The following is a 53573-nucleotide window of genomic DNA, read 5'->3' on the forward strand; positions in this document are numbered from 1 at the left end:
CGTTCATGGTTGCATCACCGATCGCGGCCGAAGCTCGTCAACGACGGATTGGGCCACGGCCTTACCTTAATCCGGAAGACGACCTAAGGTTCCCGCGTAGTGGCGAATCGGCAAGGACGGTGGCGATCTCCGCCTGCGGCCGCTAACATGCGCTGCAACATCGCGAAGGCCCGTCGGGAGAAACTGAAATGCCAGTCGTCACTTGGGATCACGTCCATCTGCGCAGCCCCGATCCGGAGGCCACGGCGGCCTGGCTGCGCGATATCCTCGGTGGCGAGATCGTTGGTGCGCCGGGGCGGATCGAGGTAAACCTTGGCGGTGCCAGGATCTTCATCGCGCCGCTCGAGGGCGACAACGCCGTCAACCCGCCGCCGCCGCACCCGCATCAGGGGCTCGACCATTTCGGCCTGGCGGTGAAGGACATCGATGCCGTTGCAGCCGAGATCAAGGCCAAGGGCGTCACCTTCACGCGCGAACCGACCACGATCCGGCCCGGCGTGCGCATCTGCTTCATCCGCGGCCCCGAAGGCATCTCCATCGAGCTGCTCGAGCGCGACAAGAAATATACCTGAACCGGCGCAAGCCCACCGGACGATGCGCGGCTAAGTCATGCTGCCGGGCATGAAGCAGCGGATGCTGACGCCCATATAGCCGTAGATCGGCCATACCATGGTGCGCCCCACCCGGTTGGGCTCGGAGATCACGGCCTCTTCAGGCACCTCGACCCAGACGAGCTCCTGCGGCCGCCCTTCAAGCCCTGAGGCATAGCGTGGGAGGCGGACACGATAGTGCCCGTCCTTGCTGTCCCAGTCGGTGTCCGAGGAGCGCCGAACCGTCGGCATCGGAGCAGCACGGCCCCTTGCCGCTGCGCAGGCCGTCGAACCAGGCCTTCAGATCGGCATTGCTGTTGGCGAACTGGCCGCGGTCGCGCGCGTGCCCGAAGGGTGCCGCGAACGCAATCAGGACCAGGGCACCTGCCAGCCTCGTCACGCTTCGCCAGCGTGTTGCGCTGCCGGAACGCCGTCGTTCGCTTTTGCAATTGGTGGGACGCGCACTGTACAGACGCGGCTCGTCGCCGCCGGAATCGATCCAGTTGCTCATCATCTTGCTCCAGCACTCCGCGGCCAGTGCAACAATTGTCATGCATTTCGCGGGCCAACCCTGATCCGCAGACGATCGGCCTCACCCCGTCATGACGGCGTCACGCACAAGCCGGGACAACTACGGCTCGCGGCGGCAACTTCCCGTGGCCGCCGGCAAACTGCCGCGTTGCGCGGGGCGATACGCTTTGGCATAAAAGCCGGACCGGTTACGCCATTGGGCGATGGCGGCCGGCCCGCGGAACGTTATGAAAAACGGTCTCTATTCGATTCACGTGACCCTGCTCGATGGTCGGGCCGGCAAGGGCAGCGGCGTGATCCTTTTTCGCGACGGCAAGATCCTCGGCGGCGATGCCTACCTCTATTACACCGGCAGCTACGTCGTGAAGGACAACAACACCTTCAAAGGCGAAGTGCTGGTGCAACGCCACACCTCCCCGCGAGGCGACGACAATCCGCTGTTCGGCGGCCCTGCCCCGGTCGGCATCGGCGTCACCGGCACCTTCACGGAGACGCGCGGGGAGATGACCGGTACCGCGCTGGTCGGCAAGGCCAGCCAGATTTTCGGCGCGACCCTGCAAAAGCTCGCGGACATCGATTAGAGCCGATTCCGTTCCGATGCTATCGGAACGGGGCTCTACATTTTGTTTGACACGTTTTTTGTTTGACGCGTTTTCTTGACGCGGACCGGCAACCACTTCGCTCGAAAACGCTGTTATTCCGCGGCCTGCTCCAGCGGCGCAGTTCGCGGCAGGATGATCTGGATGCGGGTGCCGCTCCCCGGTTCGGAATCGAGATCGAGCCGCCCGCCGAGCCGGTTGGTGACGATGCTGTAGACGATGTGCAAACCAAGGCCCGTGCCGCCCTGGTCGCGCCGCGTCGTGAAGAACGGATCGAAGGCACGGCGACGGACGTCGAGCGACATGCCGCAGCCATTGTCTGCGAAGAGGATCTCGACATTGTCCTTGCCGGACTCCCGCACCTGGATGTCGATGGTCCCCGGCCGCCCGTCCGGGAAGGCGTGCGCCACCGAATTGAGAAACAGATTGGTCAGCACCTGACCGTACGGGCCCGGATAGCTGTTCATCGTCAGGTCGGGCTGGCACTCGACGTTGAGCGTCAGATTGTGCTTGCGCAGGCCCGGCCTCAGACTCATCACCACCTGCTCGGTGAGGTCTCCGAGATCGAAGCTGCGCTGGTCCGAATAGTTGCGGTCGGCGGCGACCTGCTTGAACGACTGGATCAGCTCGGCGGCGCGGTTGAGATTGGAGACGAGCTGCGAGGACGCGTCGCGGCTGGTGCTGAGGAAGTCGTTGAGCGAGGAGCGGCGCAGCTCGCCGCGCTCGACCTCGGCGGTGAAAAGCGCCGTCTTGCGCTCCAGCGCGGAGGCGACCGTGAGGCTGATGCCGACGGGGTTGTTGACCTCGTGAGCGACGCCGGCAACGAGCCGCCCGAGCGCGGCAAGCTTCTCGGCCTCGATCAGCGAGGCCTGGGTCTCGCGCAGATTGCGCAGCGCGGTCTCGGCGGATTCCTTGGCCTTGCGCATCTCCTGCTCGCCACGCTTGCGCTCGCCGATATCGAGCGCCACGGTGACGATCCGCTCGATCTCACCCTCGGCATCGAGCAGCGGCAGCTTGTTGACCAGCCATTGCCGCATGTTGCCGGAGGAATCCTTGTACTCCTCCTCGTAGAAGCCGAGGCCCCTGCGGAGATTGAGCACGCGCTTGTCGTTCTCGTCGGTCTTGGCCGCGCCGTAGCGCGACATCAGATCGGCGGTGGTGCGGCCGAGCGCGTCGCCGGGCTCGATGCCGAAGATGCCGGCCATGTAGCGGTTCATCAGCACGTAGCGCAGGTCGCGGTCCTTGACGTTGATGACCGCGGGCACGGTGTCGATGACCTGTTGCAGCAGGCGCCGGCCTTCGGCGATGGCGTCCTCCGCCCGCTTCTGGTCGGTGATGTCGCGCAGCGTGCCCTCATAGCGCACGATGTTGCCCGCCTCGTCGCGCACGCCGGTGGCGCTGTCGGAGAGCCACAGGATGTCGCCGCTGCGCTGGCGAACCTGGTATTCGAACTCGCGTACCATGCCGTCGCGCGTCATCAGCCGCTGGTATTCGACGCGCGCCTCGGGGTGGACGTAGATGGTGTGGGCGATGTCGTTGATGCTGTCGATCAGCTGCTCCGGGCTGTCATAGCCCATCATCCGCGCCAGCGCCGGATTGGCGTTGAGGAGATCGCCGGCCGGCGTCGTGACGTAGATGCCGTCGACCGAGCCCTCGAACAGTTTCCGGTAGCTCTCCTCGGCGAGGCGCTGCTCGGTGAGCGCGCGCACCGCCGCCTCGCGCGCCGTGTCGGCCTCCTCCAGCGCGCGGCGGAATACTTCGGCGGCGCGGGCGATGTCACCGATCTCGTTGTCGAGGTCGGCGGACGGGATCGAGGTGTCCTTACGACCGGCCGCAAGCGCGCGAATCGAGCGTGCGATCTGGGCGAGCGGACGCACCGTCCTGCGCACCACGAACAAGGCAGCGCCGATGCCGATCAGCACGCCGATGGTACCGAGCACGATGCTCTGCCATCGCGCTTCCGTCAGCGTCCGGGCAAAGTCGCGCGACAGCACGTGGCCGCGCCGGGCACTGACCTCGCGCAGCAATTCGGTGACGCGGCCGATCAGCCGGCCCTCGGTCCCCAGCACCTCGCGGTCGATGTCGGCGATCTGCCGCTCGCGAACCGCCACGGCCATGATGGCCTCGGCATAACCGTTCACCGCCGATCTCAGCCCGGCATCGCCAATGTTCAGGGCCCGCATGCTCTGCGCGGCCTGCTCCGCCGCGGACGGGTTGCGCGCGAGCAGCCCGAGCGCGATCCGGCTCTGCGCCTCCGACAGGCGCGAGGCCAGCTCACGGTCGGCGGTGCCGGAGACGGCCAGATCGAACTGTTCGCGCAGCGGCGGCAGGCCGCCGAGCAGCTGGGCGCGGCGATCGATCAGGGTCGAGATCCGCTCGAGGCCGTTCCGATAGGTCGCAAGCCGCTCGGTGACCCCGTCGATCATGTCCTGCTGCTCGGGCGCGAGCTCGATGCGCGTCTTCTTCAGGATGTCGCTGAGCGTCGAGGCCGCCTCGCCCACCTGCTTGAACTGGATGCCGGCGCCCGGATCTGTAACGAAGTCGCGCGCGGCAAGGCGCAGCTCGTTCATGCGGCGGTCGATGTCCTCGGCGAGGTCGCCGACGCTCTGGAGCCGCTGCAGCTCGGCGAAGGTCGTGTCGATGTGCCGGATCGCGATTACGCTCGCGGCCGACGTGACGATGATCACCGCCAGCACCAACAGGAAGCTGCCGAAAGTGAGCTGGCCGATGGAGAGCGAGAATATTCGCTTTTTCTCAGGGGTCGGCGTCAATTCGGCGGACATTGGGCTGTGAGGACCGGGATACTGGAGCCCCAATATACGACGTATTGCCGCCCCGGGGAAACATGCCTCGGGCCGCCGATTATCCTTAATATGGGGCTTCGGAGCCCCTTCCCCGATCTATGACGGTTTGACGCTCGCCTGCTGCCGGGCCGGAATCGTCATGGCGGCGACGCCGAAGACGACGCAGGCAAGCCCGATCCAGGCGGTCCGGCTCAGGCTCTCGCCGAGGAAGGCGACGCTGATGGCGACCCCGATCGGCACCCGCAGATAGGCCTGCGCCGTGGTGCCGACCGACCCCAGGGTCTGGATCAGGCGGAAGTAGATCGCGAATGCCGCGGCCGTCGAGAATACGGCGAGCGCGAGCAATGCCAGCACTGAACTTTGCGACGGCGACAGCGTCCAGGGCTGCTCGACCACGAGCGAGGCCGGGATCAGGACCGCCGCCCCCGCCAGCAGCGAGCCGGCCGCGGGCACCATCGGATCGAGGCCTTTGAAACTGCGGCCGAAGATCGCTGCGCAGGCATAGCAGATCGTGGCGGCGACGATGGCCGCCTCCGCAAGGAGGCCGCTACCGATGTCGTGGAAGGCATCGGCGCCGACGATCAGCAGGATGCCGGCCATGCCGGCAACCACGCCCAACAGCTTTCGCGATGTGGTCGTCTCGTGACGCGTCACCACGGCCGTGAGCAGGAAGGTGAAGATCGGGCCGGCCGAGTTGAGGATGGTGGCGAGCGCGGCGTCAACATGGCGCTCGCCCCAGGCGATCAGCGTCCAGGGGATGACGCTGTTGAGCACGGCCTGGAAGGCGAAGCGCTGCCAGGTCGCTGCGTCCGTGGGCATCCTGATGCCGCGCGCCCACATCACGACGAGCAACAGGAGGCCCGCGATCGTAGTCCGCGCCGCGATCAGCGTGATCGGCGGAATGGTGGCGACGCCGAGCTTGATGAAGGTGTATGAGCCGCCCCAGAGCGTTGCGAGGGCGACGAGGAGCGCGAGCTCGACGGCGATGTTGGTGTCCTGCCTTGTGTCCATGGCCGCTCCGTCCTTCCTTGTGGACGGAACCTAGCGCGATCGCGGGCCTCAATACTTCGGCTGGCGTCGAAGTGTCTTAGCCCACCGCCCCGACCTCGAACACCTCGCCGTCATAGCCGGCCTCGCGGGGGATGCGCAGCTGGCGGCCGGTTTCGGTCTTGGTCATGACCGGCATCACCGTGACGATCGATAGGCCCTTGGCATGGTCCAGCGCGGCGCCCACGCTGCCCTGCTTGGCGAGGCGGAGCAGATTGCGCGTGGTCGGGAACGGCAATTTGAAGCGGCCGCTCTCGCCGCCCTCCACGGCCTCGCGCGGCGAGACCCAGATCGAGTCGGTGGACTCCCGGCCGTCATGGGCGCCGAGCTGATCGGGGGGCGCCGCGGCGAGGAAGAACCAGGTATCGAACCGCTTGGGCATGCCCTCCGGCGTGATCCAGTGCGCGTAGGGAACGAGCGTGTCGAGCGCGAGCTGGAGGCCGTTGTCATCGAGAATTTTCAGGAAGCTGATCTTGTGCTCGTTGAGCGCGATGCGATGGCTATCTGCAAGCTCGCCGGCACGCTTGGCATCAACAGGCGTGCCCGTGCCCTTCGCGCGCGCCAGCAAGATGCCGCTCTCCTCAAAGGTCTCGCGAATCGCGGCGATGCGAAAACCACGATCCGCTTCGCTGAGACCCTCGCCGCCCGAATACAGGTCGGTGCGCGCGACGATCTCGTTGTCGCCGGCGTCGACGCTGCCGCCGGGAAACACCAGCGCGCCCGAGTTGAACTCGATCTGATGATGGCGGACCATCATGAAGACCTCAATCTCGCCGCGGCCCATGCCGTCGGCCTTCCCGCCGTCGCGCAGCAGGAGGATCGTCGAGGCCGGGCGTGATGCTGATGTCTCGGCCATGCAACTAACCTGCGGCGCTGGATTGCGGGCCGAGATTGGCGCGCTTGTCGACCCGGGCAACGCGCGACAGCAGGTACTCGACCTCCGCCTTCGCCGTCGCCGTGATGGTCGCGCCCGGCTTGCGCTGGGCACTGGAGGCGATGATGCCGCGCTTCTGCAGCACGTATTTGCGGATGGTCAGGCCGACGCCGGGCTGCTGCTCGTAACGGATCAGCGGCAGATGCGCGTCGAACAGATCGTGCGCGGCGTCGCGCTTGCCGGCCTTGGAGAGGTTCACGACGTCGATCAGAAGCTCCGGGAAGGCGTAGCCGGTCATGGCGCCGTCGGCGCCGCGCTCCATCTCGAAATCCAGGAACGTGCCGCCGTTGCCGCACAGAATCGAAAGCGGACGGAGCGAGCCGTCCTTCTGGAAGCCCCGCAGGGTCGTGATCTTCTCCAGACCCGGCCAGTCCTCATGCTTGAGCATCACGCAGTTCGGATTGTCCATGACGATCTTGCGGATCACGGCGGGGGTGAACACCACCGAGAGCGTCAGCGGATAGTCCTGCAGCACCCAGGGAATATCGGGGCCGATCGCCTCGGCCGCCTGCTTGAAATAGCCGGTGATCTGGTCGTCGGTGCGCAAGGATGGCGGCGGCGCGATCATCACGCCGGCAGCACCAGCGTCCATCGAAGCTTTCGCCAGCGAGCGCATGGTGGCAAAGCCCGGCGCGGAGACGCCGACGATCACCTGCATCTTCTTCGCGCGCTTGACGAAGCGCACCGCGACCTGCTCGGCTTCAGTGGCATCGAGCTTCGGCGCCTCGCCGAGGATGCCCAGCACCGTGACGCCGTCGCAGCCGACTTCCTCGTAGAAATCGGTGAGGCGGTCGATCGAGCGCTCGTCGATCCGGCCATCGTCGTGGAACGGCGTCGGCGCGATTGCGAAGGTGCCCTTGGCGTCGGCGGTGAGTTTCATCGTCTTCCTTGTTTCTCTCTGTCGATGGCTAAAACCTCCGCGCGCCCATCTTGATCTGCTCCTCGGAGAAGAAGATCTCCTTGGCGTGATCGGCGATGTCCCGGGCGTTCCAGCCCGTGTGCGGCGGTTTCCAGCCTTCCATTTCCATCATCCGCATTTCGCGCACACCGCGGGGCCCGGACACGCCCAGCACCTTGCCGGTCTGGTCGCCCGACAAGTCGCTGACCATGTATAGCACGGCCGGCGCGATGCCGTCCGGCCCCAGCGCGGCGCCCGGGTTCTCCTTATAGCGGGGCAGGTCTGCGGTCATGCGGGTCAGGGCGCCCGGAGCGAGCGTCCAGATCCGGATGTTGTACTTGCGGCCCTCGATCGCCAGCACGTTGGACAGGCCCCAGATGCCGCCCTTGGCCGCGCCGTAATTGGTCTGGCCGAAATTGCCGATCAGGCCCGAGGTCGAGGCGGTGTTGACGATGACGCCGCCACCGTTTTCCCGCATCCAGCGAAACACCGGCATGGTGCAACAAAAGGTGCCCTTCAGGTGCACCTTGATGACCTTGTCCCAGTCGGCCTCGGAGGCCTTGTGAAAGGTCTGGTCACGGAGGATGCCGGCATTGTTGACGAGGATGTCGGCACGGCCGAAATGCTTGATGGCGTCGTCGAACACCGACTGGCCGCCTTCCATGGTCGAGATATCGGCGCCGTTGGCGACGGCCCTGCCGCCTTCGGCCGTGATCGCGTCCACCACGAGCTGCGCCATCGACTTGTCGGCTCCGGAGCCGTCACGGGGCCCGCCGAGGTCGTTGACGACGACCGAGGCGCCTTCCCGCGCGAACAGCTTTGCGTAGGCCTCACCGAGCCCGCCGCCCGCGCCGGTGATCAGCGCAACCTTGCCATCGAGTAATCCCATGGTGGCCTCTCCCTGTTGCTTTTGGCTCCGTCATGGCCGGGCTTGTCCCGGCCATCCACGAACTTGGTCGCCAACCGCGCGAAGAACGTGGATGCCCGGGACAAGCCCGGGCATGACGAGATAACTCAGAGCGCGTCGAGCGGCATCATCACCCAAGCACCGTCTTGCCGTTCTTGATCACGGTGACGCCGCGCGACTTCACCTTGGCCTCGAACGAGATGACGTTGCCGTCCTTCCAGAGGTCCATGGTCACGGTTTCGCCGGGATAGACCGGCGAGGAGAACCGCGCGACGTGCTGGCGGAACGCGGAAGCGTCGTAGTCGGCATAGGTCTGCAGCACGCCGCGGCAGGTGATGCCGTAGGTGCACATGCCGTGAAGGATCGGGCGCGGGAAGCCGGCCTTCTTCGCAAACTCCGGATCGCTGTGCAGCGGGTTGCGATCGCCGCAGAGGCGATAGACCAGCGCCTGGTCGGGACGCGTGGTGATGTCGATGGTCTTGTCGGGTGCGCGCGACGGGATCTTGTGCGGATCGGGCTGGGTCAGGCTCGGCCCGCCGAAGCCGCCGTCGCCGCGGGCGAAGCGGGAGGCGACCAGCGTTGCCAGCTTCTCGCCCTTCTCGTTCTTCAGCACGGTCTGGTGCACGATGACGACGCCCTTGTCCTTGCCTTTGTCGTAGACCTCGACCACGGAGGAGTCGGCGGTGATGTGCGCAGCGACCGGCAGCGGCTGGTGGAAGGTGATGTCGCGCTCGCCGTCGACCACCATCACGCGGTTGAGGTTCATCTCGCCGGGACCCGAGCCCCAGGCCGCGACGGATGCGAAGGTCGGCACCACCTTGAGCGGCCGCGGCGTCAGCGTGCCCTCGTTGACGAAGGCGAGTTCTTTTTCATCCATCGGATCGGCGCCGAGGCCGATGCCGTAGGCATAGAGCATCACTTCGCGATCGGCGTAGGCGTATTTCTGGCCGAGGTTGTTCAGGCCTTTGAGCTCTTCGTATCTGGCGGACATCTTGGTTTTGTTTCCTCCCGGTGGTTCTCATCCTCATGGTGAGGAGGCGCTCTTGCGCCGTCTCGAACCATGAGGATGCCCGAAACGCTTCTTTGTTGTGGCCATCCTTCGAGACGCTTGCTTCGCAAGCTCCTCAGGATGAGGACCGTCCTACGCCACCGTGAAGAACGGCAGTGGCGCGCCGTCGGTCGGCTTGAACACTACCTTCACCTTCTGGCCGATCTTCAGCTTCTCCAGATCGCAGTCGACGAAATTGGTCTGCACCGACGGGCCCTCCTTCAGCGTGACGTAGCCGATGGCGTAAGGACCGGTCGGCGACTTCCGCATGAGGCTCCAGGTGTAGATGGTGCCCTCGCCCGAGGCTTCCTCCCACACCGTCTTGTCGGAGTAGCAGAACGGGCAGATCGAGCGCGGGAAGTAATGGGCTTCGCCGCACGCGGTGCAGCGCTTGATCATGAACTTGCCCTCTTTCGCCGCATCCCAGAACGCTGCGGTCTCGGGGTTCGTCACCGGGGCCGGATATTTCTTTGCATCTACCATCACACGCGCTCCAGAATGGCCGTTGAGGCTGCGTGGCGAACACCCAGAAGGCCGCCGGTGCCGTGGGCGATGGCGAGATCGCAATTCTTGACCTGCACCTTCGGATGCGCCTCGCCGCGTAGCTGCCGCACGGCCTCAATGATCTTGGTCATGCCGCCGCGGTTGACGGGATGGTTGCTGCAGAGGCCACCGCCGTCGGTGTTGAACGGCAGCTTGCCGACGCCCGAGATGAGGTTGCCGTCGGCGACGAACTTGCCGCCCTCGCCCTTCTTGCAGAAGCCGAGGTCCTCGAGCTGCATCAGCACCGTGATGGTGAAGCTGTCATAGATCGAGGCGTATTTGATGTCCTGCGGCGTGATGCCGGCTTCCTCGAACGCACGCGGCCCGGACCAGATGCCGGCGGAATACGTGAGATCGAGATCCTTGCCGCCACGCGGGCCCTTCATGGCTTCGCCATGGCCGATCAGCTTGACCAGCGGCTTCTTCAGGCTCTTGGCAATCTCGGGCGTCGTCACGATCAGCGCACCGCCGCCGTCGGAGACGACGCAGCAATCCATGCGATGCAGGGGATCGGAGATCATCGGCGAATTCAGGACGTCCTCGACGGTGACGACGTCCTTGAGCATCGCATGCGGATTGTACTGCGCATGGTGCGAGGCCGCGACCTTGATCCAGGCGAGCTGTTCGCTGGTGGTGCCATAGTCGTGCATATGGCGCATGGCACACATGCCATAGGCATTGTGCGTGGTCGCGCCGTAAGCCAACTCGAAATCGGCCTCGGCGCCGGATGCGCGTGGCGGCATCGCGCCGGTGCGCGGCTTGCCGGCCAATGTGATCAGTGCGATCGAGCACTTGCCGGCCGCGATGGCTTCAGCGGCATGGCCGAGATGGATGATGTAGGAACAGCCGCCGGTCTCGGTGGAATCGACGTGGCGGAGCTTCTTGGTGTTGAGACCGAGATAATCGACCATCGGCCAGGCGCCGCCGGGCGCATCGCCGGCGCAGAAATAGCCGTCGACATCGTCCTTGCTGATCCCGGCATCCTCGATCGCCCCCTTGGCGACCTCGGCGTGGAGCTGGGCGGTGGATTTGTCCGGCGCATGCCGGGTCGGGTGTTCGTAGATCCCGGCAATGTAGGCCTTGCCCTTGATGGTCAAAACAGAAGTCTCCGCTGGCGTTTCTTATTGCTCCGTTTTTCTGAACCGCGGTGGGCGGATTGGCAAGCGCGTAAATATTCCGCCCTGCGAGAGGGCAGCGGGTTGGCGCAAGTGGGTGATCATGATCGAACTCACAGCGCCCGCGGAGGTACCCATTTTTGAAAAACAACCCCATGCACAGTAGAACGGTGGTTGATTTCACATGAGAATTTCCACGACCGACGAAGCGACTTTGCTGGCTCGTAGGGCGGATTATCCGAAGGCGTAATCCGCCACTTTGATCTCGACCCGGAATGGCGGATTACTCTTCGCTAATCCGCCCTCCGGGACTGCCCTATTCCGCCGCGATCTGCCTCGGTGCGGGCGGCGGGCTCGCCAGGTCGGCGGCGAGCTGCGCATAACGCGTTTTCGCATCTGCCACCGCCTTCTCCTTCACCGGGCCGTAGCCGCGGATGCGGTCGGGCAGCGAGAGCAATTCCACCGCGGTGTCGATGGTGACCGGCGACAACAGGCCGAGCACGGTTGCGACGTCCTTCTCGTAGCCGGCGATCAGATCGCGCTCGAGCTTGCGGTCGGGGCTGCGGCCGAAGATGTCGAGCGGCGTGCCGCGCAGGAATTTGAGCTTCGCCAGCACGCCGAAGACGTTGAGCATCCACGGGCCGAAGGCGCGCTTCTTCGGACGGCCGAGCGGGTCGAGGCCGCCACCGAGGATCGGCGGGGCCAGGTTGAAGTTGAACGTGAAGTCGCCTTCGAATTGGTCGCGGAGCTGCTGGGCAAAGGCGCCATCGGTGTAAAGGCGCGCGACCTCATATTCGTCCTTGTAGGCCAGCAGCTTGGCGTAGTTCACCGCGACCGCGCGCGGCAGCGCCTCGTCGTAGCCACCCTTGACCGCGGCATCCCGCACCTGATCGACCAGCTTGCGATAGCGCCTGGCGAGACCGTTGTTCTGGTAAGCGGTCAGATGCCTGGTGCGATGCTCGATGACCTCGTCGAGCGTCATGGCGTCCAGCGTCTTCGGAGCAACGACCTCGTCCGTTCCCTTCAGCATGCCGGAGAGGCGCGCGGGATCAGCGACCGCGAGGCGGCCGAGCCGGAAGGCTTCCTTGTTCATCTTGATCGAGACGCCATTGATCTCGATGGCCTGCTCGATCGATTCCGCGGACAGGGGAAACAGGCCCTTCTGATAGGCATAGCCCATCATCATCATGTTGGTGGCGATGGCATCGCCGAGCAGTTGCTCGGCCGGCTTGCTAAAATCGAAGAACACCGAGTCCTTGTGCAGCGCCGTCTCCAGCAATCCATTCAGCTTGCGAGTCTGGAAGTTGAAGTCGCGATTGAGCACGAAATCGGCGGTGGGTATGACGTGGCTGTTGATGATGCCGCGGGTCCGGGTGGAGTCGCAGAGCGAGATCGTGTCCTTGGCGACTGCGACCACCTCGTCGGCGGCGAGCATGAGATCAGCCGTGCCGGTGACGATGCGCGAACAGGTCACCTCCGCCGGGTGATCGGACAGGCGGACATGGCTGAGCACCGCGCCGCCCTTTTGGGCCAAGCCCGACATGTCGAGGATCATCGAGGCCTTGCCCTCGATATGGGCGGCCATGCCGAGCAGCGCGCCGATGGTGAGAACGCCGGTGCCGCCGACACCGCCGACCGCGATGTTGTAGGGCTTGTCGAGCGTCGGGCGCGAGACCGGCTCGGGCAGCGCTCCGATATCGGCCAGCTCAGCCGGCGCGCGGTGGCGCGGCTTGCCGCCGTCCACGGTGACGAAGGACGGACAGAAGCCCTTCACGCAGGAATAGTCCTTGTTGCAGGACGACTGGTTGATGGCACGCTTGCGGCCGAACTCGGTCTCCAGCGGCTCGACCGAGATGCAGTTCGACTGCACCGAACAGTCGCCGCAGCCCTCGCAGACGGCCGGGTTGATCATGACGCGGCGCGCCGGATCCTCCATCAGGCCGCGCTTGCGGCGGCGGCGCTTCTCGGCGGCGCAGGTCTGCACGAAGACGATCGCAGATGTGCCCTTGTGCTCCCGGCACATCTTCATGACGTTCTGCAGTTCGTCGCGATGATAGAGCTTCACGCCGGGCGCGATGCTGTCGGAGGGATAGGCATCGGGCGTCTCAGAGACCAGATAGATCTCGCGGATGCCTTCGGCGTGGAGCTGGAAGGTGATCTGCTGCGGGGAGAGATCGCCGTCATGGCGCTGGCCGCCGGTCATGGCGACAGCGTCGTTGTAGAGGATCTTGTAGGTGATGTTGGTCTTGGACGCGACCGCCTGGCGGATCGCGAGCAGGCCCGAGTGGAAGTAGGTGCCGTCGCCGAGATTGGCGAAGATGTGATTCTCGTTGGTGAAGGGTGCGATACCGACCCAGGGCACGCCCTCGCCGCCCATATGGGTAAAGGTTTCGGTCGAGCGGTCCATCCACAGCGCCATGAAATGGCAACCGATGCCGGCCAGCGCGCGGCTGCCTTCGGGGACCTTGGTCGAGGTGTTGTGAGGACAGCCGGAACAGAAATATGGCGTGCGGGAGACGGGCGCGACCGCCTGCATCTGGGTCGCCTGACGGCCGTTGAACCAATCGGCCTTGGCGCGGAGCATCTCCGCGATCTCCGGGTTGAGATCAAGCCGGAGAAGTCGTTCGGTCAGCGAGGTCGCGAGCGAGGCGACGCTAAGCTCAGCGGAGAAGGTCAGGAAGCGCTTGTCGTGCTCGTCCATCTTGCCGACGATGCGCGGGCGGACGTCGTCGCGCCAGTTGAACAGCTCCTGCTTGACCTGGTTCTCGACGATCTCGCGGCGCTCTTCGATGATGAATATCTCTTCCAGCCCGACCGCGAACTGGCGCACGCCTTCCGGCTCCAGCGGCCAGGGCATGCCGATCTTGTAGAGCCTGAGGCCGATCCTGGCGGCGACCTCTTCGGTGATGCCAAGCTCGCGCAGCGCCTGCCGGACGTCCTCGTAGCTCTTGCCGGAGGCCATGATGCCGAAACGGGCGTTCGGCGAATCCATGGTGATGCGGTTGACCTTGTTGGCGCGCGCGAAGGCGATCGCGGCAAAGCCCTTGTAGTCCTGCAAACGGCGGTCCTGCTCGAAGCGGTCGTCGGGCCAGCGCAGGTTGAGGCCGCCTTGCGGCATCTCGAAATCGGTCGGGATGATAAACGGCTTCATCTCGTCGCTGAGATCGATCTCGGCGGTGGTCTCCACCGTCTCCGTGATCACCTTCATGCCGACCCAGCAGCCTGAATAGCGCGACATCGCGATGCCGAGCAGGCCCATCTCGATCATCTCGTGGATGCTCGAGGGATAGAGATACGGCATCAGCGCCGACATGAACGCATGGTCGGACTGATGCGGCACGGTGGAGGATTTCGCACCGTGGTCGTCACCGGCAAGGCACAGCACGCCGCCGTTCTTGGCGGAGCCGGCCGCGTTGCCGTGACGGAACACGTCGCCGCAGCGGTCGACGCCGGGGCCCTTGCCGTACCAGATGCCGACCACGCCGTCGTATTTGGCGCCAGGCGAGAGGTTGAGCTGCTGCGAGCCCCAGACCGCGGTGGCCGCCAGATCCTCGTTCACGCCGGGCTGGAACTTGATGTTGTACTGTTCGAGGTGTTTTCGAGCGGCAAACAGCTGCTGGTCGTAGCCGCCGAGTGGCGAGCCACGATAACCGGAGATGAAACCTGCGGTGTTGAGCCCCGCCGCGCGGTCGCGCCGGATCTGGGCCATGGGCAGGCGAACCAGGGCCTGGATGCCCGTGGTGAAGACGTGCCCGGTTTCCTGGGTGTATTTTTGATCGAGACTGATCGGACCCTGGTTGATGCCCATGCCGTCCTCTTTTATCGCCCTGTTCAGGTCTTGCTGACCTAAGCCGTTGCCGTCCCGTTATTTTTAGTTAGGGCGCGCCGACCAATCTCGCCACTCTATGTCGGATATTTCACGATCCGCATCACAAATCTGGACCAAAGGGGGTGTCGGGTAAAAATCGCAACTTCGTGGCCTGAAACATGCGTGTCGTTTTCAATTTGTGTCACCATACCCCCACTGTGGCGAAATGAACTGATGCCCCCATCGTGCCGGATGCGGGCGATTGGTCGCAGGAGAGACTTTCGATGCGGACGATTCTGGCAGGCTCCGCTCTTGTCGGTCTGGCGTTGTGCAGTGCGGTTGCAGGCGTGGCCCGCGCCGCCGAGCCCTCGCCGGAGCTGATCGCCTACGGCAAGACGCTGGTCGAGGCCGGCGACTGCGCGGGCTGCCACACCGCCGATCCGGCAAAACCGTTCGCGGGGGGCAAGCGTATCGCCACGCCCTTCGGCGCGATCTATGCGCCGAACCTGACCCCGGACCGCGACACCGGGATCGGCGCCTGGCTGGATGCCGATTTCGTGCGCGCGGTGCGCACCGGTATCGCGCCCGACGGCTCGAACTATTACCCGGCGTTTCCTTATCCCTATTTCACCAAGATGACGAAGGACGACACGCTGGCGATCCGCGCCTATCTCGGCACGCTTGCGCCCGTCATCAGCCGCAACAAGCCGCCGGAGCTGCGCTGGCCGTTCGGCTATCGCGCCCTGATGCGGGTCTGGAACGCGATGTATTTCAAGCCCGGCCTGTTCGAGCCGGACCAGAGCAAGAGCGCGGCCTGGAACAGAGGCGGCTATCTCGTCACCGGGCTCGGTCATTGCGGCGCCTGCCACACGCCGAAGAACTATTTCGGCGCCGACAAGAGCGCGCAGGCACTGTCAGGCAATAAGGTCGCGGGCTGGTTTGCTCCCCGACTCGATGGCGCTGCGCGCACGGGACTGAAATCGTGGAGCGAGGAGGACATCACCGAGTATCTGCAGAGCGGACGCAATGGGAAGAGCCATGCCGGCGGGCCGATGGCCGAAGTGATCGTCAATTCAACGTCGAAGATGAGCGATGCCGATGTGCGGGCGATCGCGGTGTACCTGAAAAGCCTGCCGCCGGCGCGGCGCGAGACCATCGTGACGCCGCCTGACGAGACCCAAATGAAGGCCGGCCAGGCGGTCTACGCAAAGCTCTGCATCGCCTGCCATGAAGCCGACGGCACAGGCAGCCCGCGGATCTATCCGCCGCTGCCGGGCAATGCGCTGCTGCAATCGGTCAATCCGTCCTCCACCTTGCGCATCATCCTCGACGGCGCCCACACCGTGACGACCCCGCGCGCGCCCAACACCGGCGAGATGCCGCCCTACGCCAGGCAATTGTCCAATGAGGAAATCGCGGCGGTGACGAACTACATCCGCAATTCCTGGGGCAACGCCGCGCCGCTGGTGACGCCGGCGCAGGTGGCGAAGGCGCGCAAGGGAGAGGCGAATGGGGAGTAGTGAGTAGCGAATGGCCAGATATCGCCATTCGCACGCGACAGCGCTCACCGCTCCTCATCTCCCGTGAAGACGAATTTCGGCATCTCCCATTTGTAGCGCACCGCGAGCAGGCGGAAGCTGAGACCGAGTGCGAAGGTCAGGATCGTCCAGAGCTCGGCATTGAGGTTGAGGCCGAAGGCGGTGGCGTAGAACAGTCCCGTCACCACCGAGACGCTGGCGTAGAGTTCGGATCGAAACAGCAGCGGCACGTCGTTGCAGAGCACGTCGCGCAACACGCCGCCGGCGCAGCCCGTCACCATGCCCGACACGATCACGATCGGCAGCGAGGCATCCATCTGCCAGCCGACGTTGCAGCCGATCATGGTGAAGACGACGAGACCGATGGCATCGAGCACGATGAACGCGAGGTGCAACCGATGCACCAGCCGTGCGATCAGGATCGTCAGCAGCGCCGCGCCACCCGGCAGCACGAGGTAGATCGGGTTGGCCACCCACACCAGCGGATAGTGACCGAGAAACAGGTCGCGTAGCGTGCCGCCGCCGAGTGCGGTCACGCAGGCGAGAAGACAAACGCCGACATAGTCCATGCTGCGCCGACCGGCAGCCAGTGCCGCCGTCATCCCCTCTGCCGTGATGGCGACGAGCGCCAGAAGATGCAGGACGCTATCCGTCGGCGGCAGGCTCCACATCGGCTGTTCCCTTCGTCGCGGCCATGGAACCCGCGTTCTGTTCCCTGCAAGACAGGTTCCCGATTCCCGCGACGAGGGCAACATGCGACGAAAGCACAAGGAGGCGCGGAACAGAATCTCGCATCCACGGGTTGTCCGGATGTCACAAACGAGGAGACCCAACCGATGGCTGACGACCGTTTTCCCAACGATCCGTACCGCCCGAACCTCGCCGACGATGAGTATGTTCGCGCGGCGCGCCGGGATGCCGACCTGCAGGCCGACCCCGAGCTCAGCGAAGGCCCCGCCTCGAGCGGCAAGGTTGCGATGTTCGCCGTTGCGATCGCCCTTGTGCTGGGTGCTGTGTTCTACGGCCTGAACAACTCCAGCACGACGAACCAGGCAAGCACCGCGCCGGCGACGCAGACCGCCCAGCAGGCGCCTGCGACCAATCCGGCCGCGCCTCCCGGCATGCGCGACGTGACGCCGCGCAACAACACCGAGCCGGGCGTGACCACGGGTGCGGCGCCGAGCCGGCCGGCCGCGCCTTCGCCGGATACGCCGGCGGCAAAGCCGGCGCCGGATACGCAGACGCCGTCTGACGGCGCGAAGTAACAATTCGCAATGAGATTTGAGAGCGGCGGGACAATGTCCCGCCGCTTTTCGTTGGCCTCTAGCTGAACATCTTGTTGAGCTCGCCGCCGGGATAGCCGCTGCCGAGCTCGGTGAACGTCCCCTTCTCCGCCATCTCCTTGGCCGCGCGCATGAAGCCGCCCCAGGCGGCGCGGGCGAGCGAGCCGCCGACGCTGATCCGGCGCACGCCGAGATCCTCGGCTTCCTGCAACGACAGGCCGGAGGCGCCGATCAGGAGGTTGAACGGTTTTGGTGCGACAGCCTTCACCACGGCTGCGATGTCATCGCGGGTCTTCAGGCCCGGCGCGTAGAGGCAATCAGCGCCGGCGTCCGCGTAAGCGGTGAGCCGGTCGATGACGAGCTTCAAGTCAGTCACGCCCCACAAAAAGGCTTCGCAGCGGCCGACCAGCAGCACGCCGCTGTCGCCGATCGCCTTGCGCGAGGCCTTGATGCGCTCGGCCGCGAGCGCGTGCTCATAGATCGGATTGTGTTTGTCGCCGGTGGAATCCTCGATCGACAGGCCTGCGACGCCGGTGCGCACGCAACGCTCGACATTGTCGGCGACCCTGTCAGGCTCGACCGCAAAGCCGCCCTCGAAATCGGCGTTGATGGGGATGTCGACCGCCGAGCTCAATGCTGCCAGATGCTGACAGACATCCTCGACGCTGACGTGGTTGTCGGCTTTGCCGATGGTCCAGGCAAAGCCCGCGCTCGATGAGGCGAGCGCCTTGAAACCGAGATGCTGCAACGCCTTGGCGCTGCCGATATCGACCGGATTGGGCAGGATGAAGCACCCGCTCTCGTGCATCTTCCTGAAGCTCGCGCGCTTGTCCGCGGTCGTGACGTGCATGTTTCTCTCCCTTGTTGGCCGCGCAGACATAGGCGCGCCCCGTTCAGCGCGCTAGTGCGCGTCGTGCACCGCCCGGCTGTCCTTCGGCGCCTGCTCGCGATCATTCATGCCGTAGTCCCTGACCACGCTGGCGATGCGCAAATGATAGTCGGCGAAGATCTGCGTCCTGCCCTTCGCTTGCGTGCGGCGGTGCTCCATCGTGTTGCGCCAGGCCTGCACGGCGGCCTCGTCGCGCCAGAACGACACCGACAGGATCTTGCCCTTGTCGGTCAGGCTCTCGAAACGCTCGACCGAGATGAAGCCGTCGATGGTTTGCAGGATCGGCTTCAAATCGGCTGCGAGGTCGAAATAGTCCTGGCGGTGTTCCGGCTTCGGCCAGACCTCGAAGATCACGGCGATCATGGGCATCTCCTGCTGCTGCTTCGCCTACAATACCACCTTGCGCAGGAATGTGCGTTCTTCGGCGAGGATGAATTTGTGTTCCTCGGCGAAATGGAAATTCGCCATGCCCTCCGCGTCCTGCCGCAGCCGGGCGCGATAGGCTTCATAGGCGGCCAGACTCTCGAAGCTGATCAGCGCGGAGGCGATGTTGTTGGTGCCCTCGTGCGGCATGAAATAGCCGATCAGGTCGCCGCCGCATTTCGGGATGATGGTGAGCCAGCGCTTCGAATAGTCCTCGAACTGCGCGCGCTTGAACGGGTCGATCTGATAGCGGATGAAGACGGTGACGGACATGATGGGCTCCTTGATTTTTCATCGCGAGAAGCGCGAACGGCTCTGTCGCCGCTGAAGCAACTGGATTGCTTCGCTTCGCTCGCAATGACGTGTCTACGCAAGGCACGCTACGCGCTTGCCCGACCACAATGCTTCGGCTACCATCGAAGCATGAAATCAGGTCCCGACATCGCCCTGGTCGCCTCGCTGGTCGGCGATCCCGCGCGCGCCAACATGCTCACCGCGCTGATGAACGGCCGCGCGCTCACGGCGAGCGAGTTGGCGCAGGAGGCCGGCATCACGCCGCAGACCGCGAGCTCGCATCTGGCCAAGCTCGAGGCGGGCGGGCTGGTCGAGCCGGAGAAGCAGGGCCGGCACCGCTACTATCGCCTCACCGACGACGATGTCGCCAGCGTGCTCGAAGGCCTCGCAGGCCTTGCCGCGCGCACCGGCCACATGCGGGTGCGTACCGGGCCGAAGGATCCGGCGCTGCGACGCGCGCGGATCTGCTACGACCATCTCGCCGGCGATCTCGGCGTGCAGATGCTGGATTCTCTGCGCGATCGGAATCTGGTCAGGCAGAAAAAGCAGGACATCGAGCTGACGGCCGAAGGCGAACGCTTCCTGGCCAAACATCTGCAGATCTCGCCCGGCATGCTCACCCATCCGCGGCGGCCCGTGTGCAAGGCCTGCCTCGACTGGAGCGAGCGGCGCCATCATCTCGCCGGCACGCTGGGGGCCGCCATGATGCAGCGCTTCGCCGAGCTGAAATGGGCGGCGCGCGACGCCACGCCCGGCAGCCGCGTCGTCAACTTCACCCGCACCGGCGAGAAGCAGTTTGCCGCGCTGTTCGGCGACGGGAAGGACTGATCACGCCATTCGCGTGACGTCGCACATTTGCGTGTGAACTCTCAGTCTCGTCGTGGCCGGGCTTGACCCGGCCATCCACGCGCTTATGCGAACGGTCATTCCGTGACCGTGAGAGACCCACCATGATCCGCATCGTCCCGGCCGCCCTCGCCGCCGCTCTTCTTGCTTCCTTGCTCACCACCGCGCACGCCGCAGACACACCCCCACGCGAGCCCTATGGCATCGCACTCGAGGGTTTTGCCTATCCCTACCCCGTGCACCAATTGCCGCTCGTCAACGACGGCGAGCAGCTCAGCATGGCCTATATGGACGTCGCGCCTGCACAGCCGAACGGCCGCACCGTGGTGCTGCTGCATGGGCGCAATTTTCCGTCGAGCTATTGGGCCCCTGTCATCAGGATGCTCAACGACGCCGGCTACCGCGTCGTGGTCCCGGACCAGATCGGCTTCGGCAAATCCTCCAAGCCTGCTGGCGAACTGCATTTCGACACGCTGGCGCGCAACACCATCGCGCTGCTCGATCATTTGGAGATCAACAAGGCCGACATCGTCGCCCATTCACTCGGCGGAATGCTGGGCGTGCGCATCGCCCGCGCCTACCCTGATCGTGTCGCCCACCTCGTGCTGACTGCGCCGATCGGGCTGGAGGACTACCGCCTCTACGTGCCGCCGACGCCAACCGAGGCGATCATCGCGACCGAGGACAAGCTCACCGCCGACGGCTATCGCAAGCAGCTGCAAACCAACTACGCAATCAAGCTGCCCCCTGATGCGATCACGCCGTATATCGACGCCCGCTTCAACATCAAGGGCAGCCCCGACTACCCGCGCTGGCTGCGCGCCTTCGTCAGTTCCGGGCAGATGGTCTATCGCGAGCCGGTCGCGCATGAGATTCCTCTCGTCACCGAACCTACGCTGTTCATCATGGGCGCCGACGACCACAACGCACCGGGCCGGCCGAACGCGCCCGAGGCGCTGCGGGCCAAGATGGGGCAGAACGCCGAACTGGCGAAAGCGCTTGCCGCCAAGATGCCGAATGCGCGGGCTGAAGTGATCCCGAATACCGGACATCTCGTCTTCCTGGAGGCGCCCGAGAAGTTCAAGGAGCTGGTGCTTGGTTTTCTCGGCCGCTAGCGACACTTGCGTGTCGTCTCAGGCACAATGCGGCGAACGTTCATGCCGCATTCAGGTCATGATTGGCAGGTTTGGATCGCGCCGTGTCGATGTGTTGCAAGATTTGACATGTCGAATCGTGTCTTTTGATTCATTGTGCGCCACAAGCGCCACCTCCAAAGGCTTGCTCCAAGGACGAGAAGGAAGATCACATGAAATACCTGTTAGCCGCCGCCATGCTCGCCAGCGCGGTCGTCGGTTTCAGCGAGGCCGCCAGCGCCGCCGAGGGCTGCGGCCGAGGGTTCTATCGCGGTCCCTATGGACATTGCCGCCCGATGCGCGGCGCGGTCGTGGTGCGCCCGGCCCCCGTGTATGTAGCCCCGCCGGTCGTCGTCGTGCCCCGCGCGCGCGTGTGCCCGTATGGCTTCCGCTGGTACGCCGGCCGCTGCCGCCCATTCTGATCTCCTTGCGTCGCAAGATGGCCGCGCAGGTTCAGCCTGCGCGGCCATTTTCGTTCAGGCTTGCTGCCGACGATTCGTCCGCCTTGTCGTCGGCCTTGGAATTTGAGCGGCCTGAAATCGAAACGGGGACCGCGGCTGCGATCCCCGTCCAATTCGCGGCTTGCCGCGGCTTACCAATGGCGACGGTGCCAGCGCCGGTGATGCCGGCGCCAATGACGGCGGTGCCAGCCCCAGTGGCGGTGATGGCCATGCCAGTGCACCTGTTCGGGCGCAAGCTTGGCGGCTTCCTCGCTGGTCGTGACGGCAGGATGAGCGTCGGGGTTGCCTTGCGGCATGCGCGCGGGATCGCCGACCGGCTGCGGCGACAACGGCGCGGCCTGCGCGGTCGCGGCGAAGGCGGCGGCACCCGCCGTCACACCCAATGCAAGTTTCAAAAAATTCCGGCGCTCCATGACATATCCTCTAGGCTACCTGGCAAGTGATGCAGAGGAAGTGTCGCGGTCGCGGCATGAACCAAGGCTGAATCGCGTATTCAGATTCGTTGCGAGGCGAACATTCGGTGCGCCCTATTTGGAAAACTCCTGCGCCAGCACCAGCGTCTCGCGCGAGCGCTTGACGTCGGGCCAGTCGCGGTTGAAATCGGCGACGAGTTGCTCGAGCGCATCGCCCTTCAGCATCGCCGCAAGCTTTGCCTCGTCATCGAACTGATACATCGCCTGATGCAGCGCGGGGTCATCGAGACTCCAGAACCGCCACGCCTTGCTCACGCCGAATGCCTTCACCGCGTCGGGTACATGTTCCGTCTCGTACCATCTGTCGAACGCGGCGCGCTGGGCGGGATCGGCGACGGTGGCACGGACGACGAAGAAAGCTGCCGGCATCGGATTTCCTCCTGTTGTTTGAGGCAAGCTTAGCCGCTCGAGTGACCGGCGGCAAAAAAAGAGTTGGCACTGGTGTCGGAACGGGCACCCTTCGCTCGTCCTTTGTTTCGAACCAGGACATTTCGGACCAGGACATGGAGACAGCAAATGGCCGACCTTACCCTGACCACCTTCAATTGGGTTCCCCAAGCGCCGCGCGGGTTCGTGCGCGACCTCCGCGTGCGCTGGGCGCTCGAAGAGGCCGCCTTGCCCTATCGCGTCGCCAGCGCCCCGTTTGACGATCGCGGGGCCGCACATTTCGCCCACCAGCCGTTCGGCCAGGTGCCGTGGCTGACCGATGGCGATCTCTCGATCTTCGAGACCGGCGCGATCCTGCTGCATCTCGGCGGGCTCAGCGCGAAGCTGATGCCCACTGACCCGCGCGGTCGCACCGAGACGACGGAATGGGTGGTCGCGGCGCTCAATTCGGTGGAGATGGCCAGCCTGCCCTGGGGAATGTCGAAGTTCATGGGACATCCGACCGACACGGCGGCGTGGAAATTCGTCGACGACTTCCTCAAGCTGCGCCTCAAGCATCTCGAGCCGGTGCTGGCAGGGCGCGAATGGCTGGCAGGCTCTTTCTCCGTCGCCGACATCCTGATGGCGGACGTGCTGCGCGTCGTCGATGGTTTCGACGGGCTGGCGGAACGCCCCGCCTGCCGCGCCTATGTCGCACGCGCCACCGCCCGCCCAGCCTTCGCCAAGGCCCATGCGGATCAAATGGCGCATTTCGCTGCGGCGGATAAAGCGCGCTCGTAATTCGTAGGGCGGATTACGCTGTCGCTAATCCGCCCTACATCTCAAACCAGCTTTAGCGGAGCATCGGCGACCACACGCAGGTCGATGCTGCCGATCAACGCCGCACGTCGCGCCTCCGCAGCGCTGATGGCGTCGTCCGTCTGCCGCAACGTGCTGACGTTCGAGCCGAGCGACACGATTCCACCCAGCACCAGCGCGATCGACCCGAGGGCTGCGGTCTGACCGAAGCCAAACACACCGAGGATCGTGATCAACAACAGCGCCGCACCACCGCCGATCGCGATCTTGGACGCCAGGATGTACTTCCGGCACCGCTCGGCGATCTCGGCGAGCCGCTCGATGCGATCTTCGATGTCGGAGATTTCGTCGGTCGGGTGGTTTTCGGTCATTGGATTTGCGAGCGAGCAGTTCGGGGAACAAACGAACTTCGGTTGTAGAGCACGCGACTGCCTAAGACACCGGCACAACGCATGCAGGAATAGGCCCAAGCGACATAGCTGGCTCGCGCCGAGAACCAACAGGGCTGGCCGCATCGGAATCCTTTCCGAGGCCGGGCAAGACCCTGATGCGAACGGCCACCCTGTCCTGCCTTCGATCGGTGATTGCTTCGTATCGGAGACTATCCGGCCCGCTGTAACCAGATCGAGCCAGATAGAACACGCTTATGCCGCGGACCCAGCGGCCGAGACATGCCTGGTCCCTTCCCGAGTCGCCCGCCACCTCGAAATCCTCGATGCGATAACAGACGATCCCATGTTCCGGTGACTTCATGAGCAAGAGCCGGGGAAGCTCAACCGGCGCACACGTATTGTCGGCGTCGGCGTAGCCTTCGATAACGGTCTCTTCCGACGTTCGGGCGGTGATGGTCATCTCGCTGTCCTGGGCAAAGCACGATGTGTCCACGGACAACACGCCCAATATCAGGCCGCACGATCCAATGGCGCGCCGCCACGATCTCGATCGACAACGCCAAATTGCCACCGACGTGCCCTTCCCTCACAACGGCAAATTGTCGTGCTTCTTCGCCGGTGTTTCCACCTTCTTGTCCTTCAGCATCGAAAGCGCCCGCGCGATCCGCTTCCTCGTCGAGTGCGGCATGATGACGTCGTCGATGTAACCGCGCTCCGCCGCGATGAACGGTGACAGGAAGCGGTCTTCATATTCCTTGGTGCGGGCGGCGATCTTGTCGGGGTCGCCGATGTCGCTGCGGAAGATGATCTCGACCGCGCCCTTGGCGCCCATCACCGCGATCTGGGCGGTCGGCCAGGCGTAGTTCATGTCGGCGCCGATCTCCTTGGAGGCCATGACGTCGAAGGCGCCGCCATAGGCCTTGCGGGTGATGATGGTGACCAGCGGCACGGTGCACTGCGAATAGGCGAACAGCAGCTTCGCGCCGTGCTTGATCAGGCCGCCATATTCCTGCGCGGTGCCCGGCAGGAACCCCGGCACGTCGACCAAGGTGACGATCGGGATGTTGAAGGCATCGCAGAAGCGGACGAAGCGCGCCGCTTTGCGCGAGGCATCGGAGTCGAGCACGCCGGCAAGCACCATCGGCTGGTTGGCGACGAAGCCGACGGTGCGTCCCGCGATGCGGCCGAAGCCGGTGACGATGTTCTTGGCGAACGCATCTGCGATCTCGAAGAAATCGCCCTCGTCCACGACCTTCAGGATCAGCTCCTTCATGTCGTAGGGCTTGTTCGGATTGTCGGGGATCAGCGTGTCCAGGGACATGTCGACCCGCTCGATATCGTCGAAGCTCGGCCATTCCGGCACGCCGTCGCTGTTGTTGGACGGCAGGAAGTCGATCAGGCGACGCATCTGCAAGAGCGTCTCGACGTCGTTCTCGAAGGCGCCGTCGGCGATCGAGGAGCGCGTCGCGTGCACCGAGGCACCGCCGAGCTCCTCGGCGGTGACCACCTCATTAGTGACGGTCTTCACCACGTCGGGGCCGGTGACGAACATGTAGCTGGTGTTCTTCACCATGAAGATGAAGTCGGTCATGGCGGGCGAATAGACGTCGCCGCCGGCGCAGGGGCCCATGATGACGGAGATCTGCGGGATCACGCCCGAGGCGAGCACGTTGCGGCGGAACACGTAGGAATAGCCGGCGAGCGCTGCGACGCCCTCCTGGATGCGGGCGCCGCCCGCATCATAGAGGCCGATGATGGGCGCCCGCGCCTTCATCGCCATGTCCTGCAGCTTGGTGATCTTCAGCGCGTGGGTCTCGGACAGCGAGCCACCGAACACGGTGAAATCCTTGGCGAAGACAAAAGTCTTGCGGCCGTTGACGGTGCCCCACCCCGTGACGACGCCGTCGCCGGGCACCTTGTTCTTCTCCATGCCGAACTCGGTGGAGCGGTGCTCGACGAACATGTCGAACTCCTCGAACGACCCCTTGTCGAGCAGCAGCTCGATGCGCTCGCGCGCGGTCAGCTTGCCGCGGGCGTGCTGCGCTTCGATACGCTTCTCCCCGCCGCCGAGCTTTGCGCCGGCGCGACGATCTTCAAGGGCGTCCAGGATGTGTTTCATTTGCTCCCGCCAGTTCTTAAGTGATGCGGGGTTCTAACACGGCATTTTGCGGCCCGGAAAGCGCCTTTCCGCGCCGCAAGGCTGCCTTGTCCGGCCTGAAAGCTTGAGGGATTACAAAGTTTTGCCTGGAGAGACGAGCATGAGCGACGGAACGGCCGAGACCGGCGCGGCAACGGGCGGCGTCAACATCCTGCTGCGGCTGGAGGGCCTGACCCTGTTTGCGGGGATGGTGGTGCTCTATTGGGCCTGGGACGGCTCCTGGCTGGTCTTTGCCCTGCTCTTCCTCGTCCCGGATCTCAGCTTCCTGGCCTACCTGTCCGACGCCAAATTCGGCGCGCTGGTCTACAATGCTGCCCATAGCTACATGGCGCCGGTGTCGCTGCTGACGCTGGGCTTCGGCCTCGCCTCGCCCCTCACTCTGTCCATCGCCTTGATCTGGCTCGCCCATATCGGCATCGACCGGGCGCTGGGCTATGGCCTGAAATATTCTGCCGGGTTCGGATTCACCCATCTGGGGCGGATCGGGCGGCAGAAGGACGCCTGACACTCGCTTTGCGGCGGGACAGTCGATTTTATCCGTGCTGCTTGGTTGACCCGACCGGACGATTCAGGCTTGCTCAGGGCGTGCGATCAGGCGCCGAGTGTTGCGTGAGCTCAGTCGGTACGGCGGCTGCCATTCTGCCCTGGCTCCAGCATCATCCCCATGTCCACGACGGTCGTCCCACTGCCGCCGAACTCATCCTCTGAAACCACCGACTTCCTGCGCCGCATGGCCAGCATGGTGTCGGGGTGGAACGGCGAGATGCTGCTGCGTGCCGCCGCATTGATCGAGTCGCTGGCGCAGCGGGCGATGACGGCCGAGCGACTGTTTCACCAGCAACAGGAAGAGCACACGCGCAGCACCGTGTTGCGCGAGGCCGCCGAACTCGCCTCCGATGCCATGGTCGGCCAGATCGAGGCGTTGCGGGCGCAGCTTGCCGATGTCACCGCGACAGCCGCAGCCGAGCGCGAAGCCTTCGATGCCGAGCGCGGCAAGCTGATCGGCCTGATGCAGAGTGCCGAGAGCCATATCGGCAAGCTCACAACCGATCTGGACGGCTTGCGCGCCTCCGTCGACAGCTTCAACGCGACCGCGGTTTCGGTGCCGATCGAGGTGCTGCGGCTGGCGCGGACGCAGTTCGATGTCCTCTCCGCCGGCTTTGCCCGCAAGGGTGACGTGATCTCGCAGGCGATGAGCGAGATCGGCGGCTTTGCGATCGACCAAGCGCTGATGGCGATGAAGACGGCCGACCAGGGCTGAGGCATTCGGGCTCGTCGTGCCCGGGCTTGTCCCGCCTGCGCGGCCGAAGCCGCTTCGGCGAGGCGAAGGCCCGGGCCTCCACGTTGTTCGCGCTGCTAGAGAAGGTCGTGGATGGCCGGGACAAGCCCGGCCATGACGATCCTTTTGCCGTTGGGTGGACTAGGGCTCGCCCGGCTTGAACGGCTCCTGCTTGTCCGGCGGCACCGTCTCTTCCGCCATCGCCAGCAGCATCGCGACCATCACATAGTTGCCGGACACGGCGGTGAGATCGACGATCTGCTGATCGTTGAACGCCTTCTTCGCCCGCGCATAGGTCTCATCGCTGACCTTCTTGGTCGTGGTGAGCTCGGTGACGAAGTCGTAGACCACAGCCTCGTCCTCGGCCATCTTCGACGGTCGCTTGTTGGCCTTCAGCTCCGCGATGATGTCGGGCGAAAGGCCCGCTTTCGCCGCCAGTGGCGCGTGCGCAAACCATTCCACCTGCGAACGCCATTGCCGCCCGATGATGAGGATCGCGAATTCGTTGAGCTTCACCGGAACCGAAGTTTCCCAGCGCAGATAGTGGAACAGGTCGAACAGGCGCTGGCCAAGCACGGGGCTGCGGATCATCGGATTGTAGGGACCGCCGATGCCGACGCTCGACACCTTCATGATCTGCTCGCCGAGCGGCTTCTGCTTGGCGTCAAGCTGGTCCATCGTAAGCTGCGGAAAGCGCGGCTGCTTACTGGTGGCGGGGCCGGCGAACATGGTGGCGGCGAGCCAGCCGCCAGCAGCGGCAAGCGTGACCGACGACAGCCAGAGCGGCGTTGGGTTCATTTTATCCTCCCGGTTTTCTTTCTTGGCGGAAGGATGCTAATCGCGCAGCGCCCGCGCGACAGCGCTAGATCGCGCCGATCTCGGCAAGGCAGGCTTGCGTCAGCGGCATGCGCTCGCCGACGAGGCGCGGCTCCTTGCAATCCATGTTGAGCGCGAACACGGTGTGCGCCCCGCCCTTTTCGGCCCAGCCCACCATCCAGCCGAGTGACGGCTCGCCGCGCTCGGCCCCCAGCAGGCCGGACTTGGTGCGAATGACGCTGTCGCCGACCTTGGTCACCGGCAGGATGTCAGCGACGAGGTCCTGGCTGCGCTTCGAAACCGGCAACGTGCGGCGGCGCAGCCGATCGACGAAATCGACCTGCTCGACCGGATCGATGCGCAAGGCACCGGTCAGCCAGAACTGGTCGATGCCGCCGCCGATATCGCGATTGCCGTAGTCGAACAGATCGACGTATTTTTGCATGCGCTCCTGCCCGATGCGCCGCGCGATCTCCTGATAGACCGGCACCACGCTGACCGCGATCGCGCTGCGCAGCGTGTGATCCTTGTTCCAGGCCTCGATCGGCCGCTTCACGCCGTCCCACGGGAACACGTCCTTGTCGGGGTCGGTGACGACGCCAGTCTCCAGCGCGATCAGCGAGTTCGGGATCTTGAAGGTCGAGGCCGGCAGCTTGCTCTCGCCGGAGCGCTCCTTGTCGCTGGCGACGATCAGGTAGTCCTCCACCTTGTAGCCGACGAAGGTTCCTGACGTGCCGAGGTCGGTGAAGCGCTTGGCGAGACTGTCACGGATCTCAGTGCGCGGCGGTGCGACATGGGCGAACGCGCGCGAAGGCAATGTGGCGGCAGCGGCAAAAAGACCGAGGGTGGAGCGGCGGGTGATCAAACGAATGTCCGTTGTGGGATGAACTTCGCCGCGACCATGCGACCGTTATCGTGGTGAAACGATGACGGGCGTCATCGCCCCCGGAGAGTCAGCGCCCCCGGCCCGACAGCCGCAGCACGAACACCAGCACTTCGGCGACCGCCTTGTAGAGATCGGGCGGGATCTCTTCGCCGAGCTCGACCTTGGACAGCGCGCCGGCCAAGACCTCGTTCTCCTCGATCGGAATGTCGTGGGCTTTGGCGATCTCGACGATCTTTTCGCCGATTGAGCCCTTGCCCTTGGCGACGACGACGGGCGCGTTCGTACCCTTTTCGTAATGCAGCGCGATCGCGAGCTTGGATGGGTCGCTCATGTCGCCCGATCCAGAAAGTGGCCGGCGCGGGCCGGCGCCGGTTGCGGTGGCGTGCCCTCGCGGACCAGGATGTCGCCGGGCTTGAGCTCGGCTCGCGTCAGCGCCTGATTGAGCTCACCGATGCCGGCGCGGAGCTGCTGCACCGTCGCCGGCCGCTCCGCCCACATCCGCACGAAAGTCTTGTCGCCGTTCAGCGTGATCAGCGCGTGCACGGGGCCGGCCGGCTCGACGTTGAGCGTGAAGCGCGCCCGCCAGGCTTGCCTGGCGGGATCGGCGGATTCGCCAGCGCCATCGCGCGAGATCTCGAATTGCGCCATCGCGGTGCCCCGCGGCGTTGCAAAGGGAATCTCGAAATTCCACTGCGGCGCGGCCGGGTCGATGCGATGGCCGCTGGCGTCGGCGCGATCGGGGAGTGAAGCGACCTGCAGCAATGTCTGCCGCGCGATCGCGGCATCGGTCTCATCGAGCAGGCGATGCACGGTTGCGGAGAGCGGCGTGTCCGGCGCGAGCGAGGGCGCGGCAATCGGCTGCGGCGAGGGCAATGCACCGCGGAACGGTGGTGGCGTCGCGCGTGCGGCTGCTTCGAAGCTATGGCCGTCGGGCACCGCCTTGTTGGAGCCGGGAACATTGCCGATCAGGCGCGGCAGGTTTTGCATGGCCTCCTGCAGCAGGCTCGCGGCAAGGCCGGCGGACATGGTGCGCGGCATCGCGGCCTGCTGAGCGTTGCCGGCAACGTCCGCGAGCACCGCGGCCGCGAGATTGGCGTTGCGCGGCGTCTGCGCGATCTCGGGGCCGGAGGGGGACGCCGACTGCGCGGCCTCGCCTGTGGCCTGGGCAGGCGCGGAGGCGACCTGCGGTGTTCCCGTGGTCGCGGCCGGAATTGCGGCGGCTTGTGGCGCGGCAGTCTCGAGCGTGGTCAGCGTCTGGCGCAGCACCAGCAGCGCCGCCTTCAGGTCGGGCGTCGTGCCGACGGGCGGCCTCGCGCCCGCGGCCAGCGAAGCCTCCAAGAACAAGCCGGATTTCTGGAACGCGGATTCGACATCGGCGCCATCGAGCCCGGGATTGAGCGGCGTCTGCTGCGCCAGCACGTCCAGCACCGCCTGCTTCAAGCCCGCAGGCAGATCGCTGCCGGTGACGACGGATGCCAGATTGGCGAACAGCGGCGCCTGGCTGCCCTGCTTCGTGGCGGCCTCGGCCGAGGCCGCGGTGACGGCGACCTGCTCCAATGGCGTCAGCGTGTTGCGGGGCACGGTCGCGGACGGCACCAACGGCGGGCTTTCCACCAGCGAACCCGCACGCGGCGTCAGCGTGACCTGATCTGGCGTCGCCTCGCCTGCCCCGCTCATGACTGCCAGCCGGATGGTGCCGTTGTTCTGCGAGACCGCAAGCTGGAGATTCTGGCCAGGCGTCAGCGCCACCTCCGACATGACGTCCATCGAGAGGTTGGCGATCGCGATCCGCACCAGATTGTCGGCCATCACGCTGACGACCCTGGCATCGACGACGCTGCCGGCCTGCAGCACCAGATCGGGCGTCGTCGCATCAGCCGCGGGGCTGGCGGCACTGACGGGAAGGATGGAAGTGACCGGCGTCGGCATCTCAGGGGGCCCATGCAGCGCTGGCCACACCATAAGGCCGCCGTCGTAAACCTGTCGTTAAGGACCTTCGGCTCCGGACGCCTTTACCGCCGCCAGAACCGCCACGGCGGCCTCGAAATCCCGGAGGCGCGTGGCCCGACGAGCAGCCGCTTCCTCGTCCAAGCCCCATTGCTCGATGTTCCAGTCCTCATCGACATGGGCGGCGGCCCAGACCTGGCCGGGGTCGCGCACGCCATGCGCCAGCGCCAGCGCCAGCAGCGCCGAGCCGGTCAGGGTCGTCACCACGTGGAGTGCGGCGACCGACCAGGCGTCGCCGGGCAGCGCGGCGCGCGCGGCCTCGACCGCCTCGTCGGGCTGCTTCACATGCATGACGCCCTCAGACAGGATGAAATGCGCGCCCAGCGTCTCCGCGGCCCAGAACAGCACGGGATCCCAATGCGCGGCCTCGCGGGCGACCAGCCCTTCGGGATGGCCGGCGCGATAGAACAGCAAATCGGACTCGAAATATTTCGCGAGGTCGTCGCTGACCAGTTCGACGCGATCGACCACGCCCTCGACCACGCTGTTGGCCACCCGCGTCAGCGGCATGGTCACGGGATCGATCGTCTCGCCTTGGGCCGCCCATTCCGCGGCCACGGCATCGGCGAGTTCGCGCGCCGGAATCACCACTTGGCGGCGGGAGGGCGTCCGGATCGGCTTGCCGTCGAGCGTAATGGCGAAGCCGCCTTCGGCCTCGGTGACGCCGGCTTCCTTGTAGAAGCGCTTGCGCTGCGGCGTGCGCGCGGACGCGCGCGCCGATTCCCGCGGATCCGGCGGAGGCTGGCTTGCTGCTTCTTCGAACAATTCGCGCATCGGTCTTTTCGATCCCTGTGTCAGCCAAATTACCTGCGTCGTCAGGACTCCGCCAGAACGACGATGAGTGCTGCTAGTTGACGCAACTGCGCGCATAAGTGCCGCGATCAGCCGGGCCCAGACCCGCAGCCGCGGCGTCGTCGAGGCACCTTGTGATGCGGTCACTGAACGAATTGCGCGGAAGCGGCTGGTAGTTGTAGCGCAGTGGCGCGTCGAATTGCGGAACCTTGGGCACCTCGATCTTTGGCGGCGGCGGCGGCTGAGGCGACTGTGGAGCGAGCCGCGAGGCGCCCGGCTCCACATATTGCGCGTAGGCAGCCTGGTCCAGGCATAGCACGGCCATCAGCACAAGACAGATCGGGAACTGGGTCATGGGGGACATGTCGTACGTCCGCCGTCCCCATTCAACCCGGCTATTCTTCAGGCGCGTTCTCGATGGGATCAAATCTGGAGGCATCCAGCCCCAACAGATTCCACGACTGCTGCATGTGCTGCGGCAACGGCGCGGTGGCGTCGATCACGCCGCCGCGCGGATGCGGAATGACGATGCGGCGCGCCAGCAGATGCAGCCGGTTTTGCAGGCCGCCCGGCAGTTTCCAATTCTCGATGTTGAAATATTTGGGATCGCCGACGATGGGATGGCCGATATGCTCCATGTGGGCGCGCAGCTGGTGTGTGCGCCCTGTCACCGGCTTCAGCGACACCCAGGTCAGCTTGTTGCCGGCGGTCTCGACCACTGCGTAATAGGTCACCGCGTGGCTCGCCCCTTCGTCGCCGTGCTGGGCGATGCGCATGATGGTGTCGTCCTCGCTCTCCTCCTTGGCAAGGAAGGTCGAGATGCGGCCCTGCTTCGGCTTCGGCAGGCCCGGCACCAGCGCCCAATAGGTTTTTCGCGCCGACCGCGAGCGGAACGCGCCGGTCAGATGCGAGGCAGCGAAACGGGTCTTCGCGATCAGAAGGCATCCGGAGGTGTCCTTGTCGATCCGGTGCACAAGCCGCGGCTTCTGCCCCTTGGAGTCGCGCATCACCTCCAGCATCTGGTCGATGTGCCGCGTCGTGCCGGAGCCACCCTGCACCGCAAGCCCAAACGGCTTGTTGAGCACGAGGACGTCGTCGTCCTCGTACAGCGTCATCTCCTTGAGCGCGGCGAGCGTCTTTTGCGCGGCTTCGGAGAGCGGGCTCGCGGCCTTCGGCGTGTCAAGCTTCAGGGGCGGAATGCGGACGCTCTGGCCCTCCTCCAGCCGGTCCTTGCTGTCGACGCGCTTGCCATCGACGCGCAGCTCGCCTTTGCGCACGACGCGCTGGATGTGGGAGAACGACAAGCCGGGAAAGCGCGCCTCGAGGAAACGATCCACGCGCATGTTGTTCTCGTCGGCGGTCACCTTGACGGTCTGCACCTTGGTCGGCAGCAGCGCCTCGACGGGCTTCTCGGGCGCGGGCCTTTCCAGCTCAGACCTTTTCAGCTCAGACCTTTTCAGCTCAGCCTTGGGTGCGCGCCGCTCGACAGGCTCGGCCGCAAAGCGCGGCGGCTTGCCACCCGGCTTGGCCCCGGGACGCGGCCCGGCCTTCTTGGCGCTGCGTGCCTTGAACGGGCGCGCCTCCTTGCGCTCATCGCGTTCGCGGGGCTTCGGATTCATTCTCTTGATGCGGCGGCTCATGATGCCTGCCTAGCTCAAAAGTGCCCTTTCGTCACGACGAAACGGCAATTTTAGCCTCCGCCGCCCCGTTCCTTCCGCAGCTTGGCCCAGTAATCCAGCCGCTTGCGGATTTCGCGCTCGAAACCGCGCTCGGGCGGGTCGTAGAAGGTCTGGCGGCCCAGGGCTTCGGGAAAATAGTCCTGGCCGGAGAAGGCGTCAGGGGTGTCGTGGTCGTATTCGTACGCGGCGCCGTAGCCTTCGGACTTCATCAGCTTGGTCGGGGAATTGAGGATGTGCTTGGGCGGCAGCAGCGAGCCAGCGTGCTTGGCCATCTGCATCGCGGCCTTGAAGGCGGTGTAGACCGCGTTCGATTTCGGTGCAGTGGCGAGATAGACGACCGCTTGCGCGATGGCGAGTTCGCCCTCGGGATGGCCGAGGAAGTCGAAAGCGTCCTTGGCCGCATTGGCGATGACGAGTCCTTGCGGATCGGCAAGCCCGATGTCCTCCACCGCCATGCGCACGACGCGGCGGGCCAGGAACAACGGGTCCTCGCCGGCATCCAGCATGCGCGCGAGGTAATACAGCGCAGCATCGGGATCGGAGCCGCGCACGGATTTATGCAGGGCCGAGATCAGGTTGTAATGGCCATCGGCCGATTTGTCGTAGATCGGCGCCCGGCGCTGCAAAATCTCCTGCAACTGCGCGGCATTGAAAATCTCGTCCGCCCGCGCCGAGCGCCAGACCTCTTCGGCAAGCGTCAGCGACGCCCTTCCGTCGCCATCGGCCATGCGCACCAGCACCGCGCGCGCCTCCGCATCGAGCGGCAGCTTCTTGCCCTCGACCGCCTCGGCATGCGCGAACAGTTTTTCGATCGCGGCCGCGTCGAGCGAGCGAAACACCAAGACGCGCGCACGCGACAGAAGCGCCGCGTTGAGCTCGAAGGACGGGTTCTCGGTGGTGGCGCCGACCATCACCACCGTGCCGTCCTCCATCACGGGCAGAAACGAATCCTGCTGGGCGCGGTTGAAGCGATGCACCTCGTCGACGAACAGCAGCGTGCCCTTGCCCATCTCGCGGCGGGCGCGCGCGGCGTCGAACGCCTTCTTCAGATCGGCGACGCCGGAGAACACTGCGGAGATCTGCTCGAAATGCAGGTCGGTGGCGTCCGCCAGCAGCCGCGCCACCGTGGTCTTGCCGGTGCCAGGCGGCCCCCAGAACACCAGTGACCCCAGCGTGCGCGTCTCCAGCATGCGCGTCAGCGCGCCGTCGGGACCGAGGATGTGGTCCTGGCCGACGACCTCCGACAGCGTGCGCGGCCGCAGCCGGTCCGGCAGCGGATGCGGAGCCTCGTGGTCGAGCCCCGCCGCGGCAAAGAGAGTTGGCGTTTGTGGTCGCTTCGGACTCATCCGCCCAGCGTGACGTTGATCTGCTGGCCGCCGCGCACCAGCGTGATGCGCCAGATCCGCGGGCGCTCGCCGGCGGCCTTTTCGAGGTCGCCGGTCTTGCCGATCTTCTGGTTGTTGACGGCCAGGATGATGTCGCCCTTCTGGAAGCCGACATTCGCGGCTGCGCTGTCGCCGCCGAGATCGGTGATCACGACGCCTTCGGTGTCGGCGTCCAGATGCAGCTCGTCGGCGACCGCGGGCGTGATGGTCGAGACCTTGGCGCCCTGGAACGGCGATCGCGCGGTGACGACCAGTTCGTTGCGGCCCACATCGGGCGCGGTCTCCAGCGCGATCGTCAGCTTGAGCGGTTTGCCGCCGCGCTGCACGTCGATCTGCGCGGTGCCGCCGAGCGGACGGGTGGCGAAGCGATAATCGAAGGCGTTGGGATCATCCACGGTCTGGCCGTCGATCCCGGTGATGAGATCGGAGGATTTCAGGCCGGCTTTCGCCGCGGGGCCGTTCGACACCACGCTCGCGACCAGCGCGCCGGTCGGCGAGCGCAGGCCGAGACTCTCGGCGATCTCGGGCGTCACCGCCTGCAATTTTGCCCCGAGCCAGGGACGCTTCACCGCCTTGCCGCCGCTCTTGGCGGAGGCGACGACGACACGCACCATGTTGGATGGAATCGCAAAGCCGATGCCTTGCGAGCCGCCGGAGCGCGAATAGATCGCGGTGTTGATGCCGGCGAGCCGTCCGTTCATGTCGACCAGCGCACCGCCGGAATTGCCGGGATTGATGGCCGCATCGGTCTGGATGAAGAACTGGTAGTCGGTGATGCCAACCTGCGTGCGGGCTAGCGCCGATATGATGCCGTGGGTCACGGTCTGGCCGACGCCGAAGGGATTGCCGATCGCCAGCACGACGTCACCGACCAGCAGCTCATCCGAATTGGTGAACTCGAGCGCAGGAAACTTCTCCTTGGTGTCCTTCAGACGCAGGACCGCAAGATCGCTGCGGGAATCTTTCAGCACGATCTCGGCCTCGAACTCGCGCTTGTCCGACAGCGATACCTTCACCTGGTCGGCGCCTTCGATGACATGGACGTTGGTGACGACGAGACCGGACGCGTCGACGATCACGCCCGAGCCGAGCGAACGCTGCACCTGCTCCTGCTGCTGGCCCGGCACGCCGAAGAATCGGCGGAAGATCGGATCGTCCAGCAGCGGGTTGCGGTTCTGCACCACCTTGGCGGCATAGACGTTGACCACGGCCGGCTGCACCCGCTGCACGATCGGCGCATAGGACAGCCGCAGTTCAGCCGGCGACGACGGGACCCGACGGTCCTGCGCCGCAGCCGGGTTGAAGTGGGCCGAAAAGCCTACGCACAATGCCGTCACGACGGCAGTCCGGATCGATCGAAACATTCCTACCTCTCGGAAAAGACGCCGGAATATAGGCGCGTTCGCCGGCCAATAGAAGAGCGCCCGGCGGCAATATTCGGCCCATACCCGGCGTGTCCGGCCTGCAAGCCTCCGTGCGAATTCGCAATCCTCCTGTCGCGACAGATTGGCATGAAGCGCATCATCCAGCATTCTACCTGATGGTGGATTCGGTTGCGACGAATTTGCACCAGTGGGAACCAAACAACCGGAGCGCAGCGTCGCGGGGCAGTCATCGATCGCACCTAGGCTCTCCCGTTGCGACTTGGGGAAGTTCGTCAAACGATGGAGGCGTGACGTGAGCAGGACAAGAATTGCAGCCACGGCGATTGGTCTCGCCGGCGCGCTGGCGGCCTCGCAGGCCCAGGCTCAATCGGCAAACAGCAGCGAGCAGGAGATCGCACTGCTGAAGCAGCAGTTGAGGATGCTGGAGCAAAAGCTCGACAAGCTCCAGAGCCAGACCGCGGCGAACACGGCTGCCACCGCGAAGGCCAGAGTGGAAGCAAAGGCCGAAGCGCGCTCGGAGGCGAAGGCGGTCGTCGCCAACGCCAACGCGGCCATCCCGCTCAAGGGACCGGCACCCGCGTCCGGCGTCGTCGTGACCATGCCGAACAACCGGCCGACCATCTGCACCGCCGATCAAGCAAACTGCGTCGCGATCACCGGCCGCCTGCACTACGACGTCGGCGGCTATGACTATCGACCCAACACGGCGGCCACCGTACCGCAAAAGCTCGACAGCGGACAGAACGTCCGCCGCGCGCGCATAGGCGTTGCCGGCAAGTTCTTCAACGACTGGAATTTCGCGCTGATCTACGATTTCGGCGGCACGTCCGACGGCTTTGGCGGCGCGGCGCCGGGCTCGCTGCCGGGCGGCGGCGTCTCCGGCGTCGAGAACGCCTACATCAGCTACACCGGCCTGAAGCCGTTCGGCGGCAAGATGGCGGTCGAAGCCGGCATCATGGACCTGCCCTACACGCTCGATGAAGCCACCAGCTCCAACGACATCATGTTCATGGAGCGCGCCTCGGCCGGCATCGTCGCGACCAATATCGCCGCCGGCGATTTCCGCTCCGCGGCCGGTACGCGCTGGTACAACGACCAACTCTGGATCGGCGGCTATGTCACGGGGCCGTCGACCGGCGCGGTCCACTCGGCTTCGAGCGCGGCGCCGGCGGGCACGAGCGAGCAATATGGCGCCGTGGCGCGTATTGCCGGCAACCCGATCAGCGGAAAGGACTATTCGGTGCATATCGGCACCGATGCGCAATGGCTGATCCAGCCGCCGCGCAACCTGATCGCCAACACGCAGACGGTCACGCTCAGCGACCGGCCGGAATTGCGTCTCGACCCGACCACGCTGATCTCGACCGGCGCGATCGCCAATGCCTCGGGCGCGCAGGTCTACAGCGTCGAAGCCGCCGCGACCTACGGACCGCTGATCCTCCAGGGCGAGTACTTCTGGTACAATATCGATCGCACTGCCAACACGGGCCTCGCGCCGATCGGCGCACCCAGCCTGAAATTCCAGGGCGGTTATGCGCAGGCCGGCTACGTGCTGACGGGCGAAGGCCGGAGCTACAATGCGGCGAACGCGGCCTACAACGGCGTCAAGCCGGCGCATCCGTTCTCGCTCGACGGCGGCGGTTGGGGCGCCTGGGAAATCGCGGGGCGCTTCTCGACGATCGACCTCAACAACCAGCTGGGAACGGCGACCGGGATCGCCGGCGGGCGGCAGACCGTCTACACGGCGGCGCTGAACTGGTACGTCAACGGCAACGTCCGCTTCATGCTCGACTATCTGCACGGCACGGTGTCGCGGCAGGCTTCGCCGGTCTCGACCGCCGATGTCGGCTCGAAGTTCGACGCGGTCGCGATGCGCACGCAGTTCGCGTTCTAACATCTCCTATCATCCCGGGCGCGCGCAGCGCGAGCCCGGGACCATGCTGGAACTACGCCGCGCGCTTCGGCTTCCTCACCACCACCGGCGGCGGCGCGCAGGACAGCCGCTGCTGGTGGCTCTCGCCCCAGGCTTTCAGGATGTCGATCACCGGCTTGAGGCTCTCACCCAACTCGGAGAGACAGTACTCCACGCGCGGCGGCACCTCCGCATAGACCTTGCGGATGACGAGCTTGTCCTCCTCCAGCGCGCGAAGCTGTTTTGTCAGCATGCGCTGGGTGATGCCGGGCATCCGGCGGCGCAGTTCGCCGAAGCGCTGGGTGCCGCTCTGCAGGTGATAGAGGATCACGCCCTTCCATTTGCCGTCGATCAGATCCAGCGTCGCCTCGACCGAGCAGCCCGGGCGCCGGGCAAAATCGCGCCGTTTCATGCGTGTTTTTCCAATAGTATCCAAACAGGGACTATATCCCCGAATTTACAGTACTTGCCAAATCGGAGCTAGCGCGACAGTTAGCAGGCCAAGCGGGCTCATGCCAAGCTGCGCGCCATCTGATGGAGACAAGCCATGAAAGCCGTCGGCTACAAGAAATCGCTTCCGATCGAGGACGCGGATTCGCTGATCGATTTCGAGACCGCAAAACCCGAGCCCAAGGGACGCGACATTCGCGTCGCCGTGAAGGCGATTTCGGCCAATCCGGTCGATTACAAGGTGCGCAAGCGCGCAGCGCCGCCCGAGGGCGAGACCAAGATCCTGGGCTACGACGCGGCTGGCGTTGTCGATGCCGTCGGACCCGAGGTCACGCTGTTCAAGCCGGGCGATGAAGTGTTCTACGCAGGCTCGATCCTGCGCCAAGGCACCAATGCCGAATTCCACCTGGTCGACGAACGCATCACAGGCCTCAAGCCGAAGTCGCTCTCGTTTGCCCAGGCAGCTGCCCTTCCCCTCACCTCCATCACCGCCTGGGAATTGCTGTTCGATCGGCTCGGCGCGGTGCCCGGCAAGAGCGTCGATCCGCGCACGCTGCTGATCACGGGCGGCGCCGGCGGCGTCGGCTCGATCCTGATCCAGCTCGCCCGCCGCCTCACCGGTCTCACGGTGGTCGCGACCGCGACGCGGCCGGAATCGCAGAAATGGTGTCTCGATCTCGGCGCGCATGCGGTGATCGATCATGGCAAGCCGATGAAGGAGCAGATCGAAAAATTGAAGCTGCCGCCGGTCGCGCTGGTGGCGAGCCTCACCTTCACCGACCAGCACTACAAGGCGATCGCCGAGTTGATGGCGCCGCAGGGCCGGTTCGGCCTGATCGACGATCCCCCGGAGTTCAACATGAGCACGTTCAAGGGCAAGGCGATCTCGGTCCACTGGGAATCGATGTTCACGCGCTCCTCGTTCCAGACGGCGGACATGATCGCGCAGCATCATCTGCTGAACGACGTCGCCGACCTCATCGACAAGGGCGTGTTGCGCACCACGCTCGACCAGACTTTCGGCACGATCAACGCGGCCAACCTCAAGCGCGCGCATGCGCTCTTGGAGAGCGGCAAGTCGCGCGGCAAGATCGTGCTGGAGGGGTGGTAGGCGTCAGTTCGAAGCGGGCGGCGCCTTCGCATCCTGCGGATGCGTCGCACGTTCGACAAAGCCTTTTGCCAGCGCGTGATAGATGCCCTCCTCGCAGATCATTCGCGAGGTCACGTGCGCGATCAGCGCGGCCGCCATCAATGGCACGACCATGCCGTGATTGTCCGTCATCTCGGTCACGATCACGAACGCCGTGATCGGCGCCTGAACCACGCCGGCGAAGTACGAGACCATGCCGAGCAGCATGATCGCGCCGAGCGGCGCATCGTGGAAGAACGAGGCGATGTTGCTGCCGATGCCGGCACCGACGGCAAGCGACGGCGCGAAAATACCGCCGGGTATGCCGCTGATCGCGGCAAAGGTCGTCGCCAGCAGCTTGAGCACGCCGAAATCCTGCGGCAGCGGCGAGCCGTGCTCCAGCGCCGTCTTCACCTGGTCATAGCCGGTGCCATAGATCGTATCGCCGGATACCAGGCCGCAGATCGCGACGGCCAGTCCACATGCGAATGCAAACCAGAGTGGATGCCCCTTGATCGCGCGTCCGAGCGAATTCTTGCCCCCCCGCGCCATCGTGATGACGATGCGGCTGAACAGGCCGCCCGCCAGACCGCCGGCCACACCACAGAGCGGAACGGCCAGCCAGTCCAGGCCACGCGCCAGCGACGTCGCGCTGCTGCCGAAATAGGCGTAATTGCCCGCCAGCGCCAGCGAGGTCAGGCCAGCCGCGATCACGGCCGCAATGATGAGGCTGGACGTGCGGGTCTCGAAAGCGCGGCTCATCTCCTCGATGCCGAAGACGATGCCAGCGAGCGGCGTGTTGAACGCTGCGGCAACGCCTGCAGCGGCTCCGGCCAGAATCAATCCGGGCTGGCGGCGCGGTGAGACGCGGCCGAGTGCGAACATGATGGACGCACCCACCTGCACTGTCGGACCTTCCCGGCCAACGGAGCCGCCGCACAACAGACCGAACAGAGTGAGGATCACCTTTCCGATCGCGATCCGCATCGAGACCAGGCTCTCTCGCGCGCGCTGATCGGTCAGATGCCGTGCGGCGATGGCTTGCGGAATTCCGCTGCCCTGCGCGTTCGGAAACAGACGAATGGTCAGATAGGCCGAGAGCACGAAGCCGAGCGGCGTCACCGCCAGCACGGCATAGCGGGACTTCGCGAGCAGCAGCCCGAAGGCATGCTGGGCGAGATCGGCGAGCTGTGCCAGCGCCACCGCTATGGCACCGACACAGATCCCGCCGAGCAGGAAGATCGCCTGCCGCTGCCATCGCGCGGACGTCAGCTTGAAGAGGCGTTTATGGCGGGTCGACAGGGGCCAGAGCATGAGAGCTGATCTTAGCCGACTGCGCGCCGAACGGAACCCACGGGCCCGCAAACCAGCCAGACTGGAACAACGCTTCGACAACCAGCAGCCGCCGCAGCGCCGCCTCAGGCGATGGTATTGACGATGCCGCCCTCGGCCCGCAGCGCCGCACCGTTGGTCGCGGACGCCTGCTTCGAGGCGACATAGACCACCATGTTGGCGATCTCGTCGACGCTGGCGAAGCGTTGCAACAGCGAACTCGGGCGATGCTGCTTGACGAAATTGGCGGCGGCCTCATCGACCGACTGCCCGTTCTGCTTGGCGAGATCCTTCACGAAGGTCTCGACGCCCTCCGACATCGTCGGGCCCGGCAGCACGGAATTGACGGTAACACCCGTGCCGCGGGTAAGCTGTGCCAAGCCGCGCGCGACCGAGAGCTGGGCTGTTTTGCTCATGCCGTAGTGGATCATCTCGACGGGAATGTTCAGCCCCGACTCAGATGAAATGAAGACGATGCGGCCCCAATTGCGCTTGAGCATGCCCTTCAGGTAAGCGCGCGACAGCCGCACGCCGCTCATGACGTTGACCTCGAAGAAACGGCTCCAATCCTCGTCCGGGATGTCGAAGAAATCCTTGGGCTCGAAGATGCCGGCGTTGTTGATGAGGATGTCGACCTCAGGCAGCGCCGCAACCAGCGCCTTGCAGCCTGCGGCAGTCGAGACGTTGGCAGCGATTCCGCGCACCTTCGCGCCCGTCCCTTCCAGCTTGCGCACCGCGGCATCGACCTTGTCCTGGCCCCGGCCGTTGATCACGACACTGGCGCCCGAGCCGGCGAGGCCTTTGGCGATGGCGTGACCGATGCCGGCAGTCGAGCCAGTCACGAGGGCGGTCTTTCCGGAAAGGTCGATGTTCATGCGTGGGCTCCTTTGATGTTCACCGAGATATCATGCGCTGCGAAAGCAGCTTCAATCGTCCCTCACCGACGCGTGAGGATCGGCCGCCGCAACAGCAGTGGGTACAGGGTCGGCAAGGCGTAGCGTGCCCACCCTGTCGACGCGGGATGCTGGCATGACCTTGTACCCGTCGCATCTGATGCCTTGCGCAATCGCACGTTTGATTTGCTGATCGCTCCACGCGCTCAGGCCGGCCACCGAATCGAGGTGGCTTTCAGGGCGATGGGCCATGGTCAGAAGACAATGGCAGCGCAATAAAAAAAGCGGCGCCCGGAGGCGCCGCTCTTCGAAAACTCAATACCGATCGGCTTACGCCGCCTCGGCTTCCTTTTCCTGCACCGGACCGGAATCCTGGCCCTTGGCGTCGACGTCGCGATCGACGAACTCGATCACGGCCATCGGGGCGTTGTCGCCGTAGCGGAAGCCGGCCTTGATGATGCGGGTGTAGCCGCCCTGACGGTCCTTGTAGCGAGCCGCCAGCACGTCGAACAGCTTCCTGACCTGGTCCTTGTCGCGCATCTCGGAGATCGCCTGGCGGCGCATCGCCAGCCCGCCCTTCTTGCCGAGGGTGACGAGCTTCTCGACGATCGGACGCAATTCCTTCGCCTTCGGCAGCGTGGTGACGATCTGCTCGTGCTTGATCAGCGCAGCGCACATGTTGGCGAACATCGCGCGGCGATGCTCGGCCGTGCGATTGAGCTTCCGATGAACCTTGCCGTGACGCATGTGACTATTCCTTACGTAAAAACTGCCGCGACGGTTCGTCGGACATGTTGCTCAGGTGGGCTGCCTGCGTTCGCCCGTAGTACGCGAGTGATGAGTAACGAATGGCGAATAGTCGTCTATTCGCCACCCCCTACTCGCCATTCGCTCAGTAGTGATCCTCGAAGCGCTTGGCGAGCTCGTCGATGTTCTCCGGCGGCCAGCCCGGCACTTCCATGCCGAGATGCAGACCCATCTGGGCCAGCACTTCCTTGATCTCGTTCAGCGACTTGCGGCCGAAGTTCGGGGTGCGGAGCATTTCGGCTTCGCTCTTCTGGACGAGGTCGCCGATGTAGACGATGTTGTCGTTCTTCAAGCAGTTGGCCGAGCGCACCGACAGCTCGAGCTCGTCCACCTTCTTGAGGAAGGCCGGGTTGAAGGCGAGGTCCGGGATGATCTCCTGGGCGACTTCCTTGCGCGGCTCTTCGAAGTTGACGAACACGTTGAGCTGATCCTGGAGGATGCGAGCGGCATAGGCCACCGAATCATCCGGCGTCAGCGCGCCGTTGGTCTCGATCGTCATGGTCAACTTGTCGTAGTCGAGGATCTGGCCCTCACGGGTGTTCTCGACCTTGTAGGAGACCTTGCGGACCGGCGAGTACAGGCTGTCGACCGGGATCAGGCCGATCGGCGCATCCTCGGGACGGTTGCGCTCGGCGGGCACGTAGCCCTTGCCGGTGGCGACCGTGAACTCCATGCGGATCTCGGCGCCCTCGTCGAGGGTGCAGATCTGCAGGTCCGGGTTGAGCACGACGACGTCGCCGACGGTCTGGATGTCGCCGGCGGTGACGACGCCCGGGCCGGACTTCTTCACGACCATGCGCTTGGGGCCTTCGCCCTGCATCTTGATCGAGATGTCCTTGATGTTGAGCACGATATCGGTGACGTCCTCACGAACGCCCGCGATCGAGGAGAACTCGTGCAGCACGCCGTCGATGTGCACCGACTGCACCGCTGCGCCCTGGAGCGAGGAGAGCAGGATGCGGCGCAGCGCGTTGCCGAGCGTCTGGCCGAAGCCGCGCTCGAGCGGCTCGGCGACGATGGTCGCGAAACGCGAGGGATCGCTGCCGGGCTGCACCTGGAGCTTGTTCGGTCGAATCAGTTCTTGCCAATTTTTCTGGATCGTCACTGTTTCACCCATACAGGCCAGTCATACTGCGATTGCAGATACCGGCGTTGGAGAAAGGCCGCAGATCATTTCCGCGGCTTTGCAAAAAACAATCGCGGGCGCCGATGCGCCCGCAATTTCGTATCAAACGCGCCGACGCTTGCGGGGACGGCAACCGTTGTGCGGGATCGTGGTCACGTCACGGATCGAGGTGACGGTGAAGCCTGCGGCCTGAAGCGCGCGGAGCGCCGATTCGCGGCCTGAACCGGGACCTGCGACTTCGACTTCCAGCGTGCGCATGCCGTGTTCCTGCGCCTTCTTGGACACGTCTTCGGCGGCAACCTGCGCGGCGTACGGGGTGGACTTGCGCGAGCCCTTGAAGCCCATCGTGCCGGCGGAAGACCAGGCAATCGTGTTGCCCTGCGCGTCGGTGATGGTGATGGTCGTGTTGTTGAACGACGAGTTCACGTGCGCGACGCCGGAGGCGATGTTCTTGCGCTCACGACGACGAACGCGGGTGGCTTCCTTGCCCATAGAGTACCTCTCCTGAAGATCTCAAACGCCGCCGTAGTGCCAGCGGCTACACCTGTGGAAGCGAATGGTGAGTAGCGAATGGCGAATAGGGATCTCCCTACTCGCCATTCGCCATTCCCTATTCGCGAGTTTACTTCTTCTTGCCGGCGATGGCCTTGGCCGGACCCTTGCGCGTGCGCGCATTGGTGTGGGTACGCTGGCCGCGCACCGGCAGGCCGCGACGATGACGCAGGCCGCGATAGCAGCCGAGGTCCATCAGACGCTTGATGTTGATGCCGACCTCACGACGCAGGTCGCCCTCGACGAGATAGTCGCGGTCGATCACTTCGCGGATCTGGAGCACTTCGGCATCGCTCAGCTGATTGACGCGACGATCCTCGGGGATCTTCACCTTTTCGAGAATCTCGCCAGCGATCTTCTGGCCGATGCCATGGATGTACTGGAGCGCGATCAGCACGCGCTTGTTGGTCGGGATGTTCACGCCGGCAATACGGGCCACGGCCTTCTCTCCTGTTACCGATCCCTCGTCAGGAACCGGTCTTTAAGTGCTTGGTTTCTCGGGCAGGTGTTCACAAACGCGAACACGACGCCCACCCCCGGTCTTCCTGGGGCCCGGCATCGTTTGAAACTATCCGACTTGGATGCGGGGCTTATTAGGGGATTCCAGGGGCTTTCGTCAACCGCTGCTAGCGTTTGGCTCGCCTTTTCGTGACCTTTTTTGCGGCCTTCTTGGCACCCTTTTTGACAGCCTTCCTGGCGGTCTTTGGGGACGCCCTTTTCGCGGCTTTCTTGACGGTCTTCCCGGCGGCCTTCTTGGCCGCCTTCTTGGGGCCCCTCACCGCCGCCTTGGCGGCCTTTTTAGCCGATTTGGCGGGCCTTTTGGTCGTTTTGGCTGCTTTCCCAGCCTTCTTGCTGGCCTTGGCCTTCTTGGCCGGTCCAGCCTTGGCTGCGCTTTTGGCGTTGGTCCTGGCCTCGACTGCCCCCAGCGCCAGGAGCTGGCGATGGATGGCGCGGGTGACCTCGTCGATGGCCATCATACCGTCGATGGTCGAGAGCTTGCGCCGCTCGGAATAGTAGTGAATCAGCGGTTCCGTCTGGTTGCGGTAGTTGGCTAACCGCTTGGTCAGGACCTCCGGGGTGTCGTCGAGTCGGACCTCCTCCCCGCGCTCACGCATCTGGGCGACGCGAGTCTCGACACGGTGCAGCAGCGCGCTCTCGTTGACGCGGAGCTCGATCACGGCGTCGAGCTTGAGGTGCTTGTGCTTGAGCAGATCGTCCAGCGCCTCCGCCTGCGGCACGGTGCGCGGGAAACCGTCGAGGATGAAGCCGTTGCGGGCGTCCGGCTGGTCGATCCGATCGGAGATGATTCCGACCACGACCTCGTCGGGCACGAGAGCACCGCTGGCCATGATCTCCTTGGCCTTCAGCCCGACCGGCGTTCCGGCCGCCACGGCCGCACGCAGCATCTCGCCGGTCGAGAGCTGGACGATGCCATAGCGCTCGACCAGCAGCTGCGCCTGGGTCCCCTTGCCCGACCCCGGCGGTCCAAGAAGTATAATTCTCATCGCGTATGCCCCCCGGATTGGTGAGCGATACGTCGCGCACCCGTGTTTGAAGTCCAAGAACAGTGCAAACCATAATCGGCGCTGCACCGCTACCCATATCATAGGGGAGCGGACGGGCAGACGCCAAGAAGGGCTTTGAAATCAGTGATTGCGTCGCAGTGCGGGGTGCTCTGCCAATGCGATCGAAGGTCCGTGCTGCGCTTGGCGCAAGCCGCGCACCGTCGGTGCGCGGCGAATCGGCGGCGCAGACGCGCCGCCTCGATAGGCCTCTAGCGGCGGCGCCCGCGCAGCTTCGACTTGCGGATCAGGCCTTCATACTGATGCGCCAGCAGATAGCCCTGCACCTGCGCCACCGTGTCCATGGTGACGCTGACCACGATCAGCAGCGAGGTGCCGCCGAAGTAGAACGGCACCGAAGCATAGGAGATCAGGATTTCCGGGATCAAGCAGACGATCGCCAGATAGACCGCACCGAGCACGGTGATGCGCGACAGCACGTAGTCGATATATTCCGCGGTGCGTTCGCCGGGACGGATGCCCGGAATGAAGCCGCCGTGCTTCTTCAGATTGTCCGCGGTCTCGGTCGGGTTGAACACGATCGCGGTGTAGAAGAAGGCGAAGAACACGATCAGCGCCAGATACATGATCAGGAACAGCGGACGGCCGTGGCCGAGCTGGGTGGTGATCCACTGGAACCATTCCGGCCCGCTTCCCGCGTTGAAGTTCGCCACCGTGGTCGGCAGCAAGAGCAGCGAGGACGCGAAGATCGGCGGGATCACGCCGGAGGTATTGAGCTTGAGCGGCAGATGCGAGGACTGGCCCTCGAACATCTTGTTGCCGACCTGGCGCTTCGGATACTGGATCAGGAGGCGGCGCTGCGCGCGCTCCATGAACACGATGAAGGCGATCACGGCGACCGCCATGATGATGACGACCAGGATCAGGCCGGTCGACATCGCGCCCTGACGACCGAGCTCGAGCATGTTGGCGAGCGCGGCGGGCAGCTCGGCGACGATGCCGGACAGAATGATCAGCGAGATGCCGTTGCCGATGCCGCGCGAGGTGATCTGCTCGCCCAGCCACATCAGGAACATGGTGCCGCCGGTCAGCGTGATCGCAGTGGACAGACGGAAGAACAGGCCGGGGTCGCTGACGACGTTGCCGGCGCCCTCGAGGCCCACCGCGATTCCGTAGGACTGGAACGCGGCCAGGATCACGGTGAGATAGCGGGTGTACTGGTTCAGCAGCTTGCGGCCGGACTCGCCTTCCTTCTTCAGCGCCTCGAGTTGCGGCGAGACGGTGGTGAGGAGCTGGATGATGATCGAGGCCGAGATATACGGCATGATGTTCAGCGCGAAGATCGCCATGCGGTGGATGCCGCCGCCGGCGAACATGTTGAACATGCCGAGGATGCCGCCCGCCTGGGAGCGGAACACCTGCTCCCAGATATTGGGGTCGATGCCGGGGAGCGGGATGTAGGTCCCGAGCCGATAAACGAGCAACGCACCCAGGGTGAACCAGATGCGCTTCTTCAGTTCGTCAGCCTTGGCGAACGCACCGAAATTGAGATTGGCTGCCAGTTGTTCCGCTGCAGAGGCCATCTTGGACTTTCTCCCGCCGCCTATTGCGCCGTCATGCCCGCGGCCGGGCTACATTATACCGGACACCGGACATTATCTGGGGCTCGGCTTCGATAAGTCCACGTCCTTCGTGCGTAAAGGCCCGCGAGCCGCGGGCCAATGACGCAGTTGTTACGCCGCCTCGCCTTCTTCCTTGGCAGGGGCGAGGATCTTCACCGAGCCGCCGGCCTTCTCGACCGCGGCGATCGCGGTCTTGGTGGCGCCGTGGACTTCGATGTTGAGCTTGGACTTGAGCTCGCCGCGGCCGAGCAGCCGCAGGCCACCCTTGGGCCGGCGCAGAACGCCACCCTTCACCAGGGACTCGATGGTCACGACGCTGCCGGCGTCGATCTTCTTGGCATCGACCGCTTCCTGGAGCCGGTCGAGATTGATCTCGGCGAACTCGACGCGGAAGATGTTGTTGAAGCCGCGCTTGGGCAGACGGCGATGCAACGGCATCTGGCCGCCTTCGAAACCCTTGATGCGCACGCCCGAACGCGCGGTCTGGCCCTTGCCGCCGCGGCCGGACTGCTTACCCTTGCCCGAACCAATGCCACGCCCGACGCGCATACGCTTCTTGCGCGAGCCGGCGTTGTCGGCGATATCGCTGAGCTTCATCGCCCTTCTCCTTATTTACTTCTCGTCGACGATGCGAACGAGATGATGAACCTTCTCGATCATGCCACGGACTGCCGGGGTGTCCTGCAGTTCGCTGGTGCGACCGATCTTGTTGAGCTTGAGCCCGATCAGCGTCGAACGCTGCGAGTGATGGCGGCGGATCGCGCTGCCGGTCTGCTCGAGCTTGATCGTCTTGCTGGACTTAGCTGCGTCCTTGGCCATGAGAATCTACTCCAGAGCTTCCGTTAGTCGGCAGCCGCCTCGGCATCGCCACCGATCCGGCGCGACTGCAGAGTGGACACCTTGATGTTGCGGCGGGCTGCGACCGAACGCGGCGAATCCTGATGCTTCAGCGCGTCGAAGGTCGCGCGAACCATGTTGTAGGGGTTCGACGAGCCGATCGACTTGGCTACCACGTCCTGGACGCCGAGCGTCTCGAACACGGCGCGCATCGGGCCGCCGGCGATGATGCCGGTACCGGCGGGAGCCGCGCGCAGGTAGACACGGCCAGCGCCATGACGGCCGGCGATGTCGTGATGCAGCGTACGGCCCTCGCGCAGCGACACGCGGGTCAGGTTGCGCTTGGCGGACTCGGTGGCCTTGCGGATCGCTTCCGGCACTTCGCGCGCCTTGCCGTGACCGAAGCCGGCGCGGCCCTTCTGGTCGCCGATCACGACCAGCGCTGCGAAACCGAAGCGCTTGCCACCCTTGACGACCTTGGCAACGCGGTTGATGTGGACGAGCTTGTCGACGAACTCGCTGTCGCGCTCCTCGCGCTCCCTGCGTTCACGTCCGCCGCCGCCGCGTTGATCGCGTCCACCACGTTGTTCGCGTTCTGCCATTTTTCCAATCCTTCAGAGGCTTGCGCCCCAATCCTCAAATTCTGTTAGAAGCTCAGCCCGCTCTCACGCGCTGCATCGGCCAGAGCCTTGACGCGCCCGTGATAGAGGTAGCTGCCGCGATCGAACACGACTTCCTTGACGCCCTTCTCGGCGGCGCGCTCGGCCAGCAGCTTGCCGACCGCCTTCGCCGCATCGATGTCAGCGCCGGTCTTGCCGCCGTCGCGCATCGACTTCTCGAGCGATGAGGCAGAGGCCAGCGTCTCGCCCTTCAGGTCGTCGATGACCTGGGCGTAGATGTGCTTGGACGAGCGGAACACCGACAGGCGCGGACGGCCGCCACCGGAGCGGCGCAGCTTCAGCCGTACACTGCGCTTGCGCCGGGCATTCGTAACCTTGGCTTTCGACATGACCGGCTCCGTTACTTCTTCTTGCCTTCCTTGCGGAAGATGAATTCGCCAACATACTTCACGCCCTTGCCCTTGTAGGGCTCCGGCGGACGATAGGAGCGAATCTCGGCGGCGACCTGGCCGACGCGCTGGATGTCGCTGCCGGTCACCGTGATCTCGGTCGGCTTCGGCACCGTGATCGTGATCCCCTCCGGGATCGTATAGACCACGTCGTGGCTGTAGCCGAGCGCGAGCTGCAGGTTCTTGCCCTGCATCGCGGCGCGGTAACCGACGCCGGTGATCTCGAGCTTCTTCTCGAAGCCCTTGGTGACGCCTTCGACCAGATTCGCGACCTGGGCGCGAGCGGTGCCGTACAGCGCGCGCGCGCGATTGGTCTCGACCCGCGGGTTCACCTTCACCTGGCCGTCCTCGAGCTTCACCTCGACGTCGTCATGAACGACGAACTGAAGCTGGCCCTTCGGGCCCTTCATCTTGACGGTCTGCCCATCGACGGTCGCGGTAACACCCGACGGAACCGGCACAGGCCTTTTGCCAACACGTGACATGGATCAAAAATCCTTCTCAGAACACCGTGAAGAGGACTTCACCGCCCACATTCGCTTCGCGCGCGCTGTGGTCGGCCATGATCCCCTTCGGCGTCGACAACACCGAAATGCCGAGCCCATTGTTGACCCGCGGCAGGTTCTTCACCGAGGCGTAAACGCGACGCCCGGGCTTGGAAACACGTTCGATCTCGCGGATGACGGGCTCGCCGTCGAAATACTTCAGCTCGATCTCGATCTCGCTGCGGCCCGAGGAATGCTCGAGCGTGGCGTAACCGCGGATGTAGCCCTCGCTCTTGAGGACCTCGAGCACGTTCTCGCGCATCCTCGAGCCAGGCGTCGAGACCTTGGACTTGGAGCGCATCTGCGCGTTGCGGATGCGGGTGATCAGATCGCTGATTGGATCGTGCGTAGACATCTAAACGACCCTCCTTACCAGCTGGACTTCACGAGGCCCGGGACCATGCCCTTGGAGCCAAGTTCGCGCATCGCGATGCGGGACAGTTTGGTCTTGCGGTAGTTCGAACGCGAACGGCCCGACAGCTCGCAACGCAGACGGATGCGGGTCGCCGACGAGTTGCGCGGCATTTCCGCAAGCTTCAGGGTCGCGGCGAACCGCTCCTCCATCGGCAGCGTCTTGTCGGCGATGATCGCCTTCAAACGCTCGCGCTTCGGGGCGGCGTTCTTCGTCATCCGCTTGCGCCGGTTGTTCTTCTCGATTGAACTCTTCTTTGCCATGCTTGGCTCCTGGGTATCCGCGTTTGAGAGGCTTTAGGTCAGCGTCTCACTGCCGGAACGGGAAATTGAAAGCGGTCAACAAGGCCCTCGCCTCGTCGTCGGTCTTGGCCGTGGTGCAGACAGTGATGTCCATACCGCGGGCTTCCGTGACCTTGTCGAAGTCGATCTCGGGGAAAATGATGTGCTCCTTGATGCCGAGCGAATAATTGCCGCGGCCGTCGAAGCTCTTCGGGTTCAGGCCGCGGAAGTCGCGGACGCGCGGCAGCGCGACCGTCACCAGGCGATCAATGAACTCGTACATGCGGGCCTTGCGCAGCGTGACCTTGCAGCCGATCGGCTGGTTTTCACGCAGCTTGAAGGTCGCGATCGCGATACGCGAGTAGGTCACGATGGCCTTCTGGCCTGCGATCTGGGTCAGCTCGCTGGCGGCGGTCTCGGCCTTCTTGCGGTCGTTGACGGAATCGCCGACGCCCATGTTCAGCACGACCTTGTCCAGGCGCGGAACCTGCATCACGTTCTCATAACCGAACTTCTCGGTCATTTCCGTGCGGATCTTCGCATCGTATTCCGCGCGCAGGCGCGGGGTATAAGTGGCCTCAGCCATCGATCTCAGCTCCCGAGCTCTTGGCGATGCGGACCTTCTTGCCGTCCGCCAGAATCTTGAATCCGACGCGGGTCGGCTTTCCGTCCTTGCCGACATACGCGATGTTGGACAGTTGGATCGGCGACTCCTTGGAGATGATGCCGCCCTCCTGGGCCTGCGTCTGCTTCTGGTGACGCTTGACCATGTTGATGCCGCGCACCAGCGCCGTGCCGGCGTCGGGGCGAACCTCGAACACCTCGCCGGTGCGGCCCTTGTCGCGACCGGTCAGCACGACGACCTTGTCGCCCTTGCGGATCTTCGCAGCCATCACAGCACCTCCGGCGCGAGCGAGATGATCTTCATGTGGTTCTTCGCACGCAGCTCGCGCGGCACGGGCCCGAAGATACGGGTGCCGACCGGCTCGGACTGGTTGTTGATCAGAACGGCGGCGTTGCGGTCGAAACGGATGACCGAACCGTCGGCGCGGCGGATGTCCTTGCGGACGCGCACCACGACGGCCTTCATCACGTCGCCCTTCTTCACCTTGCCACGCGGAATCGCTTCCTTGATCGAGACGACAATGATGTCGCCGATCGTGGCGTAGCGGCGCTTGGAGCCTCCGAGCACCTTGATACACATGACACGGCGTGCGCCAGAATTGTCGGCCACGTCGAGGTTGGTCTGCATCTGAATCATTGATGCACCTCGTCCTCTTCTCTCTTGCGCCAGCCCAGCCGGCGCTCAACATTTCCCTGAAGTCAGTCGGCTAAAGCCAACAGATCAGGCGCTTTTCTTGTGTTCGCCCCGGATCACGACCCAGCGCTTCAACTTCGAAATCGGCTTCGATTCCTCGATCCACACCATGTCGCCCGGCTTGAACTGGTTGTCCTCGTCGTGCGCGTGGTAGTTCTTCGAACGGCGGATCGTCTTCTTGTAGATCGGATGCGTGAAGCGGCGATCGACGCGCACCACGACGGTCTTGGCAGTCTTGTCGCTGACGACCACGCCTTGCAAAGTACGTTTCGGCATCTTCGTAAGCCCCTTACTTCTCTTTCGCGCGCTTCTGCGCGGCGACGGTCTTGATACGGGCGATATCACGGCGAGCCTCGCGCAGGCGCGAGGTGTTCTCGAGCTGCCCGGTGGCGCGCTGGAAGCGCAGGTTGAAGCGTTCCTTCTTCAGGTTCAGGACGGCGTCATCCTGCTGGTCGGGGCTCATCGCGCGGATGTCTTCGATCTTCATCTGGGCCATGGCCATTACTCCGCAATGCGCTCGACGAAGCGCGTCTTGATCGGCAGCTTGGCGGCCGCCAGGGTCAGCGCTTCGCGCGCCGTCTGGGTGTTGACGCCGTCGATCTCGAACAACACTCGGCCCGGCTTGACGCGCGCGACCCACAATTCCGGCGAACCCTTGCCGGAGCCCATGCGGACTTCGGCCGGCTTCTTCGACACCGGAACGTCCGGGAATACGCGGATCCAGACGCGGCCGGCACGCTTCATGTGACGGGTGAGCGCGCGGCGGGCGGCTTCGATCTGGCGCGCGGTGACGCGCTCAGGCTCGGTCGCCTTCAGGCCGAACTGGCCGAAGGCCAACGTCGCACCCGAAGACGCAACGCCGTGGATACGGCCCTTATGCGCTTTCCGGAACTTCGTCTTCTTAGGTTGCATCATGGCTTTGAGCCCTCAAATTCTCTGTGCTGGCGTCAGGCCGCAGCGTTGTCGCGGCGCCCACGGCCACCGCGATCACCACCGCCGCTGCTCTCGCCTTCGGCCATTCTCTTGTCCTGGGCCATCGGATCGTGCTCGAGGATCTCGCCCTTGAAGATCCAGACCTTGACGCCGCAGGTGCCGAAGGTCGTGAACGCGGTCGCAACGCCGTAGTCGATGTCGGCGCGCAGCGTGTGCAGCGGCACGCGACCTTCGCGGTACCACTCCATGCGCGCGATTTCCGCACCGCCCAGACGACCCGAGCAGTTGATGCGGATGCCTTCAGCGCCGAGACGCATCGCCGACTGAACGGCGCGCTTCATGGCACGGCGGAACGCGACGCGGCGCTCGAGCTGCTGCGCGATCGACTCGGCCACCAGCGTCGCGTCGAGCTCCGGCTTGCGGATTTCGACGATGTTGATGACGACGTCGGACGAGGTGATGTCCGCGACCCTCTTGCGCAGCTTGTCGATGTCGGCGCCCTTCTTGCCGATCACCACGCCCGGACGAGCCGAGTGGATGGTGACGCGGCACTTCTTGTGCGGACGCTCGATCACGATGCGGGCGACGGCCGCCTGCTTGAGCTCCTTGTGCAGGATCTCACGGATCTTGACGTCCTCGTGCAGCAGCTTGCCGTATTCCTGCTTGCCGGCGAACCAGCGGGAATCCCAGGTGCGGTTGATGCC

Annotated in this window: 63 protein-coding genes and 1 pseudogene (2 of these 64 only partly in view); 12 read left to right on the plus strand and 52 right to left on the minus strand. The window is 64.7% G+C overall.

All coding sequences use genetic code 11. The features are described from left to right. Positions 1 to 7 carry the 5' portion of a hypothetical protein gene (locus IVB24_RS26000; protein ID WP_247769527.1) on the minus strand. Its footprint begins 578 nt before the window's first position, so 7 of the gene's 585 nt are visible here — the first part of the coding sequence; the start codon lies at positions 5 to 7; its stop codon lies off the left edge, out of view. 181 nt (positions 8 to 188) lie between these two features. On the opposite strand from IVB24_RS26000, the gene IVB24_RS26005 reads away from it, so the two are divergent. Next, positions 189 to 572 (plus strand): VOC family protein, encoded by a 384-nt coding sequence (locus IVB24_RS26005; protein WP_094971955.1) that lies wholly within the window; start codon positions 189 to 191, stop codon positions 570 to 572. Between the two features lie 30 nt (positions 573 to 602). Here IVB24_RS26005 and IVB24_RS26010 read toward each other — a convergent pair. Continuing rightward, positions 603 to 1101: pseudogene (locus tag IVB24_RS26010) on the minus strand (hypothetical protein). A 247-nt stretch (positions 1102 to 1348) separates the two neighbouring features. Between IVB24_RS26010 and IVB24_RS26015 the strand changes: the two are divergent. Continuing rightward, positions 1349 to 1702, plus strand: coding sequence for a GrlR family regulatory protein (locus IVB24_RS26015; RefSeq protein ID WP_166470082.1), 354 nt, complete (start codon positions 1349 to 1351; stop codon positions 1700 to 1702). Between the two features lie 113 nt (positions 1703 to 1815). Here the strand turns inward: IVB24_RS26015 and IVB24_RS26020 are convergent, their stop codons facing one another. The 9 genes from IVB24_RS26020 to IVB24_RS26060 all read right to left on the minus strand — a co-directional run bounded on the left by IVB24_RS26020 (position 1816) and on the right by IVB24_RS26060 (position 14824). Continuing rightward, complete coding sequence (locus IVB24_RS26020; RefSeq protein ID WP_247769528.1) at positions 1816 to 4503, minus strand: PAS domain S-box protein; 2688 nt, start codon at positions 4501 to 4503, stop codon at positions 1816 to 1818. A gap of 117 nt (positions 4504 to 4620) precedes the next feature. Beyond that, positions 4621 to 5535, minus strand: coding sequence for an EamA family transporter (locus tag IVB24_RS26025; protein WP_247769529.1), 915 nt, complete (start codon positions 5533 to 5535; stop codon positions 4621 to 4623). A 76-nt stretch (positions 5536 to 5611) separates the two neighbouring features. Continuing rightward, a complete protein-coding gene (locus IVB24_RS26030; protein ID WP_247769530.1) occupies positions 5612 to 6427 on the minus strand; it encodes an NUDIX hydrolase in 816 nt (271 codons plus the stop codon). Positions 6428 to 6431: 4 nt separating this feature from the next. Further along, entirely contained in the window at positions 6432 to 7385 is a 954-nt protein-coding gene (locus IVB24_RS26035) for a dihydrodipicolinate synthase family protein (protein ID WP_094971960.1), read from the minus strand. Between the two features lie 28 nt (positions 7386 to 7413). Further along, positions 7414 to 8292: an SDR family oxidoreductase gene (locus tag IVB24_RS26040; RefSeq protein WP_140480170.1), complete on the minus strand. Its 879-nt coding sequence runs from the start codon at positions 8290 to 8292 to the stop codon at positions 7414 to 7416. A 148-nt stretch (positions 8293 to 8440) separates the two neighbouring features. Further along, positions 8441 to 9301 (minus strand): MaoC family dehydratase, encoded by an 861-nt coding sequence (locus tag IVB24_RS26045; RefSeq protein ID WP_094971961.1) that lies wholly within the window; start codon positions 9299 to 9301, stop codon positions 8441 to 8443. A gap of 150 nt (positions 9302 to 9451) precedes the next feature. Further along, entirely contained in the window at positions 9452 to 9841 is a 390-nt protein-coding gene (locus IVB24_RS26050) for an OB-fold domain-containing protein (protein WP_094971962.1), read from the minus strand. Beyond that, entirely contained in the window at positions 9841 to 10998 is a 1158-nt protein-coding gene (locus IVB24_RS26055; RefSeq protein WP_094971963.1) for a thiolase domain-containing protein, read from the minus strand. Before IVB24_RS26055 ends, IVB24_RS26050 begins: the two co-directional genes overlap by 1 nt. Positions 10999 to 11332: 334 nt before the next feature. Further along, on the minus strand, positions 11333 to 14824 hold the full coding sequence (locus IVB24_RS26060; protein WP_247769531.1) for an indolepyruvate ferredoxin oxidoreductase family protein: 3492 nt from the start codon (positions 14822 to 14824) through the stop codon (positions 11333 to 11335). 284 nt (positions 14825 to 15108) lie between these two features. On the opposite strand from IVB24_RS26060, the gene IVB24_RS26065 reads away from it, so the two are divergent. Continuing rightward, entirely contained in the window at positions 15109 to 16344 is a 1236-nt protein-coding gene (locus tag IVB24_RS26065; protein WP_166469019.1) for a c-type cytochrome, read from the plus strand. A 44-nt stretch (positions 16345 to 16388) separates the two neighbouring features. Here the strand turns inward: IVB24_RS26065 and IVB24_RS26070 are convergent, their stop codons facing one another. After that, on the minus strand, positions 16389 to 17033 hold the full coding sequence (locus tag IVB24_RS26070; protein WP_247769532.1) for a trimeric intracellular cation channel family protein: 645 nt from the start codon (positions 17031 to 17033) through the stop codon (positions 16389 to 16391). A 165-nt stretch (positions 17034 to 17198) separates the two neighbouring features. Between IVB24_RS26070 and IVB24_RS26075 the strand changes: the two genes are divergently transcribed. Then, positions 17199 to 17627, plus strand: a complete 429-nt coding sequence (locus IVB24_RS26075) for a hypothetical protein (RefSeq protein WP_094971967.1) — start codon at positions 17199 to 17201, stop codon at positions 17625 to 17627. Positions 17628 to 17685: 58 nt separating this feature from the next. Here IVB24_RS26075 and IVB24_RS26080 read toward each other — a convergent pair whose 3' ends face one another. Genes IVB24_RS26080 through IVB24_RS26090 form a run of 3 tightly spaced genes read right to left on the minus strand, consistent with a single transcriptional unit; the run spans position 17686 to position 19230 of the window. After that, positions 17686 to 18495, minus strand: coding sequence for an isocitrate lyase/phosphoenolpyruvate mutase family protein (locus IVB24_RS26080; protein WP_247769533.1), 810 nt, complete (start codon positions 18493 to 18495; stop codon positions 17686 to 17688). A gap of 51 nt (positions 18496 to 18546) precedes the next feature. Beyond that, positions 18547 to 18897, minus strand: a complete 351-nt coding sequence (locus IVB24_RS26085; protein WP_140480175.1) for an antibiotic biosynthesis monooxygenase — start codon at positions 18895 to 18897, stop codon at positions 18547 to 18549. Positions 18898 to 18921: 24 nt separating this feature from the next. After that, on the minus strand, positions 18922 to 19230 hold the full coding sequence (locus IVB24_RS26090; RefSeq protein WP_094971969.1) for an NIPSNAP family protein: 309 nt from the start codon (positions 19228 to 19230) through the stop codon (positions 18922 to 18924). Positions 19231 to 19380: 150 nt separating this feature from the next. Between IVB24_RS26090 and IVB24_RS26095 the strand changes: the two genes are divergently transcribed. The 3 genes from IVB24_RS26095 (at position 19381) to IVB24_RS26105 (ending at position 21652) form a co-directional block, all read left to right on the plus strand. Then, the gene (locus tag IVB24_RS26095) at positions 19381 to 20079 is read left to right on the plus strand and encodes an ArsR family transcriptional regulator (protein WP_247769534.1); all 699 of its coding nucleotides are present in this window, start codon (positions 19381 to 19383) and stop codon (positions 20077 to 20079) included. A 122-nt stretch (positions 20080 to 20201) separates the two neighbouring features. After that, complete coding sequence (locus IVB24_RS26100) at positions 20202 to 21212, plus strand: alpha/beta hydrolase (protein WP_247769535.1); 1011 nt, start codon at positions 20202 to 20204, stop codon at positions 21210 to 21212. A 191-nt stretch (positions 21213 to 21403) separates the two neighbouring features. Then, positions 21404 to 21652, plus strand: a complete 249-nt coding sequence (locus tag IVB24_RS26105) for a hypothetical protein (protein WP_094971973.1) — start codon at positions 21404 to 21406, stop codon at positions 21650 to 21652. 170 nt (positions 21653 to 21822) lie between these two features. Here the strand turns inward: IVB24_RS26105 and IVB24_RS26110 are convergent, their stop codons facing one another. Both IVB24_RS26110 and IVB24_RS26115 read right to left on the minus strand, forming a co-directional pair. Then, positions 21823 to 22104, minus strand: coding sequence for a twin-arginine translocation signal domain-containing protein (locus IVB24_RS26110; RefSeq protein WP_247769536.1), 282 nt, complete (start codon positions 22102 to 22104; stop codon positions 21823 to 21825). 114 nt (positions 22105 to 22218) lie between these two features. Further along, a complete protein-coding gene (locus tag IVB24_RS26115) occupies positions 22219 to 22533 on the minus strand; it encodes a hypothetical protein (RefSeq protein ID WP_247769537.1) in 315 nt (104 codons plus the stop codon). A gap of 147 nt (positions 22534 to 22680) precedes the next feature. On the opposite strand from IVB24_RS26115, the gene IVB24_RS26120 reads away from it, so the two are divergent. Further along, the gene (locus IVB24_RS26120; RefSeq protein WP_247769538.1) at positions 22681 to 23331 is read left to right on the plus strand and encodes a glutathione S-transferase family protein; all 651 of its coding nucleotides are present in this window, start codon (positions 22681 to 22683) and stop codon (positions 23329 to 23331) included. A gap of 41 nt (positions 23332 to 23372) precedes the next feature. Here IVB24_RS26120 and IVB24_RS26125 read toward each other — a convergent pair whose 3' ends face one another. The 3 genes from IVB24_RS26125 to IVB24_RS26135 form a co-directional block, all read right to left on the minus strand. Next, complete coding sequence (locus tag IVB24_RS26125; RefSeq protein ID WP_166469008.1) at positions 23373 to 23720, minus strand: hypothetical protein; 348 nt, start codon at positions 23718 to 23720, stop codon at positions 23373 to 23375. A 61-nt stretch (positions 23721 to 23781) separates the two neighbouring features. After that, complete coding sequence (locus IVB24_RS26130) at positions 23782 to 24201, minus strand: hypothetical protein (RefSeq protein ID WP_247769539.1); 420 nt, start codon at positions 24199 to 24201, stop codon at positions 23782 to 23784. Positions 24202 to 24327: 126 nt separating this feature from the next. After that, positions 24328 to 25860 (minus strand): acyl-CoA carboxylase subunit beta, encoded by a 1533-nt coding sequence (locus tag IVB24_RS26135; RefSeq protein WP_247769540.1) that lies wholly within the window; start codon positions 25858 to 25860, stop codon positions 24328 to 24330. 139 nt (positions 25861 to 25999) lie between these two features. Here IVB24_RS26135 and IVB24_RS26140 point away from each other — a divergent pair, with 139 nt between their 5' ends. Continuing rightward, on the plus strand, positions 26000 to 26404 hold the full coding sequence (locus IVB24_RS26140) for a DUF4260 domain-containing protein (RefSeq protein ID WP_166469004.1): 405 nt from the start codon (positions 26000 to 26002) through the stop codon (positions 26402 to 26404). Positions 26405 to 26563: 159 nt separating this feature from the next. Further along, complete coding sequence (locus IVB24_RS26145; RefSeq protein ID WP_247769541.1) at positions 26564 to 27160, plus strand: hypothetical protein; 597 nt, start codon at positions 26564 to 26566, stop codon at positions 27158 to 27160. A 159-nt stretch (positions 27161 to 27319) separates the two neighbouring features. On the opposite strand, the gene IVB24_RS26150 is transcribed toward IVB24_RS26145, so the two are convergent. The 9 genes from IVB24_RS26150 to IVB24_RS26190 all read right to left on the minus strand — a co-directional run bounded on the left by IVB24_RS26150 (position 27320) and on the right by IVB24_RS26190 (position 36107). Next, complete coding sequence (locus IVB24_RS26150; protein ID WP_247769542.1) at positions 27320 to 27976, minus strand: carboxymuconolactone decarboxylase family protein; 657 nt, start codon at positions 27974 to 27976, stop codon at positions 27320 to 27322. Between the two features lie 64 nt (positions 27977 to 28040). Next, positions 28041 to 28865, minus strand: coding sequence for a class D beta-lactamase (blaOXA, locus tag IVB24_RS26155; RefSeq protein ID WP_247774176.1), 825 nt, complete (start codon positions 28863 to 28865; stop codon positions 28041 to 28043). An 82-nt stretch (positions 28866 to 28947) separates the two neighbouring features. Next, positions 28948 to 29211 carry an EscU/YscU/HrcU family type III secretion system export apparatus switch protein gene (locus tag IVB24_RS26160; RefSeq protein WP_094971983.1) on the minus strand — a complete coding sequence of 88 codons (264 nt, stop codon included), beginning with the start codon at positions 29209 to 29211 and terminating at the stop codon, positions 28948 to 28950. Next, positions 29208 to 30809 carry a flagellar hook-length control protein FliK gene (locus tag IVB24_RS26165; protein ID WP_247769543.1) on the minus strand — a complete coding sequence of 534 codons (1602 nt, stop codon included), beginning with the start codon at positions 30807 to 30809 and terminating at the stop codon, positions 29208 to 29210. The genes IVB24_RS26160 and IVB24_RS26165 overlap by 4 nt, the downstream gene beginning before the upstream one ends. 57 nt (positions 30810 to 30866) lie before the next feature. Then, a complete protein-coding gene (locus tag IVB24_RS26170) occupies positions 30867 to 31661 on the minus strand; it encodes an ATP12 family protein (protein WP_094971984.1) in 795 nt (264 codons plus the stop codon). 73 nt (positions 31662 to 31734) lie between these two features. Further along, a complete protein-coding gene (locus tag IVB24_RS26175) occupies positions 31735 to 32043 on the minus strand; it encodes a hypothetical protein (RefSeq protein WP_244607418.1) in 309 nt (102 codons plus the stop codon). 31 nt (positions 32044 to 32074) lie between these two features. Further along, positions 32075 to 33319 (minus strand): RluA family pseudouridine synthase, encoded by a 1245-nt coding sequence (locus IVB24_RS26180; RefSeq protein WP_247769544.1) that lies wholly within the window; start codon positions 33317 to 33319, stop codon positions 32075 to 32077. A gap of 50 nt (positions 33320 to 33369) precedes the next feature. Further along, positions 33370 to 34704 (minus strand): replication-associated recombination protein A, encoded by a 1335-nt coding sequence (locus IVB24_RS26185; protein ID WP_247769545.1) that lies wholly within the window; start codon positions 34702 to 34704, stop codon positions 33370 to 33372. Then, positions 34701 to 36107, minus strand: a complete 1407-nt coding sequence (locus IVB24_RS26190) for a DegQ family serine endoprotease (protein ID WP_162406587.1) — start codon at positions 36105 to 36107, stop codon at positions 34701 to 34703. Before IVB24_RS26190 ends, IVB24_RS26185 begins: the two co-directional genes overlap by 4 nt. 313 nt (positions 36108 to 36420) lie before the next feature. Here IVB24_RS26190 and IVB24_RS26195 point away from each other — a divergent pair, with 313 nt between their 5' ends. Further along, on the plus strand, positions 36421 to 38022 hold the full coding sequence (locus IVB24_RS26195; protein WP_247769546.1) for an OprO/OprP family phosphate-selective porin: 1602 nt from the start codon (positions 36421 to 36423) through the stop codon (positions 38020 to 38022). Positions 38023 to 38074: 52 nt separating this feature from the next. Here IVB24_RS26195 and IVB24_RS26200 read toward each other — a convergent pair whose 3' ends face one another. Continuing rightward, positions 38075 to 38452, minus strand: a complete 378-nt coding sequence (locus IVB24_RS26200) for a helix-turn-helix domain-containing protein (protein WP_063195085.1) — start codon at positions 38450 to 38452, stop codon at positions 38075 to 38077. Between the two features lie 135 nt (positions 38453 to 38587). Between IVB24_RS26200 and IVB24_RS26205 the strand changes: the two genes are divergently transcribed. Then, positions 38588 to 39601, plus strand: coding sequence for a zinc-binding alcohol dehydrogenase family protein (locus IVB24_RS26205; protein ID WP_166475393.1), 1014 nt, complete (start codon positions 38588 to 38590; stop codon positions 39599 to 39601). Between the two features lie 3 nt (positions 39602 to 39604). Here the strand turns inward: IVB24_RS26205 and IVB24_RS26210 are convergent, their stop codons facing one another. From IVB24_RS26210 to rpsC, 22 genes are all read right to left on the minus strand, one after another. After that, a complete protein-coding gene (locus tag IVB24_RS26210; protein WP_247769547.1) occupies positions 39605 to 40933 on the minus strand; it encodes a chloride channel protein in 1329 nt (442 codons plus the stop codon). Positions 40934 to 41037: 104 nt separating this feature from the next. After that, positions 41038 to 41826 carry an SDR family oxidoreductase gene (locus IVB24_RS26215; protein ID WP_247769548.1) on the minus strand — a complete coding sequence of 263 codons (789 nt, stop codon included), beginning with the start codon at positions 41824 to 41826 and terminating at the stop codon, positions 41038 to 41040. A 348-nt stretch (positions 41827 to 42174) separates the two neighbouring features. Next, a complete protein-coding gene (gene rplQ / locus IVB24_RS26220; RefSeq protein WP_094971994.1) occupies positions 42175 to 42591 on the minus strand; it encodes a 50S ribosomal protein L17 in 417 nt (138 codons plus the stop codon). A 145-nt stretch (positions 42592 to 42736) separates the two neighbouring features. Then, positions 42737 to 43768 carry a DNA-directed RNA polymerase subunit alpha gene (locus tag IVB24_RS26225; protein WP_094895375.1) on the minus strand — a complete coding sequence of 344 codons (1032 nt, stop codon included), beginning with the start codon at positions 43766 to 43768 and terminating at the stop codon, positions 42737 to 42739. Between the two features lie 111 nt (positions 43769 to 43879). Beyond that, positions 43880 to 44269: a 30S ribosomal protein S11 gene (gene rpsK / locus IVB24_RS26230; protein WP_007603045.1), complete on the minus strand. Its 390-nt coding sequence runs from the start codon at positions 44267 to 44269 to the stop codon at positions 43880 to 43882. A 130-nt stretch (positions 44270 to 44399) separates the two neighbouring features. Further along, a complete protein-coding gene (gene rpsM / locus IVB24_RS26235) occupies positions 44400 to 44768 on the minus strand; it encodes a 30S ribosomal protein S13 (RefSeq protein ID WP_014494511.1) in 369 nt (122 codons plus the stop codon). Between the two features lie 187 nt (positions 44769 to 44955). Continuing rightward, positions 44956 to 45834, minus strand: a complete 879-nt coding sequence (locus tag IVB24_RS26240) for an adenylate kinase (protein ID WP_247769549.1) — start codon at positions 45832 to 45834, stop codon at positions 44956 to 44958. Positions 45835 to 46103: 269 nt separating this feature from the next. Further along, complete coding sequence (secY, locus tag IVB24_RS26245) at positions 46104 to 47435, minus strand: preprotein translocase subunit SecY (RefSeq protein WP_094971996.1); 1332 nt, start codon at positions 47433 to 47435, stop codon at positions 46104 to 46106. 150 nt (positions 47436 to 47585) lie between these two features. Continuing rightward, a complete protein-coding gene (gene rplO, locus IVB24_RS26250; RefSeq protein WP_094971997.1) occupies positions 47586 to 48071 on the minus strand; it encodes a 50S ribosomal protein L15 in 486 nt (161 codons plus the stop codon). A gap of 15 nt (positions 48072 to 48086) precedes the next feature. After that, positions 48087 to 48293 (minus strand): 50S ribosomal protein L30, encoded by a 207-nt coding sequence (gene rpmD / locus IVB24_RS26255; RefSeq protein ID WP_094895379.1) that lies wholly within the window; start codon positions 48291 to 48293, stop codon positions 48087 to 48089. A gap of 23 nt (positions 48294 to 48316) precedes the next feature. Then, positions 48317 to 48913, minus strand: coding sequence for a 30S ribosomal protein S5 (gene rpsE, locus IVB24_RS26260; RefSeq protein WP_018322271.1), 597 nt, complete (start codon positions 48911 to 48913; stop codon positions 48317 to 48319). 44 nt (positions 48914 to 48957) lie between these two features. Beyond that, a complete protein-coding gene (rplR, locus tag IVB24_RS26265; protein WP_007603036.1) occupies positions 48958 to 49320 on the minus strand; it encodes a 50S ribosomal protein L18 in 363 nt (120 codons plus the stop codon). Between the two features lie 11 nt (positions 49321 to 49331). Then, a complete protein-coding gene (gene rplF / locus IVB24_RS26270) occupies positions 49332 to 49865 on the minus strand; it encodes a 50S ribosomal protein L6 (protein ID WP_094971998.1) in 534 nt (177 codons plus the stop codon). 16 nt (positions 49866 to 49881) lie between these two features. After that, positions 49882 to 50280, minus strand: a complete 399-nt coding sequence (gene rpsH / locus IVB24_RS26275; protein ID WP_094895380.1) for a 30S ribosomal protein S8 — start codon at positions 50278 to 50280, stop codon at positions 49882 to 49884. Positions 50281 to 50294: 14 nt separating this feature from the next. Further along, positions 50295 to 50600 carry a 30S ribosomal protein S14 gene (gene rpsN, locus IVB24_RS26280; RefSeq protein ID WP_094895381.1) on the minus strand — a complete coding sequence of 102 codons (306 nt, stop codon included), beginning with the start codon at positions 50598 to 50600 and terminating at the stop codon, positions 50295 to 50297. A 46-nt stretch (positions 50601 to 50646) separates the two neighbouring features. Continuing rightward, entirely contained in the window at positions 50647 to 51204 is a 558-nt protein-coding gene (rplE, locus tag IVB24_RS26285; protein WP_247769550.1) for a 50S ribosomal protein L5, read from the minus strand. Then, the gene (gene rplX / locus IVB24_RS26290; protein WP_007603031.1) at positions 51197 to 51511 is read right to left on the minus strand and encodes a 50S ribosomal protein L24; all 315 of its coding nucleotides are present in this window, start codon (positions 51509 to 51511) and stop codon (positions 51197 to 51199) included. Before rplX ends, rplE begins: the two co-directional genes overlap by 8 nt. Next, positions 51511 to 51879, minus strand: a complete 369-nt coding sequence (rplN, locus tag IVB24_RS26295) for a 50S ribosomal protein L14 (protein ID WP_007603030.1) — start codon at positions 51877 to 51879, stop codon at positions 51511 to 51513. Before rplN ends, rplX begins: the two co-directional genes overlap by 1 nt. A gap of 84 nt (positions 51880 to 51963) precedes the next feature. Next, complete coding sequence (rpsQ, locus tag IVB24_RS26300; RefSeq protein ID WP_008136346.1) at positions 51964 to 52212, minus strand: 30S ribosomal protein S17; 249 nt, start codon at positions 52210 to 52212, stop codon at positions 51964 to 51966. 13 nt (positions 52213 to 52225) lie between these two features. Then, positions 52226 to 52432, minus strand: a complete 207-nt coding sequence (rpmC, locus tag IVB24_RS26305) for a 50S ribosomal protein L29 (RefSeq protein ID WP_094895733.1) — start codon at positions 52430 to 52432, stop codon at positions 52226 to 52228. Between the two features lie 5 nt (positions 52433 to 52437). Continuing rightward, positions 52438 to 52851 (minus strand): 50S ribosomal protein L16, encoded by a 414-nt coding sequence (gene rplP, locus IVB24_RS26310; RefSeq protein ID WP_008136349.1) that lies wholly within the window; start codon positions 52849 to 52851, stop codon positions 52438 to 52440. Positions 52852 to 52883: 32 nt separating this feature from the next. Next, positions 52884 to 53573 carry the 3' portion of a 30S ribosomal protein S3 gene (gene rpsC, locus IVB24_RS26315; protein WP_008136351.1) on the minus strand. 36 nt of this gene lie beyond the right edge of the window, so only the last 690 of its 726 coding nucleotides appear in the window; the start codon falls outside the window, past its right edge; the stop codon is at positions 52884 to 52886.

This window comes from Bradyrhizobium sp. 192 (assembly GCF_023100965.1).
In the GTDB taxonomy this organism is placed as follows: domain Bacteria; phylum Pseudomonadota; class Alphaproteobacteria; order Rhizobiales; family Xanthobacteraceae; genus Bradyrhizobium; species Bradyrhizobium symbiodeficiens.

Coding starts and splice junctions, on each gene's coding strand:
- IVB24_RS26040 (WP_140480170.1), bottom strand. CDS start 8,292: ATGGGATTACTCGATGGCAAGGTTGCGCTGATCACCGGCGCGGGCGGC.
- IVB24_RS26015 (WP_166470082.1), top strand. CDS start 1,349: ATGAAAAACGGTCTCTATTCGATTCACGTGACCCTGCTCGATGGTCGG.
- IVB24_RS26030 (WP_247769530.1), bottom strand. CDS start 6,427: ATGGCCGAGACATCAGCATCACGCCCGGCCTCGACGATCCTCCTGCTG.
- IVB24_RS26200 (WP_063195085.1), bottom strand. CDS start 38,452: ATGAAACGGCGCGATTTTGCCCGGCGCCCGGGCTGCTCGGTCGAGGCG.
- IVB24_RS26050 (WP_094971962.1), bottom strand. CDS start 9,841: ATGGTAGATGCAAAGAAATATCCGGCCCCGGTGACGAACCCCGAGACC.
- IVB24_RS26115 (WP_247769537.1), bottom strand. CDS start 22,533: ATGCCGGCAGCTTTCTTCGTCGTCCGTGCCACCGTCGCCGATCCCGCC.
- rplX (WP_007603031.1), bottom strand. CDS start 51,511: ATGGCTGCGAAGATCCGCAAGGGCGACAAGGTCGTCGTGCTGACCGGT.
- IVB24_RS26025 (WP_247769529.1), bottom strand. CDS start 5,535: ATGGACACAAGGCAGGACACCAACATCGCCGTCGAGCTCGCGCTCCTC.
- IVB24_RS26205 (WP_166475393.1), top strand. CDS start 38,588: ATGAAAGCCGTCGGCTACAAGAAATCGCTTCCGATCGAGGACGCGGAT.
- rpsQ (WP_008136346.1), bottom strand. CDS start 52,212: ATGCCGAAACGTACTTTGCAAGGCGTGGTCGTCAGCGACAAGACTGCC.
- IVB24_RS26165 (WP_247769543.1), bottom strand. CDS start 30,809: ATGCCGACGCCGGTCACTTCCATCCTTCCCGTCAGTGCCGCCAGCCCC.
- IVB24_RS26110 (WP_247769536.1), bottom strand. CDS start 22,104: ATGGAGCGCCGGAATTTTTTGAAACTTGCATTGGGTGTGACGGCGGGT.
- IVB24_RS26180 (WP_247769544.1), bottom strand. CDS start 33,319: ATGAGCCGCCGCATCAAGAGAATGAATCCGAAGCCCCGCGAACGCGAT.
- rplE (WP_247769550.1), bottom strand. CDS start 51,204: ATGGCTGAGGCCACTTATACCCCGCGCCTGCGCGCGGAATACGATGCG.
- rpmC (WP_094895733.1), bottom strand. CDS start 52,432: ATGGCCCAGATGAAGATCGAAGACATCCGCGCGATGAGCCCCGACCAG.
- secY (WP_094971996.1), bottom strand. CDS start 47,435: ATGGCCTCTGCAGCGGAACAACTGGCAGCCAATCTCAATTTCGGTGCG.
- IVB24_RS26045 (WP_094971961.1), bottom strand. CDS start 9,301: ATGTCCGCCAGATACGAAGAGCTCAAAGGCCTGAACAACCTCGGCCAG.
- IVB24_RS26215 (WP_247769548.1), bottom strand. CDS start 41,826: ATGAACATCGACCTTTCCGGAAAGACCGCCCTCGTGACTGGCTCGACT.
- IVB24_RS26120 (WP_247769538.1), top strand. CDS start 22,681: ATGGCCGACCTTACCCTGACCACCTTCAATTGGGTTCCCCAAGCGCCG.
- rpsH (WP_094895380.1), bottom strand. CDS start 50,280: ATGTCTACGCACGATCCAATCAGCGATCTGATCACCCGCATCCGCAAC.
- rpsK (WP_007603045.1), bottom strand. CDS start 44,269: ATGGGCAAGGAAGCCACCCGCGTTCGTCGTCGTGAGCGCAAGAACATC.
- IVB24_RS26095 (WP_247769534.1), top strand. CDS start 19,381: ATGAAATCAGGTCCCGACATCGCCCTGGTCGCCTCGCTGGTCGGCGAT.
- rplQ (WP_094971994.1), bottom strand. CDS start 42,591: ATGCGTCACGGCAAGGTTCATCGGAAGCTCAATCGCACGGCCGAGCAT.
- rplP (WP_008136349.1), bottom strand. CDS start 52,851: ATGATGCAACCTAAGAAGACGAAGTTCCGGAAAGCGCATAAGGGCCGT.
- IVB24_RS26160 (WP_094971983.1), bottom strand. CDS start 29,211: ATGAGCGACCCATCCAAGCTCGCGATCGCGCTGCATTACGAAAAGGGT.
- rplR (WP_007603036.1), bottom strand. CDS start 49,320: ATGTCGAAAGCCAAGGTTACGAATGCCCGGCGCAAGCGCAGTGTACGG.
- IVB24_RS26150 (WP_247769542.1), bottom strand. CDS start 27,976: ATGAACCCAACGCCGCTCTGGCTGTCGTCGGTCACGCTTGCCGCTGCT.
- IVB24_RS26035 (WP_094971960.1), bottom strand. CDS start 7,385: ATGAAACTCACCGCCGACGCCAAGGGCACCTTCGCAATCGCGCCGACG.
- IVB24_RS26125 (WP_166469008.1), bottom strand. CDS start 23,720: ATGACCGAAAACCACCCGACCGACGAAATCTCCGACATCGAAGATCGC.
- IVB24_RS26105 (WP_094971973.1), top strand. CDS start 21,404: ATGAAATACCTGTTAGCCGCCGCCATGCTCGCCAGCGCGGTCGTCGGT.
- IVB24_RS26060 (WP_247769531.1), bottom strand. CDS start 14,824: ATGGGCATCAACCAGGGTCCGATCAGTCTCGATCAAAAATACACCCAG.
- rplN (WP_007603030.1), bottom strand. CDS start 51,879: ATGATTCAGATGCAGACCAACCTCGACGTGGCCGACAATTCTGGCGCA.
- IVB24_RS26005 (WP_094971955.1), top strand. CDS start 189: ATGCCAGTCGTCACTTGGGATCACGTCCATCTGCGCAGCCCCGATCCG.
- IVB24_RS26190 (WP_162406587.1), bottom strand. CDS start 36,107: ATGTTTCGATCGATCCGGACTGCCGTCGTGACGGCATTGTGCGTAGGC.
- IVB24_RS26020 (WP_247769528.1), bottom strand. CDS start 4,503: ATGTCCGCCGAATTGACGCCGACCCCTGAGAAAAAGCGAATATTCTCG.
- IVB24_RS26130 (WP_247769539.1), bottom strand. CDS start 24,201: ATGACCATCACCGCCCGAACGTCGGAAGAGACCGTTATCGAAGGCTAC.
- rplO (WP_094971997.1), bottom strand. CDS start 48,071: ATGAAGCTCAGCGATATCGCCGACAACGCCGGCTCGCGCAAGAAGCGT.
- IVB24_RS26090 (WP_094971969.1), bottom strand. CDS start 19,230: ATGTCCGTCACCGTCTTCATCCGCTATCAGATCGACCCGTTCAAGCGC.
- IVB24_RS26070 (WP_247769532.1), bottom strand. CDS start 17,033: ATGTGGAGCCTGCCGCCGACGGATAGCGTCCTGCATCTTCTGGCGCTC.
- IVB24_RS26225 (WP_094895375.1), bottom strand. CDS start 43,768: ATGGGTGAAACAGTGACGATCCAGAAAAATTGGCAAGAACTGATTCGA.
- IVB24_RS26075 (WP_094971967.1), top strand. CDS start 17,199: ATGGCTGACGACCGTTTTCCCAACGATCCGTACCGCCCGAACCTCGCC.
- IVB24_RS26170 (WP_094971984.1), bottom strand. CDS start 31,661: ATGCGCGAATTGTTCGAAGAAGCAGCAAGCCAGCCTCCGCCGGATCCG.
- IVB24_RS26100 (WP_247769535.1), top strand. CDS start 20,202: ATGATCCGCATCGTCCCGGCCGCCCTCGCCGCCGCTCTTCTTGCTTCC.
- IVB24_RS26185 (WP_247769545.1), bottom strand. CDS start 34,704: ATGAGTCCGAAGCGACCACAAACGCCAACTCTCTTTGCCGCGGCGGGG.
- rplF (WP_094971998.1), bottom strand. CDS start 49,865: ATGTCACGTGTTGGCAAAAGGCCTGTGCCGGTTCCGTCGGGTGTTACC.
- rpsE (WP_018322271.1), bottom strand. CDS start 48,913: ATGGCAGAACGCGAACAACGTGGTGGACGCGATCAACGCGGCGGCGGC.
- IVB24_RS26140 (WP_166469004.1), top strand. CDS start 26,000: ATGAGCGACGGAACGGCCGAGACCGGCGCGGCAACGGGCGGCGTCAAC.
- IVB24_RS26240 (WP_247769549.1), bottom strand. CDS start 45,834: ATGAGAATTATACTTCTTGGACCGCCGGGGTCGGGCAAGGGGACCCAG.
- rpsN (WP_094895381.1), bottom strand. CDS start 50,600: ATGGCAAAGAAGAGTTCAATCGAGAAGAACAACCGGCGCAAGCGGATG.
- IVB24_RS26085 (WP_140480175.1), bottom strand. CDS start 18,897: ATGATCGCCGTGATCTTCGAGGTCTGGCCGAAGCCGGAACACCGCCAG.
- IVB24_RS26080 (WP_247769533.1), bottom strand. CDS start 18,495: ATGCACGTCACGACCGCGGACAAGCGCGCGAGCTTCAGGAAGATGCAC.
- IVB24_RS26135 (WP_247769540.1), bottom strand. CDS start 25,860: ATGAAACACATCCTGGACGCCCTTGAAGATCGTCGCGCCGGCGCAAAG.
- IVB24_RS26175 (WP_244607418.1), bottom strand. CDS start 32,043: ATGTCCCCCATGACCCAGTTCCCGATCTGTCTTGTGCTGATGGCCGTG.
- rpmD (WP_094895379.1), bottom strand. CDS start 48,293: ATGGCCAAGGACGCAGCTAAGTCCAGCAAGACGATCAAGCTCGAGCAG.
- IVB24_RS26210 (WP_247769547.1), bottom strand. CDS start 40,933: ATGCTCTGGCCCCTGTCGACCCGCCATAAACGCCTCTTCAAGCTGACG.
- IVB24_RS26065 (WP_166469019.1), top strand. CDS start 15,109: ATGCGGACGATTCTGGCAGGCTCCGCTCTTGTCGGTCTGGCGTTGTGC.
- IVB24_RS26145 (WP_247769541.1), top strand. CDS start 26,564: ATGTCCACGACGGTCGTCCCACTGCCGCCGAACTCATCCTCTGAAACC.